Raw genomic sequence first — 56,827 nt, 5'->3', positions numbered from 1 at the left:
TCAGGATCGCTCCGGAGCAACTTTTCAAACTTACCCGCTGGACTCTCACTTGTCAAACCGGCCTCCGCGACAATCTTTAGCCTAAGGCTTGGTTGTCGGTTTTTCCGTCTGACTTCGTGGAGCAGCGCGGAAATAAACTCTAGCACCACTCTGCGGAGATAGCCAACCGGCCCCTTCGACCTCTGCCGGGCAGGCGGACAGAACAGCGAAAAGGCCCGGAACCACAAGGATTCCGGGCCTTTCCGAAGACGGTCAAGCAGGAATCAGGCGGACGTTGCTGATCCCGGCTTGAAGTAAGCAGCACCGAGCGGCGGCAGGGTAACGCTCAAAGTGGCCGGCTGTCCGTCCTGCCCCTCATCCGTCGCCTTCAGCTCACCGGCGTTCAGCACACCTGAGCCGCCATAGGTGGTGGCATCAGTGTTCAGCACTTCTGTCCACGCCCCCGGCTCAGGTACTCCCAGGGTGTAGCCGGCGTGCGGCGCACCCGAGAAGTTGATGGCACAGACCAGGGGGTTGCCCTCTTTGTCCCAGCGGATGAACGAGAGCACATTGCGGTCCGCGTCTCCCCCGTTGATCCACTGGAAGCCGCCGGGCTCGTTGTCCCGGGTGTACAGCGCGGGGGTGGAAGCGTACAGCTCATTGAGGTCCTTGGTCAGAAGCTGCACCCCCTTGTGGGCGGGAATGTCCGCGAGGTACCAGTCGAGTCCGTGCTGTTCGGACCATTCCGCTTCCTGGCCGAATTCGGTGCCCATGAAGATGAGCTGCTTGCCCGGGTGGGCCCACTGGTAGGCCAGGAAGGCACGAAGGTTGGCCAGCTGCTGCCAACGGTCGCCCGGCATCTTGCGGAGCATGGAACCCTTGCCGTGGACAACCTCATCGTGGCTGATGGGGAGCAGGAAGTTTTCCGTGAAGGCGTAGACCAGGGAAAAGGTGACGGTGCCGTGATGCCACTTGCGGTTCACCGGGTCCTCGGACGCGTACTTGAGCGAGTCGTGCATCCAGCCCATGTTCCACTTGAGGCCAAAGCCCAGTCCGCCGTGGCTGGTGGGGGCTGTAACGCCGGGGAAGGCTGTGGACTCTTCGGCAATCATGACAGCCCCGGGGTGCGTCTTGTACACCGTGGCGTTGACTTCCTGCAGGAACGAGATCGCTTCAAGGTTTTCCCGGCCGCCGAACCGGTTGGGCCGCCACTGGCCCTCTTCGCGCGAGTAGTCCAGGTAGAGCATGGAGGCCACAGCGTCCACGCGCAGGCCGTCGATGTGGAACTCATCCAGCCAGTACAGGGCATTGGCCACGAGGAAGTTGCGGACCTCGGTGCGGCCGAAGTCGAAGATCAGCGTGCCCCAGTCCGGGTGCTCGCCCAAGGCGGGGTCGGCGTGCTCGTACAGAGGCTCGCCGTCGAACTGGGCCAGGGCCCATGCGTCCTTGGGGAAGTGCGCGGGCACCCAGTCCAGCAGGACCCCGATGCCTGCCTGGTGGAGTGCGTCCACCAGGTACCGGAATTCATCGGGGTGCCCGAACCTGGAGGTGGGGGCGAAGTACGACGTGACCTGGTAGCCCCATGATCCGCCGAAGGGGTGTTCCGCCACCGGCATGAATTCCACGTGGGTGAAACCAAGCCACTTGACGTAGTCCACCAGTTCCTTGGCCAGTTCCCGGTAGCCGAGCCCAAGCTTCCAGGAACCAAGGTGGACTTCGTAGACGCTCATGGCGGAGTTGTGCGGATCCCGCTTGGCCCGGGCCTCCATCCATTCGTCGTCCTTGAAGGCGTACGAGGGCTCCACCACCCTCGACGCCGTCAGCGGGGGGACCTCCGTTCCGAAGGCAAGCGGGTCAGCCTTCTCCACCCAGTGGCCGGCCTTGGTCCGGATCTGGAATTTGTAGCACGCCCCTGCTGCAACCCCGGGGACAAAAATCTCCCACACGCCGGAGGAGCCGAGTGAGCGGAGCGAGTTCTCGCGCCCGTCCCAGGCGTTGAAGTCACCAATAACGCGCACAGCCTGTGCGTTGGGGGCCCATACGGCAAAGGACACACCGTCCACGTCTCCCAGGGACGACTTGTAGTGCTGGACATGGGCGCCCAGGACTTCCCAGAGTTTCTCGTGTCGGCCTTCACCAATAAGGTGCAGGTCAACTTCACCCACCGTGGGCAGGTAGCGGTAGGGTTCGTCCACGGTGACCGGTTCAGCACCGGGGTAGGTTACGGCCAGGCGGTAGTCCGGGACGTGCCCCTGCTGCAGCGGCTCCATAACGGCCACCCACACGCCGTGGGCTTCATGCTCCATGGGGATTTCGCCGGCTGCAGTAATGACCGTAACGGCCTCCGCCAGATGCTTTACGGTACGGATAGTGACGTGGCCGTAGTCGTCCAGGTGCGCGCCCAGGATGGAATGGGGGGCGTGGTGTTCACCGTTCGCGAGCTTGCCCAGGGTGCCCGCATCCACATGCAGCGGCACCCCCGGACGGTCCGTTCGTGCTGAGCCTGTCATTTCGTTACCTTCCGATGCTGCCCCGGCCTGGTCGCCGGTGCCGTTACCGCTGAGGAGCCGCCTGGAGGCGTTCACAGGGATCGCCAGCCAGTCGGGCCTGTTACGCATTTCATAAACTACTTCGTACAGTGCCTTGTCCAGCCACAATGCCACAAACAGGGGCGAGTCCCTGTCCACGGTGCCGGGCGTGACACCCGCGTACCCGGCAAGGAAGGCCTCGGCGCAGTCGTCAACCCAGGAGGCCGGCACTTTGGCACCTTCCTGTTCACGATGGGCAGCTCCCGCCGCGTAGTCGAAGGACCGCAGCATCCCCACGACGTCCCGCAGGGGAACGTCGGGAACGTTCCGCTCCGCAATGGGACGCAGCGGTTCACCTTCGAAATCGAGGATCGCCCATCGGGGCGCGTTTCCCGCCTGGCCAGGGACCTGGAGGATCTGGCCAAGGTGGAGGTCGCCGTGGATCCGCTGGAGCGGACCGGCAGCCACGCCGTCGAGCCCGCGCAGGAGGTGGTCCAGCGCGTCGTCGTAGGGGCCGACGGCGGAGGCGGCTTCCGCCCAGGCCTGCCGGACGCGCTGGGCTACTGCAGGGGCAATCACCTTGCCGGGTTCAGCCTCCGCCGATTGCCCAAGTGCTTCTGCAAGGCGGCGATGGACCGTCGCCGTGGCGGCTCCCAGTGCGCGGGCCTCAACCGTAAAGTCGGTTCCCGACCTGGCCGCGTCAACAGCCAGCCGCCAGGCATCGCGTCCGCCGGCCAGGAACTCATGGGCCACCGCCAGCTCGCCCTGGACGTACCGGGAACCGGAGCCCGGCCCGTCGGAAGAAGGCGTGCCCTGGGCCAGCCACTCGCCGCGGACCCAGCCCAGGGTTGCCGGAACTTCCGTGGTCCCCGCAGACGTGAGGGCAGCACCCACCTCAACCTCCGGGTTTGTTCCTTCCGACAGGACGCGGAAGAACTTCACGATCGCGGCCGATTCGCCGTCGTCCACAATGACTGAGCTGTTGGACTGCTCCCCGGAAAGGACCTTCACCACACCGCGGGCCGTGGGAAGCCTGTGGTCTCCTGGAGCCCGAAACCCGGAGGCGGTACCGCTGGGGGCCTTCTCCTCGCTGCGCATCAGGTCAAGCCAGCCGCCCACAAAATCGGGATCGTGCACGGCGTCGTAAACCCATGGCCTGGATGGATCCGTCCCGGCGGCCTCGCCGACCAGCGCGCGCTCCATCCCGGCTGCCGGCGCCGGCCGGAAACTCAAGGGGACCTGGACGACGTCGGTGCGTCGGCCGCCGTCGGCTCCCCGGGTGGTCACTTTCAGGAGGAAGACTGCGAGCCCTGCGTGGCCGGAAGGATCGTCCAGACCCAGGCTGCCGGCTTGGGACAGCTCGAAGGCGGGCGTCTTTACGGGGAACCAGCGCTGCCTTGGAAGCCATTCCTGAAGCAACGCGGTGAGGGCGGGGGTAAGGATGGGCTGGTTCATGTCAGTTCTCAATCGAGAGGATCGGCATTGCCTGCGTATAGGGGGACGAAGGATTGGACGCTGCCGACCGGATCCTCAGCCAGAAGAAATCGTGGCTGCCGAGAGTCAGCGTCAGCGTCCCGTCCTCGTTGATGCCAGGAAATGGCTGGCCGCCAAATACATCACGAAGGCCGCGCCCGCCGTAATCGGGGATACGCAGCCTTGCGGCCACTGGATGCTGCGAGAGGTTGAATGCACACAGAATGGATTCGCCGTCCACTCCCGCGGCGTTCCCGCTGGGCAACTCACGGAGGTAGGCCAGGACGGCGTCATGGTCGGCCTCAACGTGTTTGAAGGAGCCCAAGCCGAAAGCGGGATGGTTCTTACGGACGCTCAGGATCTGGCGCGTCCAGCGAAGCAGGGATCCCGAGTGGGCCGCCTCCGCCTCAACGTTCGCCATGTTGTAGTTGTAAACCAGCGACTGGATGACCGGCAGGTAGAGCTTGCCTGGATCCGCATTGGAGAAGCCCGCGTTCCGGTCGGGGTTCCACTGCATGGGCGTCCGGACGGCGTCCCGGTCTTCAAGCCAGATGTTGTCCCCCATGCCGATCTCGTCCCCGTAGTACAGGAACGGGCTGCCGGGAAGCGACAGCAGCAGGGCGTTGATCAGTTCGATCTCCGCCCGGGAGTTGTCCAGCAGGGGTGCGAGCCGGCGGCGGATGCCGATATTGGCGCGCATCCTGGGATCCGGTGCATACCAGCCGAGCATGGCTGCGCGCTCATCGGCGGTCACCATTTCAAGGGTCAGTTCGTCATGGTTCCGCAGGAAGGTACCCCACTGGGCGCCGTCGGGAATGTTCGGCGTGTCCTGCATCGTCTCGATGATGGGCGCGGCCTTTTGGTCCCGGAGCGCGTAGTACAGCCGCGGCATGATCGGGAAGTGGAACGCCATGTGGCACTCTGGTTCGGCTTCCGTCCCGAAATACTCCACCACCTCATTGGGCGGCTGGTTCGCCTCGGCAATAATGACGCGTCCCGGGTAGCTTTCGTCCACCATGGCCCGCAGCTTGCGGAGGAACTCATGGGTGGCCGGCAGGTTCTCGCAGTTGGTCCCCTCTTCCTCGAAGAGGTAGGGGATGGCGTCGGCGCGGAACCCGTCGATGCCCTGGTCCAGCCAAAACCGGACCACGTCAAAAAGGGCCTCGATGACCTTGGGGTTCTCGAAGTTCAGGTCCGGCTGGTGGCTGAAGAACCGATGCCAGAAGAACTGCCGGCGGATGGGGTCGAAGGTCCAGTTCGATTCCTCGGTGTCCACGAAGATGATCCGGGCGTCCTGGTACTTCTCGTCCGTGTCGCTCCAGACGTAGAAGTCGCCGAACGGTCCGTCGGGGTCCTTCCGCGACTCCTGGAACCAGGGGTGCTGGTCGGAGGTGTGGTTCAGGGGCAGGTCGATGATGACCCGCACTCCCCTGGCATGTGCCTCGGCAACCAGCCGCTTGAAGTCCGTGATGGTGCCGAACTCGTCCAGGACCGAGTTGTAGTCGGAGATGTCGTAACCCCCGTCGCGCAGCGGTGACTGGAAGAACGGCGGCAGCCAGAGGCAGTCCACGCCCAGCCACTGCAGGTAGTCGAGCCTGTCGATGAGGCCCGAGAAATCCCCGGAACCGTCACCGTTGGCATCCGCAAAAGCTCTGACGAGGACCTCGTAGAAAACGGCTTTCCGGTACCACAGCGGATCGTGCTGCAGGCCCGGCGCATTCAGTTCGAAGGTGCTCTTCGGCGTGAAATGCTGTCCCGAACTTTGCGGATTAAAACTCACTGATGCATTCTCCTCACGCTGAGGATGTGCGCGGGCTCAACATGCGGGTCCAGGCGTACGTAGTTGTACTCGCCCCATTCCCAGCTTTCACCGGAGATGAGGTCGTCCACGTGGAAGCCGCCGTTCGGGGTGAGGTCCTGCGGGTTCAGCTCCAGGGCCGCAAGGTCCAGCGAGACACTGCATTCCTTGGTCACGTGGGGATCCAGATTGACCACCACGATGATGGTGTCCTTGGATCCGTCGGCGAGGGTCTTGTGCTTGGAGTACACCACTGTTGAATCGTCAGTGCTGTGATGCACCGTCAGGTTCTGCAGGTCCTGCAGCGCCGGATGCGTGTGCCGCAACTCGTTCAGCCGGGTGATGTACGGAGCAAGGGTCCGCCCTGACTGGGCGGCCGCGTCCCAGTCCCGTGCCTTGTACTCGAACTTCTCGTTGTCGATGTACTCCTCGGCGCCCGGCCGGGCGACGTGCTCGTACAGCTCGTACCCCGCGTAGACACCCCACAGCGGGCTTGCCGTGGATGCCAGGGCCGCCCTGATCTTGAACGCAGCGGGCCCCCCGAACTGGAGGTATTCGGTGAGGATGTCCGGTGTGTTCACAAAGAAGTTGGGCCGGAAGAAGGCCGACGACTCGTGGCTGACCTCATTGAAGTACTGCTCGATTTCCTTCTTCGTGTTGCGCCACGTGAAGTAGGTGTAGGACTGCTGGAAGCCGGCACGGCCCAGCGCGTGCATCATGGCGGGACGGGTGAAGGCCTCAGCGAGGAACACAACCCCCGGAACCTGCTTATCCACTTGGGCAATAAGCCACTCCCAGAACCACACGGGTTTAGTGTGCGGGTTATCCACCCGGAAAATCTTTACGCCGTGGCTGACCCAGAGCAGGACAATACGGAGAATTTCGTTGGAGAGCCCCTCCGGGTCATTATCGAAATTGAGCGGATAAATGTCCTGGTACTTCTTGGGCGGGTTTTCCGCGTAGGCAATACTGCCGTCCACCCGGGTGGTGAACCATTCGGGATGCGACTCAACCCATGGATGGTCCGGAGCGGCCTGCAGTGCCAGGTCCAAAGCGACTTCCAGGCCGAGTTCGTTGGCCCGGGCCACAAAGGCGTCAAAGTCCTCAAAGGTCCCAAGGTCGGGGTGGATGGCGTCGTGGCCGCCCTCCTTCGCGCCAATGGCCCAGGGCGAGCCTGGATCGTTCGGGCCTGCGATGAGTGTGTTGTTGGGCCCTTTGCGGTGCTGGACGCCGATGGGATGGATGGGCGGCATGTAGATGACGTCAAAGCCCATGGCGGCGACGGCGTCGAGCCGTTGGGCGGCGGTGCGGAAGTTTCCCGACGTCCAGGTGCCCGTGGTGTGGTCCTTGACTGCGCCTTCGGAGCGGGGGAAGAACTCGTACCAGGCTCCGCGGCCGGCCAGGTCCCGCTCAACCAGCAACGGGTACTGCTCGGAAACGGTGACCAGCTCGCGGATCGGCTGGTGCGCCACAACGCCGGTGACCGCGTGGCTGAATCCGGCCCCGAGGCGCTCCTCCGTGCTGAGGGAAGGGTCAGCCAGCTTGTCCGCGGCCTCGCGGAGGACACCCCTGTCCCACTCGCTCCGGGTTTCGTCCCCGGCAGCTTCATGGAGCAACGCGGCACCCTCCGCGAGCATCAGCTCGACGTCGATGCCGGCTTCCACCTTCACTTCCGCGTTGTGGTGCCACGTGCCGTAGCGGTCGTGCCAGGCTTCGATGACAAAGGACCAGTTGCCCGTGTCCGACGGCGTGAGGACGCCTTCCCACCGGTCCGTCCCCATGCCGCGTTCCCCGCGGGGCGGCGCCAGCCGGACGCGCTGCCGTTCCTGGCCCGCCGGGTCCAGGAGCACTGCACTGACTCCAAGCTGGTCGTGCCCCTCCCGGAACGCGGTGGCGCCCACCACGATTCCCTCGCCAGGCAGGGCCTTGGCAGGGAACTTTCCACCCTCGACCACGGGCTGCACAGCCGTGATGGGGAAGCGTCCAAACCGCAGGCCGTCCGTGATGCGGCCCTGCGGCTTTTTCTTCGATGCGGCAATGGTTCCTGAGTTAGTCGTCACAGGCTCGACGTTAGCGAGAAATGAGCCGGATTGCTAAGCCTGCGCACTATTTTCGTTGCCGCCCGTGTCATTTCCTCCACGCGAAGAGTCATTTATCCAAAAGAAACGCGGGGTTGGTTCCGGCTGCGCATGTTGTCGGTTAGTGTGACGCAGGTGAAGGCAATCCGCAGATTTACGGTCCGTACAGTCCTCCCCGAACCAATCCGGCCGCTGGCCCGGCTGGCGAGTAATTTGCGCTGGTCCTGGCACCGCCCCACCCGGGAACTCTTCGCCGGGCTGAACCCGCGGCTTTGGGTGGAAAGCGGTGAGGACCCCGTCGGTTTCCTGGGCTTGGTGAGCCGCGAAGAGTTCCAGCAGCTTGCCGCAGACCAGTCGGTCGTGGACCGGGTCCGCGCCGCAGAGAAGGACCTTGACCGGTACCTCGAGGAGCCCCGCTGGTACCAGAGCCTGGGCCCGGACGCGCCGGCGTCGATTGCCTACTTCTCCCCCGAATTCGGTATCACCGAAGTCCTCCCCCAGTACTCCGGCGGCCTGGGCATCCTGGCTGGCGACCACCTCAAGGCCGCCTCGGACCTGGGTGTGCCCCTGATCGGTGTTGGCCTGCTGTACCAGGCCGGATACTTCAAGCAGTCACTGTCCCGGGACGCCTGGCAGCAGGAAACCTACCCGGTCCTGGATCCGGACGGCCTGCCGCTCACACTCCTCCGCGAGCCTTCCGGCGATGGCAATGGCCAGCCGCTGCAAATCTCCCTGCCGCTCCCCAACAACCGGCGACTGCTGGCACATATCTGGCGCGCCGACGTCGGACGCGTCCCCCTGCTCCTCCTGGACTCGAACGTTCCGGGCAACGACGAAGCGGCCCGCAGCATCACGGACCGTCTGTACGGCGGCGGCGGTGACCACCGGCTCCAGCAGGAACTGTTGCTGGGCATGGGCGGGGTCAAGGCGCTCCGCGCCTTCCAGAAGCTCACCGGAACCCGCGCTCCGGAAGTGTTCCACACCAATGAAGGTCACGCCGGTTTCCTGGGCATCGAGCGCATCCAGGAACTGATGGCCGGGGACGAGGCACTGACCTTCGATGAGGCCTTGGCTGCGGGCCGCGCCTTCACCGTTTTCACCACCCACACCCCGGTGCCCGCCGGCATCGACAGGTTTGAAATCTCCCAGATCCACCATTTCTTCCAGGCGGGGCTTGCACCGGCTGTACCGGTGGACCGGATCCTGGAGCTTGGCCGCGAAAATTATGCGAACGGCACCCCTTCCGTCTTCAACATGGCCGTGATGGGCCTACGGCTGGCACAGCGGGCAAACGGTGTGGCCAAGCTGCACGGCGAAGTGTCCCGCGGGATGTTTTCCGCGCTGTGGCCCGGGTTCGACCACTCGGAAGTGCCCATCACCTCCGTCACCAACGGCGTGCACGTGCCCACCTGGGTGGACAGCCGTATTTCAAAGCTTGCCCGGGACCAGTTCGGCAGCGAAGCTGAAGCGCTGGGCCGCTGGGACCTCGCCTACAACGTCAGTGATGCCGACGTTTGGGCGCTGCGCCGTGAAATGCGGGTGGCGCTGGTGGAGGACGTCCGCCGCCGGCTCCGTGCCGCCTGGAAGAAACGCGGTGCGGCCGACGCGGAGCTGGGCTGGACGGACAACGTGCTGGACCCGGACATACTCACCATCGGGTTTGCCCGCCGCGTTCCCACCTACAAGCGGCTTACCCTGATGCTGCGCGAGCCGGAACGGCTCAAGGCACTCCTGCTGCACAAGGAACATCCCATCCAGCTGGTCATTGCCGGCAAGTCGCACCCCGCTGATGACGCGGGGAAGAAGATGATCCAGGACCTGGTCACCTTCACCGATGACCCGGAAGTCCGGCACCGCATCGCCTTCCTGCCCAACTACGACATCGGGATGGCACGGACGCTCTTCCCTGGCTGCGACGTCTGGCTCAACAACCCGCTCCGGCCGCTTGAGGCCTGCGGAACGTCCGGCATGAAGGCGGCGCTCAACGGTTCGCTGAACCTGTCGGTCCTCGACGGCTGGTGGGATGAAATGTACGACGGCGAGAACGGCTGGGCGATTCCCACGGCCAACAACGACGCATCGCCGGAGGAACGCGACGATATCGAAGCCGCCGCCCTTTACGAGCTGCTCGAGACGCAGGTTGCCCCGAGGTTCTACGGCATCACGGTGTCCGAAGGCGCAGGCGCGGCCGGTCCGTCGACGTCGGGTACCGAGAAGGTGCCCACCCACTGGGTATCGATGATCAAGCACACCCTCTCGCACCTTGGTCCGGCGGTTTCGGCCGACCGCATGCTGCGTGACTACGTGAACATCCTCTACCGCCCGGCAGCGGAGGCCGGCCGGAATGCCGGCGCCAACTCCTACTCCCAGGCACGCACGCTGGCAGCATGGACCGCGAAGGTCCGCGCCGCCTGGCCGCAGGTGCACGTGGAGCACGTTGACTCCGTTGGCGTTTCCGAGGACCCGCAGATCGGTGACATCCTCCAGGTCAATGCCTACGTGTCGCTGAACAGCCTCACCCCGGACGACGTCAGCGTGGAGGTGGCCTACGGCAGGGCGGAGGAAAGCGACACCCTGGCCGACATAACAGTGATGGAACTGAAGGTCCAGGAAGACCTGGGCAGCGGCCGGCACCTGTTCAGCGGCTCGCTGCTGATCGACCGTTCCGGGTCCTTTGGATACACCGTACGTGTACTGCCGCGGCATGACGCACTGGCGTCGAAAGCTGAGCTGGGCCTGATCGTCAACGCGTAAGAGCAGGGCACAACACCGCTGCAGGAGGACCCCATGAACGACCGCACCGTGGCAGACCTGATCGTGGAACGGCTCACAACGTGGGGCGTCAACCGTGTGTTCGGGTACAGCGGGGACGGGATCAACGGGTTTATGGGAGCCCTCCGCCGGGCGGAGGGCCGGGTTGAATTCGTGCAGGCACGGCACGAGGAGACCGCGGCCTTTATGGCCGTGGGGCACGCGAAGTACACCGGCGGCGTGGGAGTGGTGACGTCCACGCAGGGGCCGGGCGCGGTCCATCTCCTCAACGGCCTGTACGACGCCAAGCTCGACGGCGTGCCGGTGGTGGCGATCGTGGGCCAGCAAAGCCGCACGGTGCTGGGCTCTGCCTACATGCAGGAGATCGAACTGACCGTCCTGTTCAAGGACGTTGCAGCCCAGTTCGTGCAGCAGGTCAACGCACCCGAGCAGCTTCCCATGGTCCTGGACCGCGCCTTCCGCACGGCGAAGGCCACCTCCTCGCCGTGCGTGGTGATCCTGCCGCACGACATCCAGTCCGCGCCCGCACCCCAGCTGGAACAGGAACACGGTGTTGTGGTCACCGCGCCGTCCTGGAGCACGTCCGCGAAGTCCCCGCGTGGGGAAGACCTGGACGCCGCGGCCGCGCTCCTCAACAACGCGCAGAGGGTGGCGCTTCTGGTAGGCCAGGGCGCCCGGCATGCCGCCGCGGAGGTGGTGGCCGTTGCTGAACAACTGGGTGCCGGCATTGCCACCAGCCTCCTGGGGAAGCCCTACATGGACGAAACCCTGCCTTTCGCAGTGGGCACCATGGGGCATTTGGGCACCACCGCCAGCGCCCACCTGCTGGGCAACTGCGATGCGCTGCTCATCGTTGGCTCGAACGATCCCTGGACAGAGTTTTATCCACCGCCCGGTGCGGCACGGGCGGTGCAGATTGACATCGACGAGCGGAAGATCGGCAACCGCTACCCCGTGGAGGTTGGGCTGGCCGGCGATGCGGCAACGGCCCTCAAGGCCCTTGGTTCCCGGCTCGAGCAGCGGCCGCGCGGGCAGTGGCGGGCCGACGTCGAACAGGAAGTCACGCGCTGGCGGGCACTGGCCGAAGAGCGCGCCGCAGTACCTGCCAGCCCCGTCAACCCGGAAAGGGTGGTGCGGGAGCTCAATGGCAGGCTTCCGGCCAACGCCCAGGTGAGTATCGACGTCGGCAGTTGCGTTTACTGGTACGCCCGCCAGCTCATACTTCCGCCGGACGTCCCGGCCCACCTCTCAGGCACGCTGGCAAGCATGGGCTGCTCCATCCCCTACGGCATTGCCGCCAAGCTTGCCCGTCCCGACCGGCCGCTGGTGGCACTGTCCGGGGACGGCGCCATGCAGATGGCGGGGATTGCCGAACTGGTGACGGTAGCCCACCGCTGGCGGCAATGGCAGGACCCCCGGTTTGTCGTCTGTGTGTTCAACAACCGGGAGCTCACCGAAGTTACGTGGGAACAGCGCGAGTCAGAGGGCGAGCCGCGGTTCCGGGACAGCCAGGAACTCCCGGACTTCCCGTTCGCGGGTTACGCCGAGTTGCTGGGCCTTACGGGCATCCGCGTGGACGATCCCGAGCTTCTGGGCGATGCCTGGGAGCGGGCGTTCGCGGCCGACCGGCCTGTGGTGATCGAAGTACTGACCGACCCCGAGGTTCCCCTCCTGCCGCCCTTCCCGGGAGGCCGTGAGAAGGCAGACAGCATGCGCAAGGCCCTTGCGGAGGAGGAAGGCGGCGGCCGGGCCCTGGACCTCCTGGAGACCTACGCCGGGCAGGAAGAACGCCCTAAAGCATGACGGCGGTAACGGCGAGGTCCTTGCCGGCGTAGCGCTCGGCGTCCTGGAGGATTTCGCAGATGACCCCGAAGGACCGGTCACTGCGGAAAGGCGCCGCCACCTGCCACAGCACCGTGACGGGCGGGTTGCCGTTGTCCGTGATGCTGTCCGCGAAGTCATGAAGGGAATCGTTCAGGGCGTCCAGGTTCACGCCGTAGTGCTCCGGAAAGTTGAGGACCTCGCCAAAGGTTTCCAGGACTGCCTTCTTGCTGTCGGCCGCGGGAACCACCAGGCTGCGGCGTCCGGCGTCAGCCACCTGCTCCTGCAGTTCTTCCAGGGTCCAGGTCTCGCCGGAGTAGATCTTCATGGTTGCCTAGCTGCCTTCTGCTATGAATCGAAACGTCTCGTAGTGATCATCTGTGTAGTACTTCTCGCCGCCGTCGCCTGCCACGATGCGCCGCGCTCCCCGGTCTGATTCCCCCGGTGTTGGCACCGTGTATTCACGGTAGTAACCCCTGTCCCGCCGTGGCAGGATCCGCTCGAAGTTCCCGAAGGTCTGGTCGTCCTGCCGGTAACTATAAGGTCCCCCGGCGCGGATGAGGGCGAGCGTCCGGCGGCCTTCGGGCGGCAACGCAGACTCCCGCACCTCCGGCAGGCCAGACGGGTTGACCTGCGCCTGGGGCTGGGGGGCGGCATCTGTCCCGGACCCTGCAAAGGGGGAACCCTGGGCAGCGGGACCTGTGGCGGCACCCGGACCCGGTGTGGCACTGACCCCGCCCTCCGGCGTCGTCCTGTCCGTCAATTGGCCCAGGATCCCCGTGCCGCCGAACAAGAGCAGCCCGAGCACCACGAGGACAGTCAGCAGCAGGGGAAGCACATTGCGGTTGCGCATTACGTTGTGTCCCGGTGCATCAGCTGCGGTAGATATTGATGGAGTTTGCCTCCAGGAGGTCCTTCTCCCCCGGGGCCACCCTGGTGCCCTGCCGCAGCTCGTGCAGCGGGGAGGTGGTCAGCCGCAGCTCGAACATCGTTTGCGGGGTGCCCTTGGCGGTAATGCGGGGCAACGTGATCTGCACGTCGGAATTGCTGCCGTTCACCACCACCAGGCCGGCCAGTGTGCCGTCGTCGGACCCCAGCAGGAGCTGCATGACGCGATGCCGGGGATCGTTCCAGCGTTCCATGGACATGGGCTGCCCGGCGTGGTCGAACCAGTACAGGTAGGACTGCTCATCCCGGACCGGGAAGTCATGGGGCTGTGCGGCCAGGAACTCCTTGCGCAGGCGGATGTACCGCTTGGTGCTGCGGAGCATTTCGTGGGACTCCGGCGTCCTGGTCCAGTCCAGCCACGCGATGGCGTTGTCCTGGCAGTACGCGTTGTTGTTGCCCTGCTGGGTCCGCGCCAGTTCGTCTCCGGCCGTGATCATGGGCACGCCGATGGAGATCAACAGCGTGGCCATGAGGTTACGGCGGGACTGGGCGCGCCTGGCCAGGATGACGCCGTCCTCGGTGGGGCCTTCGAAGCCGTGGTTGTAGCTGCGGTTGTCGCCGTGGCCGTCCCGGTTCTGCTCACCGTTGGCCTCGTTGTGTTTCCGGTCGTAGGAGACGACGTCGTTCAGGGTGAAGCCGTCATGGGCGGTGACGTAATTGACCGAGGCCAGCCGGGAGCGGCCGGAAGCCGCAAAGAGGGCTGCGGAACCGGACATGACGTCCGCGAGCTTGGCCACCGATCCGCCCTGCCCGCCGGATTCGAGCGCAGCACGGTCCGCCAGCCAGAACGAGCGCACGGCATCCCGGAAGTGGTCGTTCCAGTCCGCCCAGCCGGCCGGAAACCGTCCGGTCTGCCAGCCGCCGTAGCCCACATCCCAGGGTTCGGCGATCAATTTCACGTCGGACAGGACGGGATCCGCCGCAATGGCAACGAGGAACGGGTGCCGGGGATCGAATTCATTGGCCGCGTTCCGGCAGAGCGTCACGGCAAGGTCGAACCGGAAGCCGTCAATGTGGAACTCGTCCACCCAGTGGCGCAGTGAGTCCACCACCAGCTGGACCACCCGTGGTTCGGCAAAGTTCAGGCTGTTGCCGCAGCCCGTGGTGTCCTCATACTTGCCGTTCCCGTCAGTCCGGTAGTACGTGTCCTCCCCCAGCCCGCGGAAGCTCAGGGTCTGCCCGTCGGGACCGCCTTCAGCGGTGTGGTTGTAGACGACGTCCAGGATGACTTCAAGGCCGGCGGCATGAAGCGTCTTGACCATTCCCTTGAACTCGTCCTGGACGGCCTGGGGGCCCGCCTGCTGGGCCGCCTTCGTGGCGTAGCCGGGGTGGGGGGCGAAAAAAGCTGCCGTGTTGTATCCCCAGTAGTTGGTCAGTCCCAGGTCCTGCAGGTGCGGTTCATCCAGGTGGAAGTGGACGGGCAGCAGCTGAACAGCCGTGATTCCGAGGCTCTTGAGGTGTTCAACAATGGCCGGGTGCGCCAGGCCGGCGTACGTGCCGCGGAGTTCCGCGGGCACGTCCGGGTGGAGCATGCTCTGGCCACGGACGTGGGCCTCGTAAATGATGGTGTCGCGCCATTCCAGGCGGAGCCTCCCGTCCGATGCCCAGTCAAAGTCGCTGGCCATCCGGACGCTGGTCAGGAAGCCGTCGCGCTGGTCCACTGCGCGCCCGTAGGGGTCCAGCAGCAGCGGCTGCCCGCCGTCGTCGTCAACGTCCTGTGTGGGCACCGCAAGCGGCAGGGACTGTTCGGCGGATGCTGCACGGAACCCGTAGCGCGAGCCGTAAGGCAGGTTGTCCACAATCCCGTGGTGGACGCCGTGGCTTACGTTGGGCAGCGCCTGTACCCGCCAGTCTCCGCCAGGGGCTATGTAGACGATTTCCAGGTTCCGCACGCCGGGGGCGTAGCAGGCCACGTTGGCCCTGGCACCCGGCCGGGTGCCGTTTGCGGCTGGACCGGACACGGCCAAATCCGCGCGCGGGACAGTCACACCGAGTGGAAGAGCCGTTGAGGCGTCCGTGGTGGAAGCGGTGTCGAAGAGCGGCATGACCATCACCTAAAATATTAGCCGCCAAGGGCACATCGCCTGCCTATGCGTCATAAAGGCGCATAGGCAGGCCGGGACAACGGGTCTTGATACGCCGCGGTTACTTTGCGGCGCGCTGGCGGGATACCTCGTACAGCGAGATGCCCACTGCCATGGAGGCGTTCAGGGATTCCATTGCCGAGTCGATGGGAATCGAAACGATCTGGTCGCAGTTCTCCCGGACCAGGCGGCTCAGGCCCTTGCCTTCCGAGCCCACCACGATGCAGACGGGCTCCCTGGCGAGGGTGAGGTCGGGAAGCGAAACATCGCCGTCGCCATCGAGGCCCAGGACAAAGATGCCCATGTTCTTGAACTGCTTCAGTGCACTGTTGAGGTTGGACGCACGCGCCACCGGTACCCGGACTGCTGCCCCGGCGCTGGTTTTCCAGGCGGAGGCGGTAACGCCCACAGAGCGGCGTTCGGGCACGATCACGCCGTGGCCGCTGAAGGCGGACACGGACCGGATGATGGCGCCGAGGTTCCGGGGGTCGGTGATGCCATCGAGGGCAACGAAGAGGGGCGCGTTGGGGACGTGGCCCTTTTTCCACTTCTCCACCGTCTCCTCGGCGAGTTCGTAGGCGTCCTGGTACTCGTAGGGCGGGATCTGCAGGACCAGGCCCTGGTGGATGGCGTCATCCGTCATCCGGTCCAGTTCGGGCTTGCCGGTCTCCAGCAGCGGGATGCCCCGTTCGGCGGCGAGCTTCAGGGATTCCTTGACCCGGTCATCCATTTCGATGCGGATAGCGATGTGCAGGGCTTTGGCGGGGATGCCGGCCCGGAGCGCTTCAACCACGGAGTTCCGGCCGGTGACCACTTCCTCGGTGGCCCGTCCCTTGGGCCCGGATTTGGCGGCGCCGGCGCTTCGCGCGCCCGTACCGCGCTTGGCGGCAGAGCGCTCTGCGAGCTGCTTGGACTTGTGCGCCTTGTGGTAGGGACGGTCCTCCGCCTTGGGCGTGGGTCCCTTGCCTTCGAGGGCCTTGCGGCCATGACCACCGGTTCCGATGGTTGGGCCCTTCTTCGCTTTAACCGATCGGCGACCATTGTTGGCCATTGTGTTCCACCCTTGATTGTGTTGACTGAGTCTGCCTACCAGTCTACTGAACCAAGTAAAATCGCCTGACCCCGGCGGGATAGCCTAAGGGTGATTACCCCCTCAGTCCCGCTTCAGGCTCCAGGTGGCGCCGTCCGGACCGTCCTCGACGACGACGCCGGCGGCGGCCAGGGTGTCCCGGATGGCATCGGAGGCGGCCCAGTTTTTTTCGGCCCGCGCCGCGGCCCGGGCATCCAGCTGCGCCTGGACCAGGACGTCGAGGGCGGTCGCTTCCTTGCTGCCGCCCGCATCGGTGCCTGCGACGGCATTGAGGCCAAGCACCTCGGTCATCACCATGACTGCGCTCAGCGCGTGACGGCCGGCGTCGTCATCCCCCTCGGCGAGGGCTGTGTTCCCGGCCCGCACCGTCTCGTGGAGCGCCGCCAGCGCACGCGGGACGTTGAGGTCGTCATCCATGGCTTCAGAAAAAGCGCGGACAGCATCGCCCGATGAGCCGAAGCTGCCGGTCTCAAAGCCGAAGTCCCCGCCGAACCGGGCTGAGGCCTTGGCGAGGAAACCGTCAATGCGTTCGACGGCGGCGGCGGCCTCCTGCAGCGACGTGGGCCGGTAGTCCAGGATGGAGCGGTAATGCGCCTGGCCGAGGTAGTAGCGGACCACCCGGGGCGGAGCCAGTTCCAGCATCTCGGCCGGGCTGATGGTGTTCCCGATGGACTTGGACATCTTCTCGCCCTGGTACGTCACCATGCCGTTGTGCATCCAGAAGCTGGCGAACGGGTGGCCGGCGGCCTGGGACTGTGCCAGCTCGTTTTCATGGTGCGGGAACCTCAGGTCCAGGCCTCCACCGTGGATATCAAATTCGGTTCCCAGGTACTTGGTGACCATGGCGGAGCATTCCAGGTGCCAGCCCGGGCGGCCGGCGCCCCAGGGGGAAGCCCAGCTCGCAGTTGCCGGTTCACCGTCCTTGGAGCCCTTCCACAGCGCGAAGTCGCGGGGGTCCTTCTTCCCGCGCGGGTCGGCGTCGGGGGCTGCCTGCATGTCATCGATGTTTTGCCGCGTCAGGGAACCGTATTTACTCCAGGAACGGACGTCAAAGTACACGTCGCCGGACTCGTCGAGTGCGGCGTAGGCGTGCCCGCGGTCGATCAGTTGCTGGATCAGGGCATGCATTTCCGGAATGTGCCCGGTGGCGCGGGGTTCGTAAGTGGGCCGGGAGACGCCGAGGGCGTCGTACGCCTTCAGGAATTCCTGTTCGTAGCGGTATGCGAGGGCCCACCACTCCTCCTGGGCCACTTCGCCGGGCTCCGGCGCGAACTCCGGCGCGAAGGATGCTTCCGACTTGGCAAGGATTTTGTCATCGATGTCGGTGACGTTCCTGACCACGGTCACCCGGAAGCCCCGGTAGGTCAGCCAGCGGGTGAGCTGGTCGAAAGCGATGGCTGAGCGGATGTGGCCAACATGGGGCATGCCCTGCACCGTAGCCCCGCAGTAATAGAGGCTGGCCTTGCCCTCAACGAGGGGGACGAAGTTCCGGACTTCGGCGGAGGCAGTGTCATAGAAGCGCAGGGTCACCGCTCCAGATTAGCCGATGGCGGCAGAGGGCTTCGGATATACCAAGGCAGTGGCCACCGCGGAGATACCCTCTCCACGCCCCGCGAACCCCAAGCCGTCGCTGGTGGTTGCCGTAACGCTGATGGGCGCCCCGGCCGCTGCGCTGAGAACCTGCTGCGATTCTTCACGGCGGGGACCGAATTTGGGCCGGTTGGCGACAAACTGCACTGCAACGTTGCCGATTTCGAAGCCGGCCGCCCGAACGATCCTCGCTGCTTCCGCGAGGAGGGTAACCCCGGATGCGCCGGCGAACTCAGGACGGCTGGTCCCGAAGTGGGTGCCAAGGTCGCCAATTCCGGCGGCCGAGAAAAGGGCGTCCGCCGCTGCGTGGGCAACCGGGTCACCGTCCGAGTGCCCGGCGAGGCCGCGCTCCCCTTCCCACAGGAGCCCGCCGAGCCACAGCGGGCGGGGCGCGTCCTCCGCGGCGTACGCATGCACATCGATGCCGATGCCGGTGCGGGGCAGGACCACATTCATGCCAGCCACGGTCAGCCCTCCACCCAGCGGGCCCCCAAGGGCCCTTCCAAAAGTCCCTCGGCGAGGATCAGATCCAACGGAGTGGTGATCTTCAATGACTGGCTGGAGCCCCGGACGGCGTGGACCGGGGTGCCGAGCATCTCTACAAGCATCGCGTCATCAGTTACGGCAGCGGCCTGCTGCTGGTTCAGGGTCCCTGCCGCTTCATGGGCCTTCAGGAGGGTGCTGAGCTGGAAGCCTTGCGGCGTCTGGACGGCACGCAGGTCTTCGCGCGGCGCGGTTCCGGTCACAACCTCCGGCGCCAGCGCGCTGTCCTCGCCCGTAGTCGCAGCCACGGTCTTGACCGTGTCCACCACGGCGACGGTGGGGATAACGGCCGCGGCTCCGGCGGCCAGCGCGTTCACTACCCGGTGGAAGACCGATTCAGGGGTCAGGGCCCGGGCGGCATCGTGCACCAGCACGGCCTCGATCCCGTCCATGAGGGCAGCCATGCCTGCCCGGACGGAATCGGCGCGGGTGGCGCCGCCGTCGACAATGGAAAGGAGGGGGCCGCCGTCGGCCAGTTCCTCCTGGAAGTCCTCGCACAGTTGGCGCAGGCCGGTGTCGCCGGCCGGCAGTGCGATACACACCTGGCTGCTGACCCCGGATGCGACGATGCCCCGGAGGGCGTGCATCAGGATGGGTTCGCCGCCGAGCGGCACTGCTGCTTTGGGCATGCCGTAGCCCAGCCGTTGCCCTGAGCCGGCAGCCACCAGGATCACGGCGGTGACGGGGCGCGTGGGAGTTTCACTCATGCGGACTAGCCTACGTCCCCGCAGCTGGCCCCGCCGGGACCTGAATCCGGGCAAAAAGAAGCCCCGGCGGCACTTGGGTGCCACCGGGGTTCAATTCTTAGGAAGCCAAAACCTCGTCGAGAACGCTTGCAGCCTTCTCCTCGTCGGTCTTTTCAGCCAGGGCCAGTTCTGAAATCAGAATCTGCCGGGCTTTGGCCAGCATACGCTTTTCGCCTGCGGAAAGGCCCCGATCGTGATCGCGGCGCCACAGGTCACGGACGACCTCTGCCACCTTGATGACGTCACCGGAAGCAAGCTTCTCCAGATTTGCCTTGTACCTGCGTGACCAGTTGGTGGGTTCTTCGGTGAACTCGGCACGAAGCACATCGAACACGTGCTCCAAACCTTCCTTGCCCACTACGTCCCGAACGCCAACAAGATCTACATTTTCTGCTGGAACTTCAATGGTCAGATCACCCTGAGCCACCTTGAGCTTGAGATACATCTTCTCTTCGCCCTTGATGGTGCGCATCTTGATTTCTTCAATCTTCGCAGCACCGTGGTGAGGGTAAACTACTGTCTCGCCGACCTCAAATACCATGTGGACATTTCCCCTTTCCCGCAGACCAGTTTATCACGATTCAGGCATATGACCGGCCGGCAAAAGGGCCCCGAACCGCGAAAATACGCGGAAAAACGGCACAATCGACCCCCTTTGACCCCTTGACGAACGCGGATATTAGTGCATCGCGCGGGCCCTGCCAAGGGAGGATATGACGGCGGCGAATCCTCGTTTGACGGCGTTTGCGGATAGGCTATGGCTGAATAATCTTTCAAAACCCTCGAGGAGTACGTGACGTGCGTTTCACTGCGATGAACCGGGCCCAGCGCGCCAAAGTGGCACTGGCGGCTGCCGCCCTCGGCGTCGGACTGCTGACGTCAGGCTGCGGGTACACCAATTCCCAGCAGACGAGCGAGCAGTACCAGGCGTCAGACGGCATCATCACCGACCTCGGCCCGCTGCAGTTGCGCAACATCCTCATCGTCTCGAACGGGGAAGACCAGCCCGGCCGCGTCATCGGCGCGGTCTACAACTCGTCCTCCCAGGACGTGACGCTTAAGCTGAACGGCGCCGAAGGCTCACAGACCGAAGTGCCCGTCAAGGCCAACGACTACACCCTGCTGAACGAGACCACGGATGAAGCCATCCTGAGCACCACCGGTGGAATCCCCGGATCCCTGGTTGACGTCAAGATCAGCGAAAACGGCACCAACGTGAGCAACACCGTGAAGGTTCCGGTGCTGGACGCCACGCTGCCCGAGTACAAGGAATACCTGCCTGCGGGCAGCACCCCGTCGCCGTCGGCAACCCCCTCACCGACGGCTTCCGAACTCGGTGGAGGCAGCGGCCACTAAGCCGCAGGCCCGAAGAAGCTTCGGCATAACAAAAGGGAGGGGCCAAGCGGCTCCTCCCTTTTGTTATGCCGTTTTGGCTCAGTTCCGCCTACGGCTCGAACTTGTAGCCGAGGCCCCGCACGGTCACCAGGAACCGCGGTGCCGAAGGATCAGGTTCGATCTTCCCGCGCAGCCGCTTGACATGGACATCGAGTGTTTTGGTGTCGCCCACGTAGTCCGATCCCCAGACCCGGTCAATGAGCTGGCCCCGCGTCAGCACCCGGCCCGAGTTGCGCAGGAGCATCTCCAGGAGTTCGAACTCCTTCAAGGGGAGCAGTACCTGTTCGCCTTGCACGCTGACCACGTGGCGTTCGATGTCCATGCGGACGGGCCCGGCCTGGACGGTGGAGGAGATCAGCTCCTCCGGTTCACCCTGGCGGCGCAGGACAGCCCTGACCCTGGCCACCAGTTCGCGGGACGAGTAGGGCTTGGTGACATAGTCGTCGGCGCCGAGTTCCAAGCCCACCACTTTGTCGATTTCGGAGTCCTTGGCCGTCAACATGATCACCGGTACGCTGGAGCGCTGGCGCAGCTGCCGGCATACCTCGGTGCCGGAGAGCCCGGGAAGCTGGAGGTCCAGCAGCACCAGATCCGCCCCGTTCCGGTCGAATTCGGTGATGGCGTCCAGGCCGTTGTCCACAACCTCCACCTCGAACCCTTCCTTGCCCAGCAAATAGGACAAGGGATCGCTGAACGATTCCTCGTCCTCCACAATCAAAATCCTGCTCAAGCGTTAGCTCCTCGTTCTTTTGCGCCTGCGGCGCGGGGTACTTGGGTGGCAGTTGGCTTTCGGTGCGCCTGGCCGGCCAATCCGGGGGCGGCGACGGGCGGAACCTCGTCCTCGCCGTCCTGTCCTTCCATTTCCGGGAGGCGGAGCGTGAAGGTGGACCCTTGGCCCGGCTGGGACCAGAGGGTCACTTCCCCGCCATGGTTGGAGGCGACATGTTTGACGATGCTCAGTCCGAGGCCGGTGCCGCCGGTATGGCGGGACCTGGCCGAGTCCACACGGTAGAAACGCTCGAAGACGCGCTCCTGGTCCTCCGGGTTGAGCCCCTCGCCCTGGTCCGTCACCGAGATTGAGACCAGGCCATCCCGCGAGCGGACGCCGATGCCCACCCTGGTGTTGCCCGGCGAGTAGCGGATGGCGTTGTCGATCAGATTGCGCAGTGCGGTGACCAGGAGGTCCTGGTCACCAAAGACCTTGCCCTCCGTCCGGCCCCCCACAACTATCCGGATGTTCTTGCTCTCGGCCGGAAGTTGGGACCGGTCCACCGCCTCGGCAATGACGGCGTTGACGTCCACCGGGCTGCCTTCCTGGGCGACACTTGCACCCTGCAGCCGGGAGAGCTCGATGATGTCCTGCACCAGTGCGGCCAGGCGGCCTGATTCCTTATGCATGCGCTTGGCGAAGCGGCGCACTGCCTCTTCGTCGTCGGCTGAGGACTCCAGGGCCTCGGCGAGCAGTGAAATCGCGCCGACGGGGGTTTTGAGTTCGTGGGAGACGTTGGCGACGAAGTCGTTGCGGATCTCTTCGGTGCGTGTGATCTCGGTGCGGTCGTCCGCGAGCAGGAGGATGTATTCCTCCCCAAGCATGGCAGCCCGCACCTGGACAATGATCGTTCCCTGCCCCAGCGGGCCGCGCGGCAGCTCCAGCTGCTTTTCCAGGATGACGCCGTCCCGCCGGACACCTGCTGTCATGTCCAGCAGTTCCTTGTGGACGACGGTGTGCCCGCGCACCAGCCCGTAGGCGTAGGCGGCGGGGCTGGCCCGGACCACGCCGTCGACAGCGTCCACCACCACAAAGGCCCGTCCGACGACGGCCAGCACCTCGGCGGCGCCGGCCGGCAGCGCAATGTCATCGGCGTCGACGTCCAGCAGGTGCCGCTGCTTTTCGCTGACCCTGTAGGCCAGCACGCCGAAGGTGCCGAGCGCCAGGCCGATGAGGCCGGCGACCAGACCGATGAGCATAGGATCCACAGCTCCACCTTATGCGCTGGGAGGTGGCCGTCGGCGCGTCCGGGACTGCTGCACCGACGGTTCAACTAACGTTCATCTTCAAGGACTTAACCGTTTACCGGATACTGGCAGAGTAACGAGTTGGACTGCCGAACGGCGACACGAATTCCTGCTGCCCTGGAGCGGGCGGAATGGAGTTCCAAGGAAAGGACGCCTAAGTGCGTAAGGTTTTTCAGGAAGAGCTTACCCAGGTCGGTGACCAGCTGGTGGAGATCTCCCGGTTGGTCAGCGAAGCCATGGCCAAGGCCACAACATCCTTCGAGGTGGCGGACGTGGACCTCGCCCAGGACGTCATTGCTGCGGATGCGCGCATCGACTTCCTGCAGAACAGCTTGGACGAACGGGCCATCGACATCCTGGCGCTGCAGGGCCCCGTTGCCAGCGACCTTCGGATGATCGTGGGATCCCTGCGGATGAGCGCCTCACTGGAGCGGATGGGAGACCTTGCCAGGCACATCGCCCAGCTGGCCCGCCTCCGTTTTCCCGCCAATGTTATTCCGGAGTCCATGACCGCAACGTTCAAGAGCATGGCGCAGCTGGACCAGGAGATCGCCGACAAGCTCACCACGCTGCTGGAAACCCGCGATCTTGAGGTCGCCCGGGACATACTGAAAGCGAACACCGCCATCAACGATCTGCATCTCAGCGTTTTCAAGGCCATTGCCGCCCCGGAATGGGCCGAGTCGCCGGCAACCACCGTGGATGTGGCCCTGGCGAGCCGCTACTTCGAACGCTTTGCGGACCACGGCGTCTCTGTCGCGCAGAAGGTCACCTACCTCGTGACCGGTGCCTGGCAGCCGAACGGCAACGAGCACAGCTAACCTCCTGGGAGTTTTTGTCCAGATACGCCGACTTCCGGGGCCCGGAGGCCTGCGTATCTGGACAAAAACTCTGGGGGAACAAACGACGGCGGGCCGGGTCACCAAGGGCGGATTCCATGGGTCGTTGCAACACTGCTGGTGGCTAAGTAGTCAAGAGTAGATCGCGCAGGCGCTCGGCTGGTGTTTTCCAGCCGAGCGTTTTGCGTGGGCGGCCGTTGAGTTCCTGGGCGACGTGTTCGAGATCTTCCGGTCCGTAGACGGACAGGTCCGTGCCTTTGGGGAAGTACTGGCGTAATAGGCCGTTGGTGTTCTCATTGGAGCCGCGTTGCCAGGGGCTTGCGGGGTCGCAGAAGTAGACGGGCATGTCGGTGGCCATGGTGAAGGATCGGTGTCCGGCCATTTCGGCGCGTTGGTCCCAGGTCAGTGAGCCGCGCAGGTGTGCTGGAAGGGTACTGATGGTCCGGACGAGGCCGTCGCGGACGGTTTCAGCGGTGTGGTCTGCGGGCAGATGCACGAGCATCACGTACCGGGTGGTGCGTTCAACCAGGGTTGCGATGGCGGACTGGTTTAGTGTCCCGGTGATCAGGTCGCCTTCCCAGTGGCCGGGSACGGCACGGTCCTCGACCTCAGGCGGTCGTTCGGAGATCATGACCATGGGGTCCGTAAAGCGGGAGATGCGCTGTTCGCCGGTGTTATGGGGTTTGCGGCGGGTCCGGCCGGTGCGCAGGGCCGCCTGAATTTCGCGTTTGAGTCCGCCTCGGGCCTGGACGTAGAGGGCTTGATAGATCGTCTCTGGGCACACACGCATCTCCGGCAGTTCGGGGAAATCTTCGACCAGCGTGTGGCTGATCTGCTCTGGAGACCAGCGTATGAGCAGTTTCTCTTTCACGTAGTTGCTCAGGTCCGATTCACCAGCGAGTTTCGCGGTYTTGGGCCGGGCGCGGCGTGAGGCAGCTTGACGGTGYGCCGCATACGGCTGGTAACCAACGCCCGGGTGGCCGTTACGGGCGATTTCCCGGCTAACGGTCGACGGCGATCGCTGCAACACCGCCGCGATTGAACGCAGCGAGGCCCCAGCGGCGTTCAGGTCCCGGATGGTTTCGCGTTCCTGCAGAGACAGAAACCTCGTGTCAATGGGCCGTTCAAGCACCGAGATCGATACAGGCCGGGTCGGCTGCCTTTTGTCGGGGACGGCAGRAAGTGTCGAAGAATCCACATCATGGTTGTAGTGCATTCTCTGTCCAGCTGGATAAATGCGTCGACCACCGGATTTCCTCACCCCAAGCTCCCACTCCCGTGCACTGCTGCGGGGAACGCCCAGGGCCTTGACCGCATCGCGCCGGCTCAGTCCTTGTTCCCGTAAGCGTAGGTACTCCACCCGCCTGCGATGACTCACCGGTCGGCTGGAAATGCCCGCCTCGCGTGCCCAGCGGAACGCRGTGTTTACATTCAGGCTGATCTCAGCTGCGGCAACAGTCACRCTCCCTTCCCGCTCGAGAACGGACAAGAACTCCCGTTTCTGTTCGGGCGTGTACTTGGCTCTGGCTGCCGGCCGGGYTGATGCGGTGTTCCCGGAAGTGAGGCCAGCCTTGCGGAGCCACTGATAGCAGCTGTTCCGGTTCAAACCCAGTTCTGCCGCGGCCAATGTCGCACTTCCAAGTCGGTCAAAAACCCGGAAGAACTCTTCCCTCTGCGGAACAGTCGATCTCGCGTACTTCCGGGACTCCCCTGAAACATCGCTTAAATACGGCACGGTCGTTGCAACTCCCAAAATCTATGGGTGTTGCAACGACCGCTAGAACTCAAGAAAAGGTGACCGGCCGCCGTCGTACGTGCAGGAGTTTTTGTCCAGATATGCAGCTCAAAACGCTGTTTTGGCCTGCATATCTGGACAAAAACTCACAGGTTTGGGGGATTAGCTGGCTTTCTGCAGGCCTGTCCGGGCCATCGCGTCGGCGTAGGCCACGCGCATGTCCTCGAGGTACTCCTCCTGGCGGGCGGGCGAGCCGGCAAACGCACGGCCGCTGAGGGAGCGCACCTTGTACGTCTTCAGTCCGCGGCGCCAGAGCAGGGGCACCTCAGTCTTCAGCAGCAGGTTGGCCAGGCGGTTGGCCTCCGTGCCGTGTGCCACGATCACCGAGGCGCGCGGAACCAGCGCCAGGAATTTCAGCAGCGGCTTCAGGCCCGCGGAAATCTGGTCCGGCGTGAACTTCCCGTTGGCCTCCCCGGCCACGTGCCAGGGGTGGACGTTCCACGGCATAACGAACTCCGGCCGCAGCCCCAGCTTCCACTGGATCCCCAGCATCCGGGTGGCGGCGTCGTGGTCGCCGGCGGTGATGAAACCGGACGGGTCGGCCTCGCCGATGTTCGAGTACAGGCTGATGATGCGGCACTCGTCGACGTCGTGCATGGGGTCCACGTAGGGCACAATGGTGCCGGGCTTGGCCCCCTGCAGGGAATCGCACAGTTCGTTGACGGCTGCAACATTCGGTTCGTAGCGGCGGTTCAGAAGCTGATCATGGAAAGATTCGGGTGCCAGGGCTGTCATGTAGTGCTGGGTCTCCTGCGGGGATTGGTGTTGCTGCCACCGCGAAAATGGGCGCACAATGGCGCAGCAGATCCGAAGTGGTTGAAATGGGGCGGACCGATTCCTGGTCGGCCTTTACCAGTTTAGCAAGCCCTGCGAAACGAAACGCCGGTCCCGCGCACCCGATCCAAGCGGGGCACGAAACCGGCGGGTTTTGCGTTTTCTGTCCCGGTCTACCAGGGCCGCTTGGTGGCCCGGCGCGCACCCTCGCCCAGGGCTTCCAGCTTGGCGAAGGCGATCTGCGGGTGAGCCCTGCCGCCCAGGCCGCAGTCGGTGGAGGCGATGACGTTCTCCCGGCCCACAACGTCTGCGAACCGTACGATCCTGTCTGCCACCAGGTCCGGGTGCTCCACCACATTGGTGGCGTGCGAGACGATGCCCGGGATGATGACCTTGCCCTCGGGGAGCTTGGTGTCCTCCCAGACCCGCCACTCGTGCTCGTGGCGGACGTTGGCATGCCCGTATTCGCCGTCGTTGGGGATATCGATGCCCAGGCTCTGCTGGCGCTGGACCAGGTCCACCACGGAAGCGGTAAGGAGTTCGTTGTAGCCCTCGACATCGGAAGGGTTCTCTTCGCGAACGGCGTTGGCGGCGATCAGCTCAGCGGTACGCGACAACGATCCGGCGTGCGTGGGTGACGTGGTCTGTGCGGGAAACGAGGGCCGGAGCTTTCAGAACGTAATAACTGCCTGCAGATTCCTGTCACGTCCATTGACAGGAATCGCCCAGGTTGGTTGTCTTTTGTCACAGCCCGCAATGGGGGACATGGCGGGCTGGACGCACCTAATGCACTCGAAAGAGGTACCGCACCGTGAGAAAAACCCTGGCAACCTTCAGGACTCTGGCAGTTTCCGGAGCCCTGGCACTGGCAGCAGTAGCCGCGCCGGCACCGGCGATGGCCGTGGGCGAAGGCCCCAACTATGACGGCAACGGCCAGATCACCACATCGAAGCTTGCCACCTACGAGCAGATGGTCTCCTTCCTCAAGGACCAGGACGCCCGCCAGGGCGCCATGGAGCTGGAGGTCATCGGCCAGACTGTGAAGGGCCGGGACATCCACCTGGTCAAATACATGTCGGACCCGGCCAAGCCCACCATCCTTTACCTGACGCAGCAGCACGGCAACGAGCAGCTCACCACCGAGGGCGCACTGGAATTCGTCAAGCACCTGGGCACCGGCAAGTCCGCAGACATTCTCGGCGGCGCGAACATCCTTATCGTTCCCATGCTCAATGCGGACGGCGCCATGGGGGACGTGAACTTCCCGCTGGACGACTACCTGGCCAAGGGTGACCGCAACATGACGCGGTACAACGCCGAAGAGGTGGACCTCAACCGCGACCACGTAGCCAAGGTCCAGCCGGAAACGCAGGCGCTGCACAACAACGTGATGCGCAAGTACCGGATCGATTACATGATCGACCTGCACCACCAGGGCACCCGCAGCGAACGCGACGGCAAGCTGGTTTCCGGGTCCATCCTGTACCCCACCACGCCGAACGCCGATCCGGCAGTTGTCGAAAAGTCCAAGCAGTTGGGCGCGGTCGTCTTCGATAACGTCGACTCCACCGGTTGGGGCCACCTCGGCAAGTACGTTGGCGGCAGCGCCGAAACGATCAGCCGCAACGGGATTGCCGTGGAATACGGGATCGCTACGCTCCTGTTCGAGATGCGTGGCATGTCCGACCACTACCTGGACGGCTACGCCCTGGGGCTCCGGAGCAACGGATACCTGATCAAGCAGACGGTCACCACCCTCACCGCAACCGCCGCAGCAATCGCTGACGGATCAATTGCCGACGCCGACACCTCCTTCTGGGACAGCCTCGCCACCCAGACCTCCCGCCCGGGCGAGGAAGCTGACGACGAGTAGCATCACCGCTGACAGTCCGCCGCGGTCCTTTGCCGCGCAGGAGTCCTTTACCCTGCAAGAAGGACCGCGGCGGCCCAACGAGTGGACAAAGTCCCTCATCGGCTAAACTTGGGTGGTAAGAGCCCCGGAACTCTTGCGTCGCTGTGCCGCCCGCGGACCAGTGAAGGCCGGTCCATTCGGGGCATTCTCATGAACGGCGCTGCACCAGGCCGCCACGTTGTGGCATGGCACGGGCAGCCCGAACGAATGGGGGAGGATCCCATGCCAGCAATTGTGATCGTAGGAGCCCAGTGGGGCGACGAAGGAAAAGGCAAGGCGACCGACCTGCTGGGCGGCCGCGTTGACTACGTCGTCAAACCCAACGGCGGCAACAACGCCGGGCACACCGTCGTCGTAGGCGGTGAAAAATACGAACTCAAGCTGCTTCCGGCAGGCATCCTCAGCCCCAACGCGGTACCCATTATCGGCAACGGCTGCGTTGTTAACCTCGAGGCACTCTTCCAGGAAATCGAAGGCCTCCAGGCCCGCGGCGCCGACACTTCAAAGCTTCGCGTCTCCGCGAACGCACACCTTGTTGCTCCCTACCACCAGGTGCTGGACAAAGTGACGGAGCGCTTCCTCGGCAGCCGCGCCATCGGGACCACGGGCCGTGGCATCGGCCCTGCCTACATGGACAAGGTGGCCCGCCTGGGCATCCGGGTGCAGGACGTGTTTGACGAGTCAATCCTCCGCCAGAAGGTGGAAGGTTCGCTGCGCCAGAAGAATGAACTCCTGGTCAAGGTCTACAACCGCCGTGGCGTGCTCGTGGATGAGATCGTGGAGTACTTCCTGTCCTTCGCCGACCGGCTCCGCCCGCTGGTCATCGACAGCACCCTGGTCCTCAACTCTGCCCTGGACGAGGGCAAGGTGGTCCTGATGGAAGGCGGCCAGGCAACTTTCCTGGACGTGGACCACGGAACCTACCCGTTCGTCACCTCCTCCAACCCCACGGCCGGCGGAGCCTCCGTGGGTTCGGGCATCGGGCCAACCCGCATCTCCCGCTCCATCGGCATCATCAAGGCGTACACCACACGCGTTGGCGCCGGCCCGTTCCCCACGGAGCTTTTCGACGAGATGGGCGTCTACCTGCAGAAAACCGGCGGTGAGTTCGGCGTCAACACCGGCCGGCCGCGCCGCTGCGGATGGTACGACGCCGTCCTGGCCCGCCACGCTTCACGCGTGAACGGCTTCACGGACTACTTCGTCACCAAGCTGGACGTGCTCACCGGCATCGAGCAGATCCCGGTGTGCGTTGCCTATGACGTGGATGGCGTCCGCCACGACGAAATGCCCATGACGCAGACCGAGTTCCACCACGCAGTGCCGATCTTCGAATACTTCGAGGGCTGGACAGAGGACATCACCGGTGCGCGGACCCTGGCGGACCTGCCGGAGAACGCACGCAACTATGTGCTGGCCCTGGAAAAACTGTCCGGGACGCGCTTCTCCGCCATCGGTGTTGGACCTGATAGGGACCAGACCATTGTGGTGAACGACCTTATCAACGACTGACGCGTCAGGAATTACGACGGCGGCGGACCACCTTTCGAAGGTGGCCCGCCGCTGTTGTTGGGCTGGCCTTGCGCAATTTACAAAGGTTTTACGGGGCAGGCCTTGTGAGACTGCAGGCGGGGCCGGGACACTCGTTTGTACACCCGGTGACCTGATCACCGATCGTTCAACCACCGGCTTGGGAAAGGCCCGATGCGCGCGGACTGGCGGGCGGCGACGACGCCGCCCGCCGGGCCCGCAGGTTGGACGGGGCCCGCAGAACGAAAGGATTTCTTATGGCCGGAAAGTTCGAAGCGTTCGTTGACCAGGATTCGTATTTCAGGTTCCGGCTGCTGGCTCCGGATGGCACGGTGATGGCTGTCTCCGGCCCCTTTGAGGATAAGGCCGCCCTCGCTGCCGGAATCGCCGCCGTCCGCGAGTGCGCCGGCACCGGGCTGGTCACCGACCTTTGCCCGGCCGGCGCTGTTGCCCGTGCGGTGCCTGCAGCCGCTCCTGCGGTAGGGCCGGCAGCCGCGCCGGGTGATTGTGGGGACCGGCGTACTCCCGCCGGGCACACGTTCATCCTGGCAAAAGGACCGCACCGGCAGGGAACCAAGCCCCGCTGGGCCACGGCCGTTGCCCGTTGAAGGTGCGGGCAAAAGTTTTTTGAATCTTTTTGCTGCAAGGCGTAACCCTTTGTAGGCCTGCAGCGATTACCCCTATGTAGCGCCGGCCTGGAACTTGTCCCCCATCACGTTCCAGGCCGGCTCTTTCACTTCCCGGTGCCAAAGGCAGTTGCGGCAACTGGCCGCAGCGCTTTGGGTGGCTGGCCCGGGCAGTAGTTACTGAGGGGTAAAGTGATGCGGGGAAAAAGCATTCCTTATCGGATCAGGCCTCTTCCGCCCGGAACCCCTTTTGACTGAAAGCACTACGTCCGTGACAGATGCACTCACAGACGGGACCCTGCGGGACCAAGCCGCCGGCGCGTCCGTCTTCAGCGTTGTCTACCGGACCTATGCATCACAAGTCCTGGGCTATCTCGCGGCCCGGGGAGTCGAGGACCCGGAGGCGGCCATGCAGGAAGTGTTCCTCTCCGTCCTGCCACGGCTCGACACCATCCATGGAGGTGCCGCAGGCCTCCGGACTTTTATCTTCTCCGTCGCGCACGCCCGGATGGTGGACGATCACCGCCGCCAAAGCCGGACCCCGGCCAGGTTGCCCTTCGAGCCTGAACTGGACCAGCGTGAAGATTCCTCCGCGGAGACGGACGCCCTCGAACGTATTTCACCCCGCGAGGTCATGGGCCTGCTGGACGGGTTGCCGCAGGACCAGCGCGAGGTCCTGGCCTTTCGCCTCGTTGCCGGACTCACCGTGGAGCAGACAGCTGAAGCCATGGGCAAGAGTGCCGGCGCCGTAAAGCAGCTTCAGCGGCGGGCACTGGGGAAACTCCGCGAACTTGCGGCCGTGAAGGAGTACCTGAGGCCATGACGCACGTGAATCACCTGCCCGCCATCGTGGAGGAGATGCTCCTCGACGCCGGACACGGCAAGGACCCCGAGCTTCGCGCCGCGCTTCTTGCGCTGGGGTCGCTGGCGTCGCTGCCCACACCGGCCCCATCCGGAAAACTTGCGGTTCTGCTGGCGGAAGGCGGCGACGGGTCCACTGGCGGCGCGGACGATACGGTCGGGACGTCGGAAAGCGGACAGGACGAACTTGCCAGGCGCCGGGGGCTTCGGGCACACCGGCCGACCGTTGTTGGCCTTGCCCTGATAGCAGGCATGGGACTTGGCGTGGGCGGGGTAGCGGCCAGTTCCGCCGTGCCCGGTGCATCCGGCAGTCTCTCGATCCAGCACATGCTTGAAGACTGGGCGCCCGCCTGGAGCCTGCCCGCGCAGGACGTCCTTGGCGCCGTGGTGGTGTCGGACCCCCTGGATGGACCCGGCGCGGATGCAGCGGCGCACAGGGAACAGGAATTTGGCGTCGACGAAGAAGACACGACTGCCGGTGGCACCCGCAAAACCGCTCCCGCCACGGAGGAAACTTCTGTCCCACCCGGCAGGCCGGAAGCGGCGGCACCGGACATGTCCGGGCAAGGGAAGCAGGGAAACGGGGAGGCTCAAAGGGGTGGCGGCCAGAACACTGCCACCGGTTCCGGGAAGAGCCACGCCGAGGCTGCTGACGAGAAGGAAAACGCGGTCCCTGCCGGTGTGCTCCCGGAACAGGCAGCTGGTCAGGGAGGCGCAACTGCCCCGGGCGATGCGAACCATGCGGCTGGAGCGGGGCCAGGGGTACGGGCGGATTCCATGCCGGAAGCCCTCAGGCAGGGTGTGGACGCCGCCGGGGCGGCTGCAAATGCAGTCCCCGGCGCGAAATGGCTGCAGAAGTTCAGCCGGTAGCCGCTACGGGGAAGTACCTTAGCCCGCGTGTCCTCCCGGCCACGTAAGCTGGGCGCATGGGGCACAAAAATGATCCTGCCGTTGTCGAACGCCTGATGCGGACCAAGGGGCGGTGGGCCATCGTGGGCCTCACCACCAACGAGTGGCGCGCCGCCTACGACACGTCGCTTTTCATCCGGGACCGGCTGGGGATGGAGATCATCCCCGTCAACCTTCCGGGCGAGCCGGTACATGGGGAAGCCGGCTATCGCAGCCTTGGTGACATTCCCGCTGAGAAGCACCCCATCGACGTCGTGGACTGCTTTGTGAACTCCCAGAAAGTGGGGGAAGTGGTGGACCAGGCAATTGCCGTGGGGGCGAAGGCGGTGTGGCTGCAGCTCGGGGTCATCGACGAGGCCGCGGCAGAGCGGGCAAAGGCGGCCGGGCTAGATGTGGTGATGGACACCTGCCCCGCCCAGCAGGCCTGGAAATACAACCTCTGACGGGGCTGCGCTTAACGGTTCAGAAGCTCGGGATAGTGCCGCTCCGTGACGTCCGGGTGGGCACGCATCCTGCCCTTGAGCATATTCATCCCGTACGAGGCCAGGAGCGGGTTCGCGGGATCGTCTGAAATGCCCCTGGCTTCAGCCTTCAGTTCGGGCGGCAGGGGGACCGGGTCGATCACGGCGTCCAGCCGGGGAGACCAGAAGAACGGGACGGAGTACCTGTCCACGCCCGGGGGTGGCGCCTGGACCCGGTGGATGGTGGCCGCCAGGTATCCCTCCGTTGCCACTTCCAGCATCTCGCCGAGGTTCACTACCAAGGCGCCCGGGATAGGTTCCACAGGCAGCCACTCCGTGACGCCGGGGGGCTGGACCTCCAGCCCGCCTACCTGGTCCTGCAGGAGGAGCGTGACGAATCCGTAGTCCGCATGGGAGCCGACTCCCTGGTCGCCGGCTGCCTCGACCACGCCGCCGACGTAGTGCACCAGTTTGCCCATCCAGGCAGGTGAATCGCGGAAGGGCTCGTCGAAGTAGTCCTCGGGCAGTTCCAGGGAAACCGCGATGGCACGAAGGAGCTCCATTCCAACCGCGGACATCAGCCCGGCCCATTCCATTGCCGCAGGCTTGAGCTCGGGGAAGGACTCGTCCGGCCACAGGTTCGGACCCTGGAGCAGCCAGTACGGCTGGTCGGCCGGATAGTCACTGACCGGCTCACGCTCCGGAGAGTAGTCAATTTGTTCGCGCGCGTCCGCCCTGCCTTGGGTCACCTCGGTGCCCATCCGGGTGTATCCCCGGAAGTGGGGCGACAAACGGTTGTCCAGCTTCATCCGTTCCTCCAGGGGCAGGCTGAAGAAGCGCTGGATGACGTCCAGGAGATGTTTAGCCTGGCCCGGGGCCGCACCGTAGCCGGTGATTTGGAAGAAGCCGACGTTATGGGTGGCGTGGCGCAGCTGTTCAATGAATTCCGGACTGAAAGGCCCGTAGGGCTGCCGCGCGGTGCTCAGGTCCAGAACAGGTATCCCCTGATCGTGTGACATCCTCGCAGACTAGCACCGTCAGTGGCCTGCTTTATAGGCTGACTTTATGGACCCCAACGCGCTGAGGAAAATCTGCCTGTCCTTCCCGGGCGCCTTCGAGGATTATCCCTTTGGGCCCGAAACTGCCGTATTCAAGGTCCGCGCAAGCGTTTCAGGCGGGGCCCGGCACGAGGCCAAGCTCTTTGCCTTGTCCTCGATGGACGCCAGCGACTTTTACGTAAACCTCAAATGTGAGCCCACCCTGGCCGTTCAGCTCCGCGCAGCCCACCCGGAAATTACCGGCGCGTGGCACATGAACAAAACGCACTGGAACGGCGTCCGCCTCGATGGCGCGTTGCCCTATGACATGGTCCGGGACATGGTGGAGGACTCGTACGACCTGGTGGTGGCTGGCCTCAGCAGGAAGCAGCAGGAGCAGCTCGGATGGGCCCGCTTCGCAGGAATCAGAGGGGAGCAGCTTTGAAAGCCAAGAGCATGGCAGGCGGCGTCCTCAACTACCCCTGCATCGGCGGCACGGAGCACGGTTCGGCGCCTGCGGGCTACGCAACGGTGCTGGAGGAGGTCCACCTCGGCAGCGGCCTGCGGGTTTACCAGCGGGTTGCCGCCGGCATCCTGTCCTGGGAGTTGCAGCGGCGTGCGGGCCTCCGCGTCCGCACTGATTCCCCGCGGGTAGTGCCCGGGGCGCGGGTGGCGAGCGGCTTCGGCGTCGGGCCCTTGCGGCTGGACGCGCCCTGCGAGGTGGTGTGGGTCCGTGAACCGCTGCCGGCGGGAATGCCCCAGTCTGCGGGATTCGGGTACGGAGCACTGCCCGGGCATCCCGCGCGGGGAGAAGAGTCCTTCGAGGTGGAGATCAACGGAAACGCCGAGGTTCTTGTTCGAATCCGGGCATTCAGCAAGCCGGGCAACTGGTTTTACGCGGCCGGCGGACTGGTGACCCGCGCGGCGCAGCGCCACGTTACTTCCCGGTACATTGAAGGGGCACGCCAACTCGCCGTGGAAGGACAACTCCCGTGATCTTTATCGTCGTCAAATTCAAGGTCAAGCCTGAATGGTCGGAGCGTTGGCCCGATCTTGTTGCCGGCTTCACCCAGGCAACAAGGCAGGAACCCGGCAACCTCTGGTTCGACTGGTCCCGCAGCCTGGAGGACCCGAATGAATACGTCCTGGTTGAAGCGTTCAAGGACGACGCCGCCGGCGAGCACGTCAACAGCCCGCACTTCAAGCAGGCCATGGCTGACATGCCCCAGGCCCTCGCCGAGACACCCCGCATCATCAGCCGCCAGCTCGACGGCGAAGGCTGGGACCGGATGGGCGAACTTTGCATCTAGCCCCGCAGCCGTATTTCGTTAGGCTGATGCCATGTGGATCGGCTGGATCGAATTCGACATCCTCCTGGGCGACGTTCAGAGCCTGAAGGAGAAGCGCTCGGTTATCAGGCCACTGCTGGCTGACATCAAGCGCAAGTATGACGTGTCCGTGGCTGAGGTTGGGTATCAGGACCAATACCGGCGTTCGCAAGTGGGCGCCGGCCTGGTGGCAGCTGACCGGGCCCACCTCGTGGAGGTCCTCGACGCCGTCGAACGCCTTGTGGCCGGACGGCCGGAAATCGAACTGCTGAGTGCACGGCAGCGGGACCACCACAGCGAGGACTGACTGCTAGTTCCGTTGCCAGGCGGCCTGCCACGTGATGTCCGCCAGCGTTGCCTGGCCCTGAAGGCTCGGGTGGAAGTAGTCCAGGACACTTACGTCGCCTGCGCTGTGTCCGTGGGCGTAGACCGCTCCGCCATCAGTACGGCAGCTTTCGTACCGGGCACAGGTGTCCGCGAGGACCTCGTTGAATGCGAGCTCCCGCTGGACCACCTGCCGGCGCATGTCCTCAGAGTTCGAAGCAGCCAGCATGGATTGGCAAATGCGGCCAGCGGACCAGGCTGATTGTGCTGCCTGGTCGACGCGCAGGACATTCCACAACTGGTACATGTCCGGGATGCTGCTGACAAAAACCTGGGGCCGTGGCCGCATCTGGTCCAGCGTGGCAAGTGCGCGGGTCACGGAGGCCCGGAAGTCATCAACCGGGGTCATGGTGTCCAACGACGGTGTACAAAGATCGTTCGCGCCCACCAGCACGGTCACATACGCGGCGCCTTGCCCGGCTGCGGCCTCCGCCTGGCGGGGCAGATCTGACACCTTCGCCCCGCTCACGGCGTTATTGAAGTTTTTCCCCCTAATTCCGGGCGTCAGCTGGAGCAGCCGTTCGTAGTGGCTGGCCACTCCATCGCTCGGGCCGTCACCGGTGGACCAGGACCGCGCCGGATCGTCCCCCTGCACGCAGCAGGCGTTGTAGGCCTGGGTGATGGAGTCTCCGAGGGCCGCCATGCTGTGGGGGTAGGCAGCGTTCGGCCCGGATCCTGGTGTCGGCGCCGCCGCAACCAGGATCAGGATCGGCAGCAGCAGGAAGCTGAGCAACTTTGCCACCTTGGCCATGGCTCGATTAAAGCGGAAATCCGCTCCCCCTTCCGAAGGGGGCGCGGATTTCCGTGTGTTTGGCAGTGCTGGGGTCAGCCGAAGTACTTCGGCAGGGTCCCCTCATGGGCTTCCCGGAGGGCATCCAGGGACAGGCTCTCCACGCCGTTGATCTCCAAGGTGCCGCTGGCCGCGTCCACCACGCCGATGCGGGTGTGGGCGAAGCCGCGGGCGGTGCACATGTCCGTGAACCGCACTTCCTCGGAGCGCGGGACGCCGACGACGGCACGGCCCTGGGATTCGGAGAACAGCGCCGTGAAGAGGTCCACGCCGTCCCGGTCCAGGACATCCTGCAGCGCAATCCGGGCACCGACGCCGTACCGCAGCGAGGATTCCACGAGGGCCGCCGCGAGGCCACCCTCGGAGAGGTCGTGCGCGGAATCGATCATGCCGTCGCGCGAAGCGTTGATCAGGATCTCACCCAGGGCACGTTCGGCGTCCAGGTCAACCTTGGGCGGCTGGCCGCCCAGGTGGCCGCGCATGTTGGCCCACTCGGAGCCGTCCAGCTCAGCCGCGGTGGTGCCCAGCAGGTAAATTGCCTGGCCATCCTCGCGCCAGCCCGACGGCGTGCGGCGGGCAACGTCGTCGAGCTTGCCCAGCACTGCCACCACAGGGGAGGGGTGGATGGGCGTGGTGCCGGTCTGGTTGTACAGCGAGACGTTGCCGCCGGTCACCGGGATGCCCAGCACCATGCAGGCGTCGGACAGGCCACGGATCGCTTCGGCGAGCTGCCACATAACGTCCGGGTCCTCGGGGGAGCCGAAGTTCAGGCAGTCGCTGACAGCCATGGGGACGGCGCCGGAGGTGGCAACGTTCCGGTACGCCTCTGCCAGCGCCAGCTGTGCGCCGTGGTACGGATCAAGGTAGGTGTAGCGGCCGTTGGCGTCGGTGGCCAGGGCCACGCCCAGTCCGGTTTCCTCGTCCACGCGGACAACGCCGGCATCATCGGGGTACGCCATGGAGGTGTTGCCGCCCACGTAGCGGTCGTACTGGTTGGTGATCCAGGACTTGGAGCACATGTTCGGCGATGCCACCAGTTCGGTGACGGCCTTGGCCAGTTCTGCCGGAGCAGAGGGCCGGCCGGCGTCCTGGACGGAACCGGTGAAGGTGTCGGCCTGCACGGCGTCCTGCCACTCGGGACGGGCGAACGGACGGTCATAGACCGGGCCGTCGTGTGCCACGGTGCGGGGATCGACGTCGACAATGACCTCGCCTTCCCACGTGATGATGAGGCGGCCGCTGTCCGTCACCTCGCCCAGCCAGGCGTACTCCACAGCCCACTTGTCCATGACGGCTTCGAACGCTTCCACGTTCTCCGGGGTGACCACGGCCATCATGCGTTCCTGCGACTCGGACATGAGGATTTCGCCCGGGGTCAGCGTGGGGTCGCGGAGCAACACCGAGGTCAGCTCAACGGCCATGCCGCCGTCGCCGTTGGAAGCGAGCTCGGATGTGGCGCAGGAGATGCCTGCCGCGCCCAGGTCCTGGATGCCTTCCACCAGCGAGCCCTTGAACAGCTCAAGGCAGCACTCGATCAGGACCTTCTCGGCGAAGGGGTCGCCCACCTGGACGGCGGGACGCTTCGAGGGCTTGGTGTCGTCGAAGGACTCGGAGGCCAGCACGGACGCGCCGCCAATGCCGTCGCCGCCGGTGCGGGCACCGAACAGGACCACCTTGTTGCCCTTGCCGGAGGCATTGGCGAGGCGGATGTCCTCGTGCCGCATCACGCCCACGGCCAGGGCGTTGACCAGCGGGTTGCCCTGGTAGACGGAGTCGAACACCATCTCGCCGCCGATGTTCGGCAGGCCCAGGGAGTTGCCGTAGCCGCCGATGCCGGCAACGGCACCGTGCATCACGCGGGCGGTGTCCGGGTGGTCGATGGCGCCAAAGCGCAGCGGATCCATCACGGCAACGGGGCGGGCACCCATGGAGATGATGTCGCGGACAATGCCGCCGATTCCGGTGGCAGCGCCCTGGTAGGGCTCAACGAACGACGGCGAGTTGTGCGACTCGATCTTGAAGGTCACGGCCCAGCCGTCCCCCAGGTTGGTCACGCCGGCGTTTTCGCCGATGCCCACCAGCATGTCCTTCTTCATCTCCGGGGTCACCTTTTCGCCGAACTGGCGCAGGTGGTTCTTGGAGGACTTGTAGGAGCAGTGCTCGCTCCACATAACGGAGTACATGGCAAGTTCGGCGCCGGTGGGACGGCGGCCCAGCACCTTGACGATCTCGTCGAACTCGTTCTGCTTGAGGCCCAGTTCGGCCCAGGGCAGTTCGGTATCCGGAGTCTTCGCGGCATGCTCAACGGTGTCGATGTTGAACTTCTTGACCTGGGTGATGGCACCCGGGGCAGCGGTGGGCGAGGCGGCAGCGGTAGCCGTGCCTCCGCCGTCGGTGATGGAGCCTGTCGAGGTCCCGGTCATTACTTGCCTCCCACAATCTTGGTCAAAACGGAGGTGAAGAAGCCCAGCCCGTCGGTATCGGACCCGCCGACACCGGCGCCGCCGGACCCAGCAGATTCGGGACCGAATCCGGGCTCCACAGCGTGCTCGGGGTGCGGCATGAGGCCCACCACGTTGCCGGCGGCGTTGGAGATGCCGGCGATGTCGCGGCGGGAGCCGTTCGGGTTGAAGCCCACGTAGCGGAACACCACGCGGCCCTCTGCCTCGAGCGCGTCCAGGGTTTTGTCATCCGCAAGGTACTGGCCGTCCTGGTTCTTGAGCGGCACAGTGATTTCCTGGCCGGTTTCGTAGTCCAGCGTCCATGCGGTGTTGCTGTTTTCGACGCGCAGGACCTGGTCACGGCACATGAACTTCAGGTGGTCGTTCTTGATCATTGAACCGGGCAGCAGGTGCGACTCGGTGAGGATCTGGAAGCCGTTGCAGATGCCGAGCACGGGAAGCTTGGCGTCGCTGTTGGCGGCATCGATGATCTTGGACATCAGCGGTGCGAAGCGGGCGATGGCGCCGGCGCGGAGGTAGTCGCCGTAGGAGAAGCCGCCGGGAATCACGACGGCGTCGACGTCGCCAAGCTCCTTATCGGCGTGCCAAAGCTCGACGGCGGTGCCGCCGGCCAGACGGACCGCACGGGCGGCGTCGCGGTCATCCAAAGTGCCTGGGAACGTGACGACGCCGATCCGGGCGCCGGCGAGCCCGCGAGCACCAGAGGCGTCTGCTGCGGCGGCGATTGGCTCGCCGATCAGGGGAAGTTCAGTCATTTCAGGCCTCGACGACCTCGACGTTGACAACGTCCTCGATCACAGGGTTGGACAGCAGGGTCTCTGCGGCATCGCGCGCCTGGGCCAGGATCTCCTCGGTCACCTCGCCGTCGACGGTCAGTTCGAAACGCTTGCCCTGGCGGACAGAACTGAAGCTGGTAAAGCCCAGCCGGGGGAGAGCGCCGACGATAGCCTTCCCCTGCGGGTCCAGAATCTCGGGCTTGGGCATAACGTCAACAACGATCCGGGGCATCCGGTAACTCCTGTGCGTGAGCTTGGGTAAGGGCGCAGCGGAGTGGTGCCGTCTCACGCCGTACCGAGGTGTTGATGCACACCTTGTTAAACCTTGTGGACGGGCGCTCCGCGAGCTTGCCACTCCATTCTACCGGCCGGAGCGCCCCAGCCTGTATTCGGCAAGTTCCAGCCACCGGCGGCGGCCGGAACCCTGGGAGAGAGGCGCGGCGGGGGGCGGTTCGCCGCGGGATCTGGAGTTGCGCCAAAGGTGTCACTAGGATTGCTGAATGGCAGAGAAATCGAGATCCGTGCTGTTGCCCATGGTTGCCGCGGCAGTTTTTGCCGGACTTGGGCGAATGGTGCTCCAGAAGATCAAGGCCGACCGGTTCGCCCGGGAAAACCGGGTGGCGGGGCCCATGGATGAAAAGACCCGGCAGTGGATCAGCGACGTGGTGCGCACACCCCGGTAGCAGCGTCTGCCCGCACCCACTCTGAAGTTGCCAGGGCGCCCTGAGGGGCGCCCTTTTCCATGCCGTCCTGCCCTGCCCGGCAAGTGTAGGACTGGCGAAACTTCTCGTTGTGCCCTATGTCATATTGAGCTATCAGTCTGTACTCTTTGAATCGACTGGTCTCACGAAATGACAAGATCTGTAATTTCGCTGACGGCCAGTCATTTTGGGCCCGCAGTCGTGGCTGGGCCGGTACCTCGTGAAAGGGTTGCACGTGAGATCTACTGGAAAGAGCCCCTTGCGGGGCGGGGGAATCCGGAAAGCTGCGGCGCTGGCCGTGGGTCTGCCTCTTCTCCTCACCTCGATGGCCGTAAGTCCCGCTACCGCGGTGCCGGCCGGACAGGATGTGGCACTAGCTGCAAAGAAGACAACATCCACGGAGTTCAAGGACGGCCGCTACATCGTTGTCCTCGCGGGTGCGGCAGCTGCGGCCTACGAGGGTGAAACGCCGGGACTAGGGGCGACCAAGCCGCAGAACGGCCGGAAGCTGGAACCCGGAAGCGCCAACTACAAGGCCTACGACGCCCATCTCCGCAAGCAACAGCGGGAGGTCGCTGACAGCCAGGGGGTCACCCCGGTAAAGCAGTTCACGGCTGCCCTCAACGGTTTCAGCGCCGAGCTGAACGCAGGACAGGCCATGGAGTTGTCCAGGGACAACCGGGTTCTGGCCGTGACGCCGGATGTTGAGAATGCCCCGGACTACACCACCACTGACTTCCTCAAGCTGACTGGCCCCGACGGAGTTTGGGCCAAGCAGTTCGGCGGGGAAGCCAACGCCGGCAAAGGCGTTGTCGTAGGGGTCATCGATTCCGGGTATGCCCCCGACAACCCGTTCCTGCAGGGTGAGCCAGTCCAGCCGCTGAGCGGTCCCGCGCAGATGGGTGTGCCGTACCGGACCGCCGAGGGCCGGATCGCCATGCTCAAGGCCGACGGCACCACCTTCGAAGGCGACTGCCAAAAGGGGCAGGGGACGGGCGCCTCATTCGACGGCTCCCAGTGCAACTCCAAGGTCATCGGCGCCAGGTACTTTGCCGATGCTTTCCTGCAGTCCGTAGCGCCCGGAAACCGGGCGCCCGAAGAGCTCATCTCACCGGTCGACGTCGGAAGCCACGGCACGCACACCGCCACTACCGCGGCCGGCAACGCGAACGTTGAGCAGGTGATTGACGGCGCCGGGTTCGGCAAAAGCTCCGGTGTTGCTCCCGCCGCGAAGGTCTCCGTCTACAAGATCTGCTGGGAGGACACCAACCCCGATACCGGAGGCTGCTACTCCTCCGCTTCCGTCGAAGCAGTGGATGCCGCCATCAAGGACGGCGTGGACGTCCTGAACTACTCGATTTCGGGCAACAACAACAGCACGACTGATCCGGTGGCACTGGCGTTCCTCAACGCTGCCGCCGCAGGTGTTTTTGTTTCCGCGTCCGCCGGCAACTCCGGCCCCACTGTCTCAACGGTCAACCACGCCTCACCCTGGCTGACTACGGTCGCTGCGTCCACCTTCCCGAGCGACCTGCTTGGCACCGTCAAGGTCTCCGATGGCTCGCTGTACCGTGGAGCTTCGATTATGAAATCGGAAGTTGCCGACAAACCGGTTGTGGTCGCCTCAGCTGCGGCAGCAGCAGGTGCTGCCAATCCGAACCTCTGCGGCCCCGGTTCCCTCGATGCTGCCAAGGTGGCAGGCAAGGTGGTGGTCTGCGACCGCGGCGTTGTGGACAGGACGGCCAAGAGCCAGGAGGTCCAGGACAAGGGCGGCGTCGGGATGATCCTGGTGAACCTCACCAGCAGCTCCGAAGATGCGGACAACCATGTGCTTCCCACGGTGCACGTCAATGCTCCGAAAAGCCTGGAACTGAAGTCCAAGCTTGAAGCCAACCCCGCTTTGACAGTCAGCCTGGTCAAGGGGGACTTGACCGGAGAACCCGCTTCCCCAGCGCCCCAGATCGCCGGCTTCTCCTCCCGCGGGCCGAGCCTTGCCTCCGGTGGCGACCTGCTGAAGCCGGACATCGCTGCACCGGGCGTGAACGTCCTCGCGGGCGTTTCCACCATCGGCAACGACGGCGAGCAGTTCGGCTTTATGTCGGGCACGTCCATGGCCGCACCGCACATCGCCGGTTTCGGGGCGTTGGTGCTCAGCAAACAGCCCAAGTGGACGCCTGCAATGGTCAAGTCGGCCATGATGACCACCGCCTACCCGCTGGTCAACGCTGACGGTTCACCCAACACAGATCCCTTCCAGGGCGGCGCGGGCCATATCGACTCAACCCGCTTCCTGGATCCAGGCCTGGTCTACAACTCGGGCATCAAGGACTGGCTCGGCTTCCTCAACGGCCAGGGTGTAGAGACGGGGGCTCCGCAGGCAGGCACCATTGCTGCCCGAGACCTCAACCTCCCGTCCATCGCGCTCGGCAGCCTGGTGGGGGAAGTGCAGGTCAAGCGCCAACTCACTGCCCTGGTTCCCGGGATGTACCGGCCGGAAGTCAACATGCCGGGCTTCAACGTCCATGTCGAGCCGAAGGCGCTGAACTTCGCCAAGGCAGGCCAGACCCGCGAGGTTACCCTGACCATCAGGAACGTGAGCGCTCCGGTAGGTAAATTCAGCACCGGCACCCTGGCCTGGAAGGGCCCGCGCACTGTGAGCTCTCCCATCGCCATCCGCCCTGTTGATGCCCAGATCGCCCCGTCGTTCACCTTCAGCTCAGCCACCGGCAGCGGCAGCGGCACCATGGAACTGGTGTCCGGTTCGGACAACCCCATCAAGGTAGGGGTGGAAGGCCTGGCGCCCGTAAGCCAGACAGCCATCACCAAAACTCCGGGAGAGTACGCACCGAAGGATGATGCACACAACGCAGTGCTCGAGGTAACGGTGCCCGCCGGGGCTTCCTTCGCCCGCCTGGGTGTCCAGGCGCAATCGAACGACGTCGACTGGGACATGGTGGTCTACGCACCCAATGCTTCGGGCGGGCTGACGGCAACACAGGTGGCGACGGCTTCCGCCAGCGAGTTCCTGGATGTGGAGGCGCCTCGCGCAGGCACGTACTACATCGTGGCCAATCTGTACTCCACGCCTGACAATGGAGCAGCAAGCGCGTCCGTTCAGGCGGTCTCGTTTGCGGGGGACGCCGGCAACCTCACGGTGGAACCCAACCCGATTGTTGCTCCGAACGGCACGGCCACCTCGGCCACGCTGACTTGGACCGGCCTGTCCGAAGGGGCTTACGCTTCGCGCCTCAGCCTGGGCGACAACGGCATCAGGACCTGGATCAACGTCCAGGTGGGCGGCGCCTCCGCTGCTCCTTCCGGAGCTCCGCAGGTAGCTCTCGCGGACGCGGTTCCCGGGGCCTAGCAGCCTGACGTTTACAAAAACAGGATCCCCGGCGGTTGTACCCGCCGGGGATCCTGCTTTTCCGGGTTGTTCTTCCGGCAGGCGGCATTGCCTTAGATGGCGCCGGACGCTCCACTGACGTTGCCCAGTAGAGGAGCCATTGCTTTCCAACGCGAGATTTCGCAACCGTCGGTCCGGGTGAAGACCGCTTCAACTGCCCGCCCGTGGAACGTCCCGGTCACTACGGCGACCTGCGGCCCTCCGTATTGTTGCGTGCACAGCTTGGGCGGGCCCGGTTTCGGAAAGAAAATATCCTCGCCGTAGCGTTCCACCGCGGCCAGCGCAGCCTCAGGGTCCGGCACTGTGCTTTCAGCGGAAGGACGCCCGCCGTCGGCCACCAAGTGGAATTCGTGCTCCCCGGCGTCGGGGCTTTCACGCAGCCGGACGGTCAGGTCGATCACGGCTGTCCGCTCCCGGACAAGGCGGCCAGTTCCAGGGCCAGCTTGTCCCGGAGTCCTGCTGCCTCGGCTGCAAAGGACCGCTGGTGCTCCACATAGGCAGCCTTGCCCTGCGGGGTTTCGATGGGGATGGCGGGGTAGCCCCACTCCACCAGGTCGTAGGGGGAGGCCTGCATATCCATGGCCCGGATCCGCCACGATAGTTCAAAGCAGTCCATCACCAGCTCACTGGGCAGGGCGGGCAGCAGCTTGTACGCCCATTTATACAGGTCCATGTTGGCGTGCAGGCAGCCAGGCTGTTCAAGGTGCCGCTGGGTTTCCCGGCTGGGTGCCAGTTCGTTCAGCGGAATGGCGTCAGGCGTGTAGAAACGGAAGGCATCAAAGTGGCTGCAGCGGATCCGGTTGTCCTCCACCACCTTGTCCGTCCCTGCCGGCCCGAGGCGCAGCTGCAGATACTCGTGGCGCAGGTCGAACCGGTCCTGGTGATAGACCATTGCCCATTCATGGAGCCCGAAGCAGCCAAACTGCGCAGGGCGGGCGGCAGTGCCGCGCAGGATAATTGCGGCGAAGGCGACGGCATCCTTGCGGTCGGCGAGAAACGCGTCCCGGTCCATGGTGACCGCAGGGCTTCCCGGCGGCAGCCCGAGGAAGGCAAGTTCGCCGTCGTCGAGCGTCCGATAGTGTTTCCACCCGCGGCGGTCCGCTGCTTCCGGGCCCAACAGAACGACGCCGGCGCCCGGGTGCCAGCGGCGGAGCTGGCCCGGTTTCTGGGTGTAGTAGGTGAAGAGGAAATCCTCCACCGGATGCTTTTTTCCGGCTGAGCGGCGGGCAAGGTAGGGGTCCGCGTAGCGGCTGACGCGCTGCTGGTGGGCTTCTTCCCTGGCCCGACACTCGTCGGCCGACAGGACGTTAAGACGCTCCACCAGCTGCACCAAGTACATCCTTTGCAGCATCCCAGGCGCTGATTTCGCAACCGTTGGTGCGGCTAAAGGCAGCATCAACAGAGATCCCGTCCACTACGCCGGTAACGGTAGCCTCCTGCGGCCCGCCGTACTGCTCGGTGCAGACCTGGTCAGCCCGTTTCGGAGAGGGGCTCAGCAGCGCCGCGTTCTCCTTCAGGGCGGAGCAGGCGGCGTCAGCAGCGGGATGGTTGCTTTCTGCGTCAGGCGTGCCGTCGACGCAGACCAGGGTGTAGTGGACCTCGGACTCGCCGGCAGACGGCGTGAAGGCGATGGCCAGTTCGGCGTTGCCCTGCCCGGGGCCCGATGACGGCGCAGCGGGCTCGGGGGCGGGCGCGGGCACAGAAGTCTCAGCCTCAGGGTCCGCGCTGCCCGAAGGAGCAGGCGAACTTGGCGATGCTGTCGAGGAAACGGAGGCCGAGGGTGAGGCTGAGGCATCGCCGGAAGGGCTTCCCCCGCCCACATCCGGAGTGCAGGCGGGCAGCAGCACCGCCGCGAACAACAACGCCGCGAGGCGGAAGTGCATGGTGGCTCTGGGACGCCTTGGGCGGGGAGAATCCGCTGGGCGCATCACATGCACTGTGTCCCATGGATGCACATTGAGCCCGCGCTGTGGCAAGTCCGTCATGATGCCATTCTACTGCCGCGGTCCTGAGGGCTGGCTAAGACTGCCGGCCTTGGGAGGTGGCTGCAATGAGTCCCATCATGGACGCGTGCAGTTCACTGACCTGGCTTCGGGTCAGGCCCAGGCGTTCCATCATGGTCCCGGGTACATTGAGGGCCTCCTGTCGAAGGGACGCTCCTTTGGGAGTGAGATCGACGGCCAGGGCGCGCTCGTTGCCGTCCACCCGCCGTCGGGAAATGAGCCCTGACGCTTCAAGCCGCCGCAGCAAAGGCGAGATGGTAGCCGGTTCCTGTGCCAAGGCATCGCTGATGTTGCGCACGGTGCGCGGGCTGGATTCCCAGAGGCACAGCATGACCAGGTACTGCGGATGGGTGAGGTTCAACTTCTCAAGCACGGGTTTGTACGCGCCCACCACGCTGCGTGATGCCACAGTCAGGGCAAAGCAGAGCTGGTGCTCAAGCAGCAGGTCGTTGTCCTCCGGGACGTCTGCGCCGGCGGTGTCAGTCCTCGCTGCGGTGGAAGTGCTGGATGCAGTGGTCATCGGGGCCTCCAATTGTTAGTGCACTAATTATTAGCGTACACTGTGAATAAGAAAAGGGTTACTGGAAGGAGCCAGTTCATGGGTAAGGCCAGCTCAGAGGGCAAGGAAAATGCCTCACAGCGCTTCATGCGGGCAACCGGCAAACTGCGTGCCATTTTCGGTCCTGCAAACCGGTCCTCGCTTATCCACGACATGACAGAGGAAAACCGCAGGCTCCTGGCCCAGCGCGAGGCCGAAACCCGGCAGTGGGAAACCGTCACCCGGCCAGACGGCAGCACCTATGTTGTGCCCAGGAACCCCGACGACAAGTCCCTTCGCTGAAATGGAACCCGGAGCCTTTTGAGGCGCCCGGGCGTAAAATAAGGGCACTGACTCCGCGAGGAGCAGCTGCCGTATGTGGGATGGCTCTTCGTTCCCCTGAATGCAGAAAGGGGGTGGAAAACAGTGCCGCATGTACTCAGCGGGTTCATGAACGCGACCGACAAGCTCCGTTTCTTCTTTGGGCCGGCCACCCGCCTGGACTCCAGCCTGCCGGTGGTGCACAAGCATGACGAGTTCGAGCAGGCTTCGGAGGAGGAACTCACGCACTTTGTGGTGGAGACCGATACCTCGGGCCACCACTACGCCGTACGCCGCGAAGACCTCGAGAAGGAGGCCTGACGTCGGCCTTGCCGGGACGCAATGCCGTGGTCACTCCCCGGAAAACACAAAATGCACTGGTCAGGGAAGAAATCCCCGGCCAGTGCATTTTTTATGTTTCGGGCCGGCGGTTAGCGGCCGGTGCCGCCGTAGACGGTGGCTTCGTTGTCGCTGTCCAGTTCAAAGGCCCGGTGGATGACGCGCACGGCCTCATCCAGGAGATCCGCGTGCGTAACAACTGAGATGCGGATTTCTGATGTGGAGATCATGTTGATGTTGATCCCGGCATCCGAGAGTGCCTTGAAGAACGTGGCGGAGACCCCCGGGTGGGAACGCATGCCGGCGCCGATCAGGGAGAGCTTGCCGATCTGCTCGTTGTACTCGATGCTTTCGAAGCCGATCTGGTCCTGGGCTGCGTGGAGGGCCGTCAGGGCATCGGCGCCTTCCACGATGGGCAGCGTGAAGGAGATGTCCGTGCGGCCGGTGCCATGCGTGGAAACGTTCTGCACAATCATGTCGATGTTCGAATGGGCATCGGCGATGACCTGGAAGATGGCGGCCGCCTTGCCGGGGATGTCCGGGACGCCAACAACGGTGACCTTGGCTTCGGAACGGTCGTGTGCGACGCCGGAGATGATTGGCTGCTCCAAGGCAACTCCCTCTTGTGTGGTGATCTTGTCTTCGGCGCTGGGAATGACCCAGGTGCCTTCGTGCTGGCTGAATGACGAGCGGACGTGCAGCGGCACACCGAACCTGCGCGCGTACTCCACGCAGCGAAGGTGGAGGATCTTGGCGCCGGAGGCTGCGAGCTCCAGCATCTCCTCGCTGGAGATCGTGTCGATCTTCTGGGCTGAGGGGACAACGCGCGGATCGGCGGTGTAGATGCCGTCCACATCCGTGTAGATCTCGCAGACGTCGGCTTCGAGGGCTGCTGCCAGCGCTACGGCTGTGGTGTCCGAACCGCCCCGGCCCAGGGTGGTGATCTCGTTGGTGGCCCGGCTCATGCCTTGGAAGCCGGCCACGATGGCGATATTGCCCTTATCCAGGGCGGTGCGGATACGGTGGGGATCGACGTCGATGATCCTGGCTTTGCCGTGGATGCCGTCCGTGATCATACCGGCTTGGGACCCCGTGAAGGATTGGGCGGAGGCGCCCAGCTTGTTGATCGCCATGGCCAGGAGCGCCATCGAGATACGCTCACCGGCTGAGAGCAGCATGTCCATTTCGCGGGCCGGGGCGGAGTCCGTTACCTGGCCTGCGAGGTCCAGGAGTTCATCGGTGGTGTCACCCATCGCCGAGACCACAACAACCACCTCATTGCCCGCCACCTGGGCGTCCACCACGCGCTTGGCTACCCGCTTGATGCCGTCTGCGTCCGCTACGGAGGAACCACCGAACTTCTGCACGATGAGCTGTTTGGTGACGGCACGGCCGACGGGCAGCTCCTGTGGCTGCGTTGCGTTGTGCACTTCGGTAGTGGGCGTACTCATGCGCGTACCTTCATTGGATCAATTGGAGTCCGGCCAGACAGCCGTAACGCTGTGCTGGCCCTGACGCTGGGAACTAGCGCCATCGTTGGCGCGACTTCTGGTTCCAGTTTATCGCCGTGCAGGGCCGGGCGTTGAATTGTGACCGAATCTCAGCCCAGGGAAGGACCGGGCGGGGAGCTCCGCAGGCGTACGCTCAGACTGTCAAAATGCATAAAAAGACTGTGGGGGACAGGTGCGCAATAAATGGCAATGATTTCTGAATTACCGGAGGCTGCGGACGGGCCGGAACCCGACGACGGCATCACGGCACGGGCTGTGAGCCGCAGCTTCGGAGCGGTGCGCGCCGTCGAACACATGGACTTCCATGCGCCGGCCGGCAAGGTGACCGCCCTGATCGGTCCGAACGGAGCGGGGAAAACAACGCTGCTGCTGATGCTGGCGTCGCTGCTGGCACCGGACGCAGGCAGCATCAGCGTGGGCGGACTCGATCCGCGCCGGGACCGGGCGGAAGTGCGCCGGCGGTTGGGCTGGATGCCGGACACCCTAGGCGTATGGGAATCCCTGACCGCGCGGGAAATTCTCACCCAGATGGCCCGCTTCTACCGGCTCCCGGCCCAAAGCATCGGAACGAGGGTTGCGGAGATGCTCGAACGGGTGCGGCTGGACGATCTTGCGGACCAGCCGGCGCGGGTGCTGTCCCGTGGGCAGCAGCAGCGGCTCAGCCTTGCCCGGGCACTGATCCATGACCCCTCCGTCCTGCTCCTCGATGAGCCCGCATCGGGGCTCGATCCGGGGTCCCGCGTGGAGCTCCGTCTCATGCTGCGGCAACTCGCGGGGGAGGGCAAGGCAGTGGTGGTCTCGTCCCACGTGCTCAGCGAACTGGACGAAATCGCCGATGGCGCGGTGTTTGTGAACAAGGGCCGCACGGTCCGGCGCCAAACCATCGAAGAGGCTGCCGCAGCCGGACGCCGGTACGCAGTCACCGCCTCTGATGTGGCCGCACTTGCTGCCAGGCTCACCGAACTGGGACTGGCATTCCGCCGAGAAGTCGGTCGGCGTCCGTCCGTGAGTCTGATGCTCGCAAGCGACGACGACGCCGAGCGCCTGCTGCGCGACCTGGTGCTGGCCGGCGTCGGGGTAAATTCCTTCGCCCCCGCTTCAGGGGCCCTTGAAGAGACCTACATGAGCCTTGAGGGGGAACGGCAATGAGCCACGCAACCGAAGACCGGCAACATACGGCCGACCAGGGAACTACGGGCGGCTACCTGCCCGGTGTCAGGGATGTGGTGGTCCTGGAGCTCAAGCAGCGGCTGCGCTCCCGGGGCTGGTACATCATGCTGGCCATCTGGTTTGTCCTCACCGGGCTCGTGACCTGGCTGACATGGGCCAGCTGGAACGCCTCGCAGGCCGCACAGCGCGGAATCCCCGGTTATGTCCCGCCGCCAGAATCGGGGCCCGGGTCCATGATCTTCGAGGTGGTCCTGGCCTTTGTCCTGCTGTTTGCGTTGCTCGTTGCTCCGGCGCTGTCCGCCAACGCCGTGAATGGTGACCGCGCAGGAGGCACACTGGCCATCCTCCAGGTGACACTGCTGCAGCCTGGGCAGATCCTGTGGGGCAAGTTTTTCGCAGCATGGGCGGCAGCACTCGCGTTCCTGGTGGCCAGCACCCCGTTCCTGGTGATTGGAGTGGCGCTGGGCGGAATGACTCCCGGCCATGTACTGGTGGCGTTGCTCATGCTGGCTGTGGAGGTGGGGGTTGTGTGTGCCATCGGTGTGGGCATCTCGGCGCTCGCCGGCCGGCCGCTGTTCTCCATCGTGGTCACGTACCTGGCCGTGGCCGGGCTGGCGGTCGGCACGCTGATCGCCTTTGGGCTGGGCGCGGGGCTTACCCAGGGCACGGTCCTGGCGAACCAGGCCCAGTACCGCGCGTACGAGCCGCTAAATAACGGGCCGGTGGAACCGGAGTACACCTGCTCAGGGCCGTTGCAGGAGCAGATGGTTATGCGGAGCGAACGAGTGGCGTGGTTGCTGGCCATGAATCCCTACGTGGTGGTGGCAGACGCCATACCGTACAAAGACCGCTCGCAGGAGCGCAGCTTCTCCTCAGTGGGGGCTATTGAAGGTGTCAGCCAGGGAGCCCGCTCCGCGCTGGCCGGTCCTGAGGGCACGTATCCGTGCGCCAATGGGGAGGTCAAGCCTCGCTATCTGGCACAGTCCACACCCATGTGGCCGCTGGGACTGGGCCTGCAGCTCCTGGTTGCCGCGCTGCTCATGTGGCTTGGCTGGCGTTCGCTCCGTACACCTGCCCACCGGCTGGCCCGGGGCACGCGTATCGCTTAAGCCAATCCTGCCTGAGCCACTCTGGACAGGCCCGGGGCCGGGCGGATCAGGATGGGATGACCCCTGACCGCCCTGGACCGGGCCTGTTCTTTCAGACGTGGGAGCTTGAACTGTGGCCGAGGGAGCATTTCTCGCCGGCGGGCAATTGGCTGGCCGGCGCAGGGCCGGTTCAGTCGGATGAGTGTTGGGGACTGTCCAGCCTGAACATCAGCAGGGGGAAGCCTTTGCCGGCCGTTTCCTGGTCTGCCGGGAGAAAGGGGTCCTGCCGGAATCCAAGGCTTTGGAGGAGCCGGATGGAAGGACTGTTTGGTTCGTAGACTGCCGCGACGGCGGTACTGATTCCGCAGTGCGTGAAGAGCCACTTGACCAGCGCCGCCGCAGCCTCACGGCCGTATCCCTGGTGGTGGTAATCGGCATTCAGGACATAGGCCAACGCTGCCTCGCCGGCAGGATGCCTGCCGGCGGCGAGCACGCCCGTCGCGGCCAGGGCTGTGCTGTTCCACGTACGCGCGTCACCAATTACTTTTCCTGACTCACGCAGGGTAATTGCCCAGCCGTAGTTGAACCATTTGCCGTTGGAGGCCGCGCCCAGGGCCAGCAGCTGCGCCAGTCTTTCGCTGTTTGCCTCGGCGGTGAGGGGGCCGTGCGAGAGGTATTGGGTGACCGAAGGGTCGCTTCGGTACTCATGGATGGCGGCCTCGTCCGAACCATCAATTGCACGCAGCACGAGCCGCTGGGTTACCAGCGGCGTCGGCTCGCCCGGGAGCATGCCGGCCAAATCCTCAGGTCAGGGCGTTGCGGCGGCCCTCGAAAGCACGGCCCAACGTGACCTCGTCTGCGTATTCGAGGTCGCCGCCCACCGGCAGCCCGGAGGCCAGCCTGGTCACGGTAATCCCGATCGTCTTCAGCATGCGGGCCAGGTAGGTGGCCGTAGCTTCTCCCTCCAGGTTTGGATCCGTAGCGATGATCACTTCCTGGATGGCGCCGTCGTTCAGTCGGGTGAGGAGCTCCCGGATCCGCAGCTGCTCCGGGCCGATACCGGCGATCGGATTTATGGCTCCGCCCAGCACGTGGTACCTGCCCCGGAATGAACGGGTGCGTTCCACAGCGAGGACGTCTTTTGATTCCTCCACCACGCAGATCACAGCCCGATCGCGTCGGGGATCACGGCAGATATTGCATTGTTCCTGCTCGGTGACGTTGCCGCAGACGGTGCAGAACTTGACCCGCTCCTTGACGGAAGTGATGGCCTCCACCAGCCGCTTCATGTCCTGGGGGTCCGCTTCAAGGATGTGGAACGCCAGCCGCTGTGCGGATTTTGGGCCCACGCCGGGAAGGCGTCCGAGCTCGTCAATCAGCTCTTGGACAGCACCTTCGTACACGTTTTTCCTCTTTAGCTAGGGGCGGACAGTGGTTGGATCAGTAGCGGGGTGTAACGGGACTTCCGTCGAGGGAACGCTCTTCGATCAGCTTCCCGCCGAGGATACGTTCCACCGCGGCACGGCCGAAAACTCCGGATTCCTCAATGGTCTCATCGTCCGCGCTGGGGATGTCCTGCACGTAGGTTGCCGCCGCGGGAACGGCCCGTGCAGGGGCTTTTGCCCGGCCCGCCTCGGCCTCCGGGCTGTTGGACAGGCGCTGATACAGGCTTTGCCGGCTGCCGACCGCAGCAGGGGAATCGGCGGGAACCGGGGAACGCGCAGGGGCACTGGTCGGAGCAGGGGTAGCCGCGGGGGCAATGGTCGGAGCAGGGGCAGGTGCGGCCGCCGCTGAAGCCATGGCGTATTCACGGGCAGGGACTGGAACGGAACGTGCGGGGACGGTAGCTGAGGGAACCGCGCCGGTAGGGGCAGTGCCTGAGGGAGCGTTGACTGAGGGAACCGCGCCGGAAGGGGCAGCGCCTGAGGGGACGGTAGCTGAGGGAACTGCGCCCGAGGGAACGGGGCTCTGGGTAACCGGTTCCGCGGTTGTCGTCCTCGTACCCGCCTTCGTGGGCGGGGTCGCAGTTGGCGCCAATCCCCACTCGGCGTCCACGGAAGCCACCGCAGTGGAAACGGGGATGGAAGGCGGAATCTGGGCGGTGGCCGGCTCGTACCGCGTGGCTGTGGCTGACGGCGCCGCAGCTGCTTCCATTTCGCGCAACGCGGACGTGGCGTTCTTGTCCACGTTGCTGGCTTCCCCAACAACCCACACACCCGGTGCCTGCTCAATCGCACGGGTCCAGGGATCGGAGGCAACCGTGCCCGGGGCCTGGGCACCAGGAGCTTTGGCAGTTGCGGATTCGGTGCGGGGTTGCGTACCAGCATGTGTGTCCTGCTGGCGTGAACCGGCTGCGGCAGAGATGCCACCCGGGGCGGCGACCGGAGCGGAGTGGCCGCCCTGGGCGGTTGCCGGAGCGGGGCGGTCATTGGAGCGCGAGGAAGGGTCCCAGTCCATGGGAGGCTCTTCTTCCAACGGTGGCACGTCTTCATCCCGGGGCGGGCCCCAGTCGTCGTCCGAGTAGGAGTAGTCTTCCACGCCGCCACTGTAGGAGGCAGCTTGAGCCGAAGGGGCTGCCGAAGGGACCACCAACGGCTCAGTCTGGGAAGAACCGGCGGTGGGTGCGCGCCGGACCTGGGAAGGGCTACTCCCTGGTGCAGACTGACGTTTTTCTCCTGCCTGGAGCCCGGCGGGAATCGAGCCGTTACTCCCGGCCTTGCCTTCGGTTTCTGGCGCTGTTGGAACGCGTACCTGCCCCTGGTCAGCACTTGCCGGAGCGGAGGGCGCCGGTGCATCCGTCGTCGCCGACCCGGGTGCAGGTGCCAGCCCCCAGGCAACATCAGCTGAAGTCGCGGGACCAGTTGCCGGCGCTGGCTGGCTAGCGGGTGCTTTTGGGTTTGGCTCAGAGCTCGCCCGGCCGGCGCTTCCGCCGGCCACCGCATTGATCTGGCAGTCAATGCCCACGGTCTTATGGATCGCCTGCCGAAGGTTCTCCGCATGGTCTGCCCGGCCAAAAGCGCCGGCGAGTCCAGTCGTGGTGAATGAAAGGGTGAGCGCCTGGCCGTCAAACGCAGTGACTTGAGCGTTTGGTTCGACGAGTGCCCAGGTGCTGCGCTTGATCTTGGAAAGCGTCTGCAGGACATCCGGCCATGCCCGACGCAGCACTTCCACGTCGCCCATGGCTGCAGGGGAAGCGGCGGGAACAGATCCGGCCGGGGCCGTTTCGGGCCGGCCAGCTGCAGGGGCGGCGGGGGCAGCCGGAGCTGAAGCCTGCCGGTTGTCGGCTGCCGGCGTCCCGCCGGCAGGGCCTTCTGCGGTGACTGCGGCAGCCCTGTGTGCCACTCCGGGGCGGGAGCCGACGCGGGCAACCCGGGAGTCTGCGGAGGGCTCGACTGGCCAGTCGCTGGTGCTTACCCGGGGAGCGGTCAACGGGGCACGAGGGTCCGGGTCCACCGGGTCCATCGGGTCCATCGGCTTGGCCGTTGCGGCGTGGGCCGGGGAGGAGGCAGGTGCCGGCCCGGGAGCGGCTGGGGCGCCCGCGGGCTCTTCGCTGGCGGGCTGGGCGGTGGCGGATTGAGTGGCCGGGGGCACGGGCCGTGAAGGTCCGGACATCCCCGGTTCCGGGGCCGCCGGGCTGGCTGAGGTCTGGCCCGCCGGTGCCGGATGGTGGGCCGGGGCCGGGGCCGGGGCCGGGGCCGGGGCTGCGGCGGCGGGAGCTCCGACGTCGTTCCCTGCATAGTTGAGCCGCCGCTCCACACGGTCAATTCGGGCAGCCATGCCGCGCTCGTTCTGCTCAGAACTGGGCAGGAGGATCCTGGCGCAAAGCAGTTCCAGATGCAGCCGCGGGGAGGTGGCGCCGGTCATTTCGGTCAATGCGGTGTTGGTGACATCGGCCGCGCGGGACAACTCGGCGGCGCCCAGGTTGTGCGCCTGGTTTTTCAGGCGCGCAATCTGGTCAGCAGGCATGCCACGAAGAATGGTCTGGGCGCTTTCGGGCATCGCCTGGACGATGATGAGGTCGCGGAAGCGCTCCAGGAGGTCCTCGACGAAGCGGCGAGGGTCGTGGCCCGTCTGAATGACCCTGTCCACGGCGCGGAAAACGGTTGCGGCGTCCGAGGCAGCCACCGCCTCCACAACATCGTCCAGCAACGAAGCGTGGGTGTAGCCGAGCAGCGCCACGGCAAGTTCGTAGTCCAGGCCGTTGGGCCCGGCACCTGCCATCAGCTGGTCCAGGACCGACAGGGAATCACGGACAGAGCCGCCGCCGGCACGGATCACCAGCGACAGGACACCGGGCGCAACCGGAACGTTCTCCTGGTTGCAGAGAAGTTCGAGGTAGGCCATGAGCGGCTCCGGCGGCACCAGGCGGAAGGGGTAATGGTGCGTCCGGGAGCGGATGGTGCCGATGACCTTGTCCGGCTCCGTGGTGGCGAAGATGAACTTGATGTGTTCCGGAGGTTCTTCAACGATTTTCAGCAGGGCGTTGAAGCCGGCGGACGTGACCATGTGGGCTTCGTCAATGATGAAGATCTTGTAGCGGTCACGGACGGGGGCATACGTTGCCCGCTCGCGGAGATCCCGTGCGTCGTCCACGCCGCCGTGGCTGGCGGCGTCGATCTCGATGACGTCGAGTGACCCGGAGCCCCCACGGGCAAGTTCAACGCAGCTGGGGCACGTACCGCAGGGGGTGTCTGTGGGGCCCTGGGCGCAGTTCAGGCAGCGTGCCAGAATGCGCGCCGACGTGGTCTTACCGCAACCCCTGGGACCGGAAAAAAGGTAAGCGTGGTTGACCCGGTTTTTCCGCAGAGCGGTCATCAGCGGTTCGGTGACATGTTCCTGCCCGATAACGTCAGCGAAGGAGTCTGGACGGTATCTGCGGTAGAGGGCGGTAGTAACTGTCACAGAGAAAACCCTACCAATCCGGGCAGACAGTCTGCCGCCCTGTGGGGGAATAGTAAAGACCCCCCATGCACCCGCCAGAGCCCATTTACCCTTGCTACCTTCCGGTCCTGGGGGAGTTCAACAGGATGACGCCACATGAGGGGCCGTCAGATACTTTACCCGAACTTCAGGCCCGACTCGAATCGGGGTCCTGGAAGCTCCAGCCCTCAACCTTCCAGCTCATCAGTGCGGGTTCCTCATACGGGTGCACGGCACGCAAGGCAGCGATCACACGCTTGAGCAGCGGCCCTTCAACCACGCACTCGATCCGATCCTCGGGCACTTCCTCCGGAGTCCCCACATCTCCGACGTAAGGAGCGGCACCCGCCTGCGGAGTAAACCGGCCGGTGCCCGAGGTCACAAAGGAACAGTGGGAGTAGTTACCGATCCGGCCCGCTCCGGCGTCCCCGATAGCTTCCAGTACCTGGCGCGTGTGAGTGCCGGGGACGTAAACCACCAGCGCGTGCAGCTCTGTCATGCCTCCCATCGTGCCCCCACCGGCCAGCGGTGAAACGGAAAATTCATTGCTTATCCAACCGCCAGCCGCGATCATGGATATGTACACCGATTGGGGCAATCTCAAGATTGTGAGCTGCGAGGCCTGCCTGAACGGAGCCGGACCCGGCAGCTCAACGGTGTTCCGGTGGAATGGGCGCATTGGGGGCGTCCATTTCTGGTTTAAGCCCGCGCTCGAACCCGCCCGCCCGAGAGGGTGGGAAGCCTTCAAAACCGGCGTCGGAGCCTCAATTGGGCGAAGCGGAAAACATCAGGTACTCTAGTATCTGCTTTTGATTCAGAAGCAGTTGGAGAATTCGCCTAGCGGCCTATGGCGCACGCCTGGAACGCGTGTTGGGTTAACGCCCTCGGGGGTTCAAATCCCCCATTCTCCGCCGGTTAAGAACCCGGCCCCGGCAATGCCGGGGCCGGGTTCTTTCGTTAAGGGCAAAGGGTATTACGCGTCCGCGGCCGGCACGCCCAGGCGGCGAAGTCGTTCCCTGGCGGCCAATTCGCTGGGCCCCCTGGGTCCCAAAGCCAGGCGTACGACGGCGAGAACCGCCTTTGTTGCGAGCCTCACCGGCAGTGCCACCGGACCCAGCCGCGGAACAGCCAGGCCGAGCATCTGGCGGTATCGTGGCTCCAAGCTGTACACCGCACCGGCAAACAGGATCCGGTAGCCCGGTCGGAGCATTCGGTTTAACGGCGGGTTCCGGATGAATTCCACTGTCTCTGCCACCCGGCCGTCAACGCGAAGCTCACCGCTTTCGTACCAGCGGTCCAGCTGCCTGTGCATGTCTGCCTCGGTAAGCGGTGGATCTTCCACCCCCATCAGGCGGCCCGCCTGGGCCCACTCGCGGACATAGGCGTCGGGTCCTCCCGGAATGGCGCCGCCCCAGATCTTATGGGCAGTGAGGAACGCGTCCGTGAATGCCAAATGGATCCAGCTTGCCAACTCCGGATCGTTGGCGC

Annotated in this window: 50 protein-coding genes, 1 tRNA gene, 1 other RNA gene and 1 pseudogene (1 of these 53 only partly in view); 21 read left to right on the top strand and 32 right to left on the bottom strand. The window is 64.9% G+C overall.

Annotated elements, in window-relative coordinates:
• Window positions 1-263: 263 nt before the first annotated feature.
• The 3 genes from G6R19_RS15750 to G6R19_RS15740 are packed head-to-tail and all read right to left on the bottom strand — an operon-like array spanning window position 264 to window position 7,838.
• Window positions 264-3,962 (bottom strand): 1,4-alpha-glucan branching enzyme, encoded by a 3,699-nt coding sequence (locus G6R19_RS15750; RefSeq protein ID WP_163166613.1) that lies wholly within the window; start codon window positions 3,960-3,962, stop codon window positions 264-266.
• Window position 3,963: 1 nt separating this feature from the next.
• Complete coding sequence (treS, locus tag G6R19_RS15745) at window positions 3,964-5,760, bottom strand: maltose alpha-D-glucosyltransferase (RefSeq protein ID WP_163166611.1); 1,797 nt, start codon at window positions 5,758-5,760, stop codon at window positions 3,964-3,966.
• Window positions 5,757-7,838 carry an alpha-1,4-glucan--maltose-1-phosphate maltosyltransferase gene (locus tag G6R19_RS15740; RefSeq protein WP_275898071.1) on the bottom strand — a complete coding sequence of 694 codons (2,082 nt, stop codon included), beginning with the start codon at window positions 7,836-7,838 and terminating at the stop codon, window positions 5,757-5,759. Before G6R19_RS15740 ends, treS begins: the two co-directional genes overlap by 4 nt.
• 153 nt (window positions 7,839-7,991) lie before the next feature.
• On the opposite strand from G6R19_RS15740, the gene glgP reads away from it, so the two are divergent.
• A complete protein-coding gene (gene glgP / locus G6R19_RS15735; RefSeq protein WP_205484473.1) occupies window positions 7,992-10,610 on the top strand; it encodes an alpha-glucan family phosphorylase in 2,619 nt (872 codons plus the stop codon).
• 33 nt (window positions 10,611-10,643) lie between these two features.
• Window positions 10,644-12,431: a thiamine pyrophosphate-requiring protein gene (locus G6R19_RS15730; RefSeq protein ID WP_163166607.1), complete on the top strand. Its 1,788-nt coding sequence runs from the start codon at window positions 10,644-10,646 to the stop codon at window positions 12,429-12,431.
• Here the strand turns inward: G6R19_RS15730 and G6R19_RS15725 are convergent.
• From G6R19_RS15725 to G6R19_RS15690, 8 genes are all read right to left on the bottom strand, one after another.
• On the bottom strand, window positions 12,421-12,777 hold the full coding sequence (locus G6R19_RS15725) for a barstar family protein (RefSeq protein ID WP_163166605.1): 357 nt from the start codon (window positions 12,775-12,777) through the stop codon (window positions 12,421-12,423). The two genes, G6R19_RS15730 and G6R19_RS15725, sit on opposite strands and share 11 nt — an antisense overlap.
• 6 nt (window positions 12,778-12,783) lie before the next feature.
• A complete protein-coding gene (locus G6R19_RS15720) occupies window positions 12,784-13,302 on the bottom strand; it encodes a ribonuclease domain-containing protein (RefSeq protein ID WP_163166603.1) in 519 nt (172 codons plus the stop codon).
• A 19-nt stretch (window positions 13,303-13,321) separates the two neighbouring features.
• Entirely contained in the window at window positions 13,322-15,448 is a 2,127-nt protein-coding gene (gene glgX, locus G6R19_RS15715) for a glycogen debranching protein GlgX (protein WP_163166601.1), read from the bottom strand.
• Window positions 15,449-15,542: 94 nt separating this feature from the next.
• A complete protein-coding gene (rlmB, locus tag G6R19_RS15710; protein ID WP_163166599.1) occupies window positions 15,543-16,532 on the bottom strand; it encodes a 23S rRNA (guanosine(2251)-2'-O)-methyltransferase RlmB in 990 nt (329 codons plus the stop codon).
• 102 nt (window positions 16,533-16,634) lie between these two features.
• Window positions 16,635-18,101, bottom strand: a complete 1,467-nt coding sequence (gene cysS / locus G6R19_RS15705) for a cysteine--tRNA ligase (protein WP_163166597.1) — start codon at window positions 18,099-18,101, stop codon at window positions 16,635-16,637.
• Between the two features lie 9 nt (window positions 18,102-18,110).
• Window positions 18,111-18,617 (bottom strand): 2-C-methyl-D-erythritol 2,4-cyclodiphosphate synthase, encoded by a 507-nt coding sequence (gene ispF, locus G6R19_RS15700; protein ID WP_163166658.1) that lies wholly within the window; start codon window positions 18,615-18,617, stop codon window positions 18,111-18,113.
• An 11-nt stretch (window positions 18,618-18,628) separates the two neighbouring features.
• Window positions 18,629-19,411, bottom strand: coding sequence for a 2-C-methyl-D-erythritol 4-phosphate cytidylyltransferase (gene ispD / locus G6R19_RS15695; protein ID WP_163166595.1), 783 nt, complete (start codon window positions 19,409-19,411; stop codon window positions 18,629-18,631).
• A gap of 97 nt (window positions 19,412-19,508) precedes the next feature.
• Window positions 19,509-19,991 carry a CarD family transcriptional regulator gene (locus G6R19_RS15690; RefSeq protein WP_011690592.1) on the bottom strand — a complete coding sequence of 161 codons (483 nt, stop codon included), beginning with the start codon at window positions 19,989-19,991 and terminating at the stop codon, window positions 19,509-19,511.
• 272 nt (window positions 19,992-20,263) lie between these two features.
• Here G6R19_RS15690 and G6R19_RS15685 point away from each other — a divergent pair, with 272 nt between their 5' ends.
• The gene (locus G6R19_RS15685) at window positions 20,264-20,806 is read left to right on the top strand and encodes a hypothetical protein (protein ID WP_163166656.1); all 543 of its coding nucleotides are present in this window, start codon (window positions 20,264-20,266) and stop codon (window positions 20,804-20,806) included.
• 88 nt (window positions 20,807-20,894) lie between these two features.
• On the opposite strand, the gene G6R19_RS15680 is transcribed toward G6R19_RS15685, so the two are convergent.
• Together G6R19_RS15680 and G6R19_RS15675 are read right to left on the bottom strand one after the other, a co-directional pair.
• Window positions 20,895-21,575 (bottom strand): response regulator transcription factor, encoded by a 681-nt coding sequence (locus G6R19_RS15680; RefSeq protein WP_163166594.1) that lies wholly within the window; start codon window positions 21,573-21,575, stop codon window positions 20,895-20,897.
• Window positions 21,572-22,813 (bottom strand): ATP-binding protein, encoded by a 1,242-nt coding sequence (locus tag G6R19_RS15675; RefSeq protein WP_163166654.1) that lies wholly within the window; start codon window positions 22,811-22,813, stop codon window positions 21,572-21,574. Before G6R19_RS15675 ends, G6R19_RS15680 begins: the two co-directional genes overlap by 4 nt.
• A gap of 206 nt (window positions 22,814-23,019) precedes the next feature.
• On the opposite strand from G6R19_RS15675, the gene phoU reads away from it, so the two are divergent.
• On the top strand, window positions 23,020-23,682 hold the full coding sequence (gene phoU / locus G6R19_RS15670) for a phosphate signaling complex protein PhoU (protein WP_163166592.1): 663 nt from the start codon (window positions 23,020-23,022) through the stop codon (window positions 23,680-23,682).
• 142 nt (window positions 23,683-23,824) lie between these two features.
• Here the strand turns inward: phoU and G6R19_RS15665 are convergent, their stop codons facing one another.
• From G6R19_RS15665 to G6R19_RS15655, 3 genes and pseudogenes are all read right to left on the bottom strand, one after another.
• The gene (locus G6R19_RS15665; RefSeq protein WP_205484479.1) at window positions 23,825-25,030 is read right to left on the bottom strand and encodes an IS30 family transposase; all 1,206 of its coding nucleotides are present in this window, start codon (window positions 25,028-25,030) and stop codon (window positions 23,825-23,827) included.
• 567 nt (window positions 25,031-25,597) lie between these two features.
• On the bottom strand, window positions 25,598-26,230 hold the full coding sequence (locus tag G6R19_RS15660) for a uracil-DNA glycosylase (RefSeq protein WP_163166590.1): 633 nt from the start codon (window positions 26,228-26,230) through the stop codon (window positions 25,598-25,600).
• 212 nt (window positions 26,231-26,442) lie between these two features.
• Window positions 26,443-26,724, bottom strand: a pseudogene (locus tag G6R19_RS15655) (epoxyalkane--coenzyme M transferase); the annotation flags it as partial.
• A gap of 356 nt (window positions 26,725-27,080) precedes the next feature.
• On the opposite strand from G6R19_RS15655, the gene G6R19_RS15650 reads away from it, so the two are divergent.
• From G6R19_RS15650 to G6R19_RS15625, 6 genes are all read left to right on the top strand, one after another.
• Complete coding sequence (locus G6R19_RS15650; RefSeq protein WP_163166588.1) at window positions 27,081-28,142, top strand: M14 family zinc carboxypeptidase; 1,062 nt, start codon at window positions 27,081-27,083, stop codon at window positions 28,140-28,142.
• 261 nt (window positions 28,143-28,403) lie between these two features.
• Entirely contained in the window at window positions 28,404-29,693 is a 1,290-nt protein-coding gene (locus G6R19_RS15645; protein ID WP_163166586.1) for an adenylosuccinate synthase, read from the top strand.
• Between the two features lie 275 nt (window positions 29,694-29,968).
• Window positions 29,969-30,319 (top strand): DUF1508 domain-containing protein, encoded by a 351-nt coding sequence (locus tag G6R19_RS15640; RefSeq protein ID WP_163166584.1) that lies wholly within the window; start codon window positions 29,969-29,971, stop codon window positions 30,317-30,319.
• A 289-nt stretch (window positions 30,320-30,608) separates the two neighbouring features.
• Window positions 30,609-31,160, top strand: coding sequence for a sigma-70 family RNA polymerase sigma factor (locus G6R19_RS15635; RefSeq protein ID WP_163166582.1), 552 nt, complete (start codon window positions 30,609-30,611; stop codon window positions 31,158-31,160).
• Window positions 31,157-32,068, top strand: a complete 912-nt coding sequence (locus tag G6R19_RS15630) for a hypothetical protein (protein WP_163166580.1) — start codon at window positions 31,157-31,159, stop codon at window positions 32,066-32,068. The genes G6R19_RS15635 and G6R19_RS15630 overlap by 4 nt, the downstream gene beginning before the upstream one ends.
• A gap of 56 nt (window positions 32,069-32,124) precedes the next feature.
• Window positions 32,125-32,550, top strand: a complete 426-nt coding sequence (locus G6R19_RS15625; RefSeq protein ID WP_163166578.1) for a CoA-binding protein — start codon at window positions 32,125-32,127, stop codon at window positions 32,548-32,550.
• A gap of 11 nt (window positions 32,551-32,561) precedes the next feature.
• On the opposite strand, the gene G6R19_RS15620 is transcribed toward G6R19_RS15625, so the two are convergent.
• The gene (locus G6R19_RS15620; RefSeq protein WP_163166576.1) at window positions 32,562-33,587 is read right to left on the bottom strand and encodes an isopenicillin N synthase family oxygenase; all 1,026 of its coding nucleotides are present in this window, start codon (window positions 33,585-33,587) and stop codon (window positions 32,562-32,564) included.
• A 46-nt stretch (window positions 33,588-33,633) separates the two neighbouring features.
• Here G6R19_RS15620 and G6R19_RS15615 point away from each other — a divergent pair, with 46 nt between their 5' ends.
• The 4 genes from G6R19_RS15615 to G6R19_RS15600 are packed head-to-tail and all read left to right on the top strand — an operon-like array spanning window position 33,634 to window position 35,240.
• On the top strand, window positions 33,634-34,050 hold the full coding sequence (locus G6R19_RS15615; protein ID WP_163166574.1) for an MmcQ/YjbR family DNA-binding protein: 417 nt from the start codon (window positions 33,634-33,636) through the stop codon (window positions 34,048-34,050).
• An 11-nt stretch (window positions 34,051-34,061) separates the two neighbouring features.
• Window positions 34,062-34,601: a DUF1990 domain-containing protein gene (locus G6R19_RS15610; RefSeq protein ID WP_163166650.1), complete on the top strand. Its 540-nt coding sequence runs from the start codon at window positions 34,062-34,064 to the stop codon at window positions 34,599-34,601.
• On the top strand, window positions 34,598-34,915 hold the full coding sequence (locus G6R19_RS15605; RefSeq protein ID WP_163166572.1) for a putative quinol monooxygenase: 318 nt from the start codon (window positions 34,598-34,600) through the stop codon (window positions 34,913-34,915). The genes G6R19_RS15610 and G6R19_RS15605 overlap by 4 nt, the downstream gene beginning before the upstream one ends.
• Before the next feature lie 31 nt (window positions 34,916-34,946).
• Entirely contained in the window at window positions 34,947-35,240 is a 294-nt protein-coding gene (locus G6R19_RS15600; RefSeq protein ID WP_163166570.1) for a DUF503 domain-containing protein, read from the top strand.
• A 3-nt stretch (window positions 35,241-35,243) separates the two neighbouring features.
• On the opposite strand, the gene G6R19_RS15595 is transcribed toward G6R19_RS15600, so the two are convergent.
• From G6R19_RS15595 to purS, 4 genes are all read right to left on the bottom strand, one after another.
• Window positions 35,244-36,068 (bottom strand): GDSL-type esterase/lipase family protein, encoded by an 825-nt coding sequence (locus tag G6R19_RS15595; protein ID WP_163166568.1) that lies wholly within the window; start codon window positions 36,066-36,068, stop codon window positions 35,244-35,246.
• Between the two features lie 74 nt (window positions 36,069-36,142).
• Window positions 36,143-38,530 carry a phosphoribosylformylglycinamidine synthase subunit PurL gene (purL, locus tag G6R19_RS15590; RefSeq protein WP_240341909.1) on the bottom strand — a complete coding sequence of 796 codons (2,388 nt, stop codon included), beginning with the start codon at window positions 38,528-38,530 and terminating at the stop codon, window positions 36,143-36,145.
• A complete protein-coding gene (purQ, locus tag G6R19_RS15585; protein ID WP_163166566.1) occupies window positions 38,530-39,324 on the bottom strand; it encodes a phosphoribosylformylglycinamidine synthase subunit PurQ in 795 nt (264 codons plus the stop codon). The genes purL and purQ overlap by 1 nt, the downstream gene beginning before the upstream one ends.
• 1 nt (window position 39,325) lies before the next feature.
• Window positions 39,326-39,577, bottom strand: coding sequence for a phosphoribosylformylglycinamidine synthase subunit PurS (gene purS, locus G6R19_RS15580; RefSeq protein WP_015935902.1), 252 nt, complete (start codon window positions 39,575-39,577; stop codon window positions 39,326-39,328).
• Between the two features lie 268 nt (window positions 39,578-39,845).
• On the opposite strand from purS, the gene G6R19_RS15575 reads away from it, so the two are divergent.
• The gene (locus G6R19_RS15575) at window positions 39,846-40,028 is read left to right on the top strand and encodes a hypothetical protein (protein ID WP_163166564.1); all 183 of its coding nucleotides are present in this window, start codon (window positions 39,846-39,848) and stop codon (window positions 40,026-40,028) included.
• A gap of 343 nt (window positions 40,029-40,371) precedes the next feature.
• On the top strand, window positions 40,372-43,410 hold the full coding sequence (locus G6R19_RS15570) for a S8 family serine peptidase (protein ID WP_240341911.1): 3,039 nt from the start codon (window positions 40,372-40,374) through the stop codon (window positions 43,408-43,410).
• A 92-nt stretch (window positions 43,411-43,502) separates the two neighbouring features.
• Here G6R19_RS15570 and G6R19_RS15565 read toward each other — a convergent pair whose 3' ends face one another.
• From G6R19_RS15565 to G6R19_RS15550, 4 genes are read right to left on the bottom strand one after another with little or no spacing between them, the layout of a single operon-like run.
• The gene (locus tag G6R19_RS15565; RefSeq protein ID WP_163166562.1) at window positions 43,503-43,850 is read right to left on the bottom strand and encodes a serine protease inhibitor; all 348 of its coding nucleotides are present in this window, start codon (window positions 43,848-43,850) and stop codon (window positions 43,503-43,505) included.
• On the bottom strand, window positions 43,847-44,788 hold the full coding sequence (locus G6R19_RS15560) for a 3-methyladenine DNA glycosylase (protein ID WP_163166560.1): 942 nt from the start codon (window positions 44,786-44,788) through the stop codon (window positions 43,847-43,849). The genes G6R19_RS15565 and G6R19_RS15560 overlap by 4 nt, the downstream gene beginning before the upstream one ends.
• Window positions 44,757-45,434, bottom strand: a complete 678-nt coding sequence (locus G6R19_RS15555; RefSeq protein ID WP_346010087.1) for an SSI family serine proteinase inhibitor — start codon at window positions 45,432-45,434, stop codon at window positions 44,757-44,759. The genes G6R19_RS15560 and G6R19_RS15555 overlap by 32 nt, the downstream gene beginning before the upstream one ends.
• Before the next feature lie 34 nt (window positions 45,435-45,468).
• The gene (locus G6R19_RS15550) at window positions 45,469-45,972 is read right to left on the bottom strand and encodes a MarR family transcriptional regulator (protein WP_163166558.1); all 504 of its coding nucleotides are present in this window, start codon (window positions 45,970-45,972) and stop codon (window positions 45,469-45,471) included.
• Between the two features lie 78 nt (window positions 45,973-46,050).
• Here G6R19_RS15550 and G6R19_RS15545 point away from each other — a divergent pair, with 78 nt between their 5' ends.
• A complete protein-coding gene (locus tag G6R19_RS15545) occupies window positions 46,051-46,293 on the top strand; it encodes a hypothetical protein (protein ID WP_163166556.1) in 243 nt (80 codons plus the stop codon).
• A 123-nt stretch (window positions 46,294-46,416) separates the two neighbouring features.
• Entirely contained in the window at window positions 46,417-46,632 is a 216-nt protein-coding gene (locus G6R19_RS15540) for a hypothetical protein (protein ID WP_163166554.1), read from the top strand.
• A gap of 110 nt (window positions 46,633-46,742) precedes the next feature.
• Here the strand turns inward: G6R19_RS15540 and G6R19_RS15535 are convergent, their stop codons facing one another.
• Window positions 46,743-48,101 carry an aspartate kinase gene (locus G6R19_RS15535; RefSeq protein ID WP_163166552.1) on the bottom strand — a complete coding sequence of 453 codons (1,359 nt, stop codon included), beginning with the start codon at window positions 48,099-48,101 and terminating at the stop codon, window positions 46,743-46,745.
• Window positions 48,102-48,350: 249 nt separating this feature from the next.
• Here G6R19_RS15535 and G6R19_RS15530 point away from each other — a divergent pair, with 249 nt between their 5' ends.
• Window positions 48,351-49,310: an ABC transporter ATP-binding protein gene (locus G6R19_RS15530; RefSeq protein WP_163166642.1), complete on the top strand. Its 960-nt coding sequence runs from the start codon at window positions 48,351-48,353 to the stop codon at window positions 49,308-49,310.
• Entirely contained in the window at window positions 49,307-50,440 is a 1,134-nt protein-coding gene (locus G6R19_RS15525) for a hypothetical protein (protein ID WP_163166550.1), read from the top strand. Before G6R19_RS15530 ends, G6R19_RS15525 begins: the two co-directional genes overlap by 4 nt.
• 169 nt (window positions 50,441-50,609) lie before the next feature.
• Here G6R19_RS15525 and G6R19_RS15520 read toward each other — a convergent pair whose 3' ends face one another.
• The 5 genes from G6R19_RS15520 to G6R19_RS15500 form a co-directional block, all read right to left on the bottom strand.
• Window positions 50,610-51,209 (bottom strand): GNAT family N-acetyltransferase, encoded by a 600-nt coding sequence (locus tag G6R19_RS15520; protein WP_163166548.1) that lies wholly within the window; start codon window positions 51,207-51,209, stop codon window positions 50,610-50,612.
• 13 nt (window positions 51,210-51,222) lie between these two features.
• Complete coding sequence (gene recR / locus G6R19_RS15515) at window positions 51,223-51,822, bottom strand: recombination mediator RecR (protein WP_163166546.1); 600 nt, start codon at window positions 51,820-51,822, stop codon at window positions 51,223-51,225.
• Window positions 51,823-51,859: 37 nt separating this feature from the next.
• On the bottom strand, window positions 51,860-55,321 hold the full coding sequence (locus G6R19_RS15510; protein WP_163166544.1) for a DNA polymerase III subunit gamma and tau: 3,462 nt from the start codon (window positions 55,319-55,321) through the stop codon (window positions 51,860-51,862).
• Window positions 55,322-55,372: 51 nt separating this feature from the next.
• Window positions 55,373-55,469, bottom strand: an RNA gene (ffs, locus tag G6R19_RS15505) — signal recognition particle sRNA small type.
• Between the two features lie 18 nt (window positions 55,470-55,487).
• Window positions 55,488-55,838 (bottom strand): hypothetical protein, encoded by a 351-nt coding sequence (locus G6R19_RS15500; RefSeq protein WP_163166542.1) that lies wholly within the window; start codon window positions 55,836-55,838, stop codon window positions 55,488-55,490.
• 327 nt (window positions 55,839-56,165) lie between these two features.
• On the opposite strand from G6R19_RS15500, the gene G6R19_RS15495 reads away from it, so the two are divergent.
• Window positions 56,166-56,250 (top strand) — tRNA-Ser (locus G6R19_RS15495).
• A gap of 62 nt (window positions 56,251-56,312) precedes the next feature.
• On the opposite strand, the gene G6R19_RS15490 is transcribed toward G6R19_RS15495, so the two are convergent.
• Window positions 56,313-56,827 carry the 3' portion of an oxygenase MpaB family protein gene (locus G6R19_RS15490; protein ID WP_163166540.1) on the bottom strand. The gene runs 406 nt beyond the window's last position, so only the last 515 of its 921 coding nucleotides appear in the window; the start codon falls outside the window, past its right edge; the stop codon is at window positions 56,313-56,315.

The organism is Arthrobacter sp. Alg241-R88 (assembly GCF_900537115.1).
Taxonomy (GTDB): domain Bacteria; phylum Actinomycetota; class Actinomycetes; order Actinomycetales; family Micrococcaceae; genus Arthrobacter.
The sequence above is the reverse complement of the archived record's forward strand: the minus strand, read 5'-3'. Positions and strand labels throughout refer to the sequence as shown.

Bases quoted from the DNA above. Each gene is read 5' to 3' on its own strand.
- G6R19_RS15720 (WP_163166603.1), bottom strand. From the start codon at position 13,302: ATGCGCAACCGCAATGTGCTTCCCCTGCTGCTGACTGTCCTCGTGGTG.
- G6R19_RS15645 (WP_163166586.1), top strand. From the start codon at position 28,404: ATGCCAGCAATTGTGATCGTAGGAGCCCAGTGGGGCGACGAAGGAAAA.
- G6R19_RS15500 (WP_163166542.1), bottom strand. From the start codon at position 55,838: ATGACAGAGCTGCACGCGCTGGTGGTTTACGTCCCCGGCACTCACACG.
- G6R19_RS15610 (WP_163166650.1), top strand. From the start codon at position 34,062: ATGGCAGGCGGCGTCCTCAACTACCCCTGCATCGGCGGCACGGAGCAC.
- G6R19_RS15620 (WP_163166576.1), bottom strand. From the start codon at position 33,587: ATGTCACACGATCAGGGGATACCTGTTCTGGACCTGAGCACCGCGCGG.
- G6R19_RS15570 (WP_240341911.1), top strand. From the start codon at position 40,372: ATGGCCGTAAGTCCCGCTACCGCGGTGCCGGCCGGACAGGATGTGGCA.
- G6R19_RS15675 (WP_163166654.1), bottom strand. From the start codon at position 22,813: ATGCTCATCGGTCTGGTCGCCGGCCTCATCGGCCTGGCGCTCGGCACC.
- G6R19_RS15690 (WP_011690592.1), bottom strand. From the start codon at position 19,991: ATGGTATTTGAGGTCGGCGAGACAGTAGTTTACCCTCACCACGGTGCT.
- G6R19_RS15595 (WP_163166568.1), bottom strand. From the start codon at position 36,068: ATGGCCAAGGTGGCAAAGTTGCTCAGCTTCCTGCTGCTGCCGATCCTG.
- G6R19_RS15725 (WP_163166605.1), bottom strand. From the start codon at position 12,777: ATGAAGATCTACTCCGGCGAGACCTGGACCCTGGAAGAACTGCAGGAG.
- G6R19_RS15685 (WP_163166656.1), top strand. From the start codon at position 20,264: ATGAACCGGGCCCAGCGCGCCAAAGTGGCACTGGCGGCTGCCGCCCTC.
- G6R19_RS15550 (WP_163166558.1), bottom strand. From the start codon at position 45,972: ATGACCACTGCATCCAGCACTTCCACCGCAGCGAGGACTGACACCGCC.
- G6R19_RS15625 (WP_163166578.1), top strand. From the start codon at position 32,125: ATGGGGCACAAAAATGATCCTGCCGTTGTCGAACGCCTGATGCGGACC.
- G6R19_RS15660 (WP_163166590.1), bottom strand. From the start codon at position 26,230: ATGACAGCCCTGGCACCCGAATCTTTCCATGATCAGCTTCTGAACCGC.
- G6R19_RS15555 (WP_346010087.1), bottom strand. From the start codon at position 45,434: ATGACGGACTTGCCACAGCGCGGGCTCAATGTGCATCCATGGGACACA.
- G6R19_RS15640 (WP_163166584.1), top strand. From the start codon at position 29,969: ATGGCCGGAAAGTTCGAAGCGTTCGTTGACCAGGATTCGTATTTCAGG.
- G6R19_RS15530 (WP_163166642.1), top strand. From the start codon at position 48,351: ATGATTTCTGAATTACCGGAGGCTGCGGACGGGCCGGAACCCGACGAC.
- G6R19_RS15560 (WP_163166560.1), bottom strand. From the start codon at position 44,788: ATGTACTTGGTGCAGCTGGTGGAGCGTCTTAACGTCCTGTCGGCCGAC.
- ispD (WP_163166595.1), bottom strand. From the start codon at position 19,411: ATGAGTGAAACTCCCACGCGCCCCGTCACCGCCGTGATCCTGGTGGCT.
- G6R19_RS15600 (WP_163166570.1), top strand. From the start codon at position 34,947: ATGTGGATCGGCTGGATCGAATTCGACATCCTCCTGGGCGACGTTCAG.
- G6R19_RS15545 (WP_163166556.1), top strand. From the start codon at position 46,051: ATGGGTAAGGCCAGCTCAGAGGGCAAGGAAAATGCCTCACAGCGCTTC.
- G6R19_RS15630 (WP_163166580.1), top strand. From the start codon at position 31,157: ATGACGCACGTGAATCACCTGCCCGCCATCGTGGAGGAGATGCTCCTC.
- purL (WP_240341909.1), bottom strand. From the start codon at position 38,530: ATGACCGGGACCTCGACAGGCTCCATCACCGACGGCGGAGGCACGGCT.
- rlmB (WP_163166599.1), bottom strand. From the start codon at position 16,532: ATGGCCAACAATGGTCGCCGATCGGTTAAAGCGAAGAAGGGCCCAACC.
- G6R19_RS15750 (WP_163166613.1), bottom strand. From the start codon at position 3,962: ATGAACCAGCCCATCCTTACCCCCGCCCTCACCGCGTTGCTTCAGGAA.
- G6R19_RS15730 (WP_163166607.1), top strand. From the start codon at position 10,644: ATGAACGACCGCACCGTGGCAGACCTGATCGTGGAACGGCTCACAACG.
- G6R19_RS15575 (WP_163166564.1), top strand. From the start codon at position 39,846: ATGGCAGAGAAATCGAGATCCGTGCTGTTGCCCATGGTTGCCGCGGCA.
- purS (WP_015935902.1), bottom strand. From the start codon at position 39,577: ATGCCCCGGATCGTTGTTGACGTTATGCCCAAGCCCGAGATTCTGGAC.
- purQ (WP_163166566.1), bottom strand. From the start codon at position 39,324: ATGACTGAACTTCCCCTGATCGGCGAGCCAATCGCCGCCGCAGCAGAC.
- G6R19_RS15525 (WP_163166550.1), top strand. From the start codon at position 49,307: ATGAGCCACGCAACCGAAGACCGGCAACATACGGCCGACCAGGGAACT.
- G6R19_RS15535 (WP_163166552.1), bottom strand. From the start codon at position 48,101: ATGAGTACGCCCACTACCGAAGTGCACAACGCAACGCAGCCACAGGAG.
- glgX (WP_163166601.1), bottom strand. From the start codon at position 15,448: ATGGTCATGCCGCTCTTCGACACCGCTTCCACCACGGACGCCTCAACG.
- ispF (WP_163166658.1), bottom strand. From the start codon at position 18,617: ATGAATGTGGTCCTGCCCCGCACCGGCATCGGCATCGATGTGCATGCG.
- G6R19_RS15615 (WP_163166574.1), top strand. From the start codon at position 33,634: ATGGACCCCAACGCGCTGAGGAAAATCTGCCTGTCCTTCCCGGGCGCC.
- G6R19_RS15520 (WP_163166548.1), bottom strand. From the start codon at position 51,209: ATGCTCCCGGGCGAGCCGACGCCGCTGGTAACCCAGCGGCTCGTGCTG.